This is a genomic window from Bacillus cereus, from assembly GCF_002561295.1.
GTDB classification, from domain to species: Bacteria; Bacillota; Bacilli; order Bacillales; family Bacillaceae_G; genus Bacillus_A; species Bacillus_A cereus_S.
In genome coordinates this window covers 57,672-115,342 of sequence record NZ_NTUG01000011.1, presented here as the reverse complement: position 1 = coordinate 115,342, position 57,671 = coordinate 57,672, and the positions used below count along the sequence as shown (strand labels likewise).

Genomic DNA, 57,671 nt, shown 5'->3' with positions numbered 1-57,671 from the left:
GAAATATCGATCTGAAGTGCTCGGATTTGGTTCGAAAAGAGATTTCGATGCTTCTGGATATTATATCGCGAATACTCTTTTTCCAACTCTTACAGAAGAACAACATGTAAATCTTTCTGAAGAGCGTAAAGCAAAAAAATATGTAATTCAAAAGGAAGGATTGTTTTCTAGAAGAGAAAAATTAACTGAGGATACGACAAATCTTTGGTTGTATAACGAAGAGGATGCAATTGTAGTTGGAGAGAACCGCAAATATCCGTGGAAAATATACGGCATGTTCGGAGCATCTGCTACTTCTTATGGGGCAATTGGGGAGAATTACATTTTATCTACAGGGTATGGGGCGAAAATGGCAGGAGGTTCATGGATTAATACGGGGGAGGGTGGTGTAATTCCAGAGCATTTACATACCGGTGCAAGTATTATTGCCCAAATTGGTCCTGGCTTATTTGGATATCGTGATGAAGATGGGAACTTTTCAATGGAAGAATTCATACATAAGGCTAAAGAACCGAATATTAAAGCATTTGAGCTGAAATTTGGGCAAGGGGCAAAAATACGTGGCGGTCATTTAGAAGGGCAAAAAGTGAATTGGAAAATAGCTGCTGTTCGGAAAGTAAAAGAAGGGCAAACGATTAACTCCCCAAATCGCATTGCTTTTTTGCATCATGCGAAAGATGCATTACGCTTTATTCATGATTTACAAGAAAAAGGTGGTAAACCAGTTGGAATGAAAATAGTGATTGGACAACAAGATGCGCTAGAAGATTTACTACAAACGATGAAAGAGTTAAATATGTATCCGGATTTTATTACAATTGATGGCTCGGAAGGTGGTTCTGGTGCAACCTATAAATCTATGGCGGACAGTATGGGAATGCCTCTTATACCAGCATTAATTACGTTTGTTGATACAGCTTGTCGTTTTGGTGTTCGGGATAAATTAAAGATTTTTGCGTCAGGAAAGCTAGTAACGCCTGATAAAGTAGCGATTGCTTTAGCAATAGGTGCTGATGCGGTCAATTCTGCAAGGGGATTTATGATGGCAAGTGGTTGTATTATGGCACTTCAATGTAATTCAGGACAATGTCCTTCAGGTGTTGCCACGACGAATCATCGTTATCAAAAAGCATTGGATCCAGAGGAAAAAAAGTGGCGTGTAATGAATTATATTGTAAGTATGAGATATAGTCTGTTTGCACTCGCAGCGGCTGCAGGAGTGAAAAGTCCACGTCATTTAACGAGGGATCACATTGTGTTTAAAGGTGAAACAGGTAGAGTGATTCCTTTGTCGAAATTATTTCCGGCAGTAAACTCATATAAAAAGAGTAAATAGAAAAATCCTATTTACTCTTTGGGTGTTTTGTTATCTTTTAGGAGTGGGAAAATGGGTAAGCAAATATCTACAGTTGTTCCTGTATTCAATTCACTTGTAATTTCTAGTTTTCCTTGATGCTCCTCGATAATTTTATAGCACATCATTAAACCGAGTCCAGTTCCTTTTTCCTTTAAGCTATAGAAAGGTTCCCCTAAACGAGAGATACGATCCTGTGGAATACCACAGCCTTCATCTATAATACGTATTAAAACGGAACGCTCCTCTATCCATTGTGTTCTAATAAAGATCTTTCCGCCAGTTGGCATTGCTTCAATTGCGTTTTTAAAAATATTAATAAAGACTTGTTTTAATTGATTACCATCACATTGGATTTCAGGTAGAACAGAAGAATGATCCATAATAATATGCACATTATGCATAATCGCAGTCGGTAAAATGAAGGTTACAACTTCTTCAATTAATTTTTTGATTTGGCAAGAATGTATGGATAAAACTTGTGGTTTAGACATTGCCATAAACTGACTTGTAATAGACTCCATTTGTGAAATTTCGCTTAACATAACGTCTACATACCATTTATTTTGTTCAGTAATGTCAGGTTTTAATAATGTTAAAAATCCTTTTAAAGAAGTTAATGGATTTCTTATTTCATGAGCAATTCCTGCTGTTAATTGTCCGACTACTGCTAGTTTTTCAGATCTGCGCAATAATTTTTCTGTTTCTTTTAATTCTGTAACATCTCTTCCCATAACAATGAGTCCTTTTCTTGAACCATCAGAATGGAAAAGGGGGACTTTTGAAATATCTAATATAAGATTAGATGTATTTCTATGTATAATAAATTCTTCCCCTTGAATAACTTGGCGATTTTGCCATGCGAGTTCATCTACCTCTTCACAATGTAGAAATGCATCTCGATATGCCTCGTTATATTGAATGAGTTCTCTATCTTTTTTTCCATGATAGGGAACATCATGAAAATCAAAACAAGAAAGGGCATAATCATTTGCTTCAAGCCAACGACCTTCATGATCTTTAAAGATGACAAAGGCGGGCATAGAGTTCATTAATGTACGCAATCGTTTTTCGCTCTCTTTTAATATTTTTTCGATGCTTTCTGATTTTTCGATCGGCTTCATAATTGCATGTACACCTGTGAGGTGATTTTGAACAAAAATGGGAACTAATTTTGTGACCACATCGATTTGATATCCTTCTTTATGCCGAATAGAAAGGATATATTCTTCTTGGCTATCAGCTGTAGTATTTTTTATATATTGCAATATTTGATCAGAAATGTGAGCTTCTGTTATAGAAGTAATGATTTTCCCTTCTAACTCTTGTGAAGTATATCCCAATATTTTTTCTGCAGAGGGATTAATATGTAATATGCTACCATGTAAGTTCAATGAAATAATACTATCAGGGTTATGTTTAAAAAGGGATGCATACATTTCTGTGAAAGAACAATTTTGTATATGTTTTTGTAAACGGCGGGGTATAACTGACCGACGATTTTTTTGAATGGATGAGAACTTTTTCCGATTCATAATTTTTCCTCCATACAACTAGCATGTGAAACAGATTTAATAACCTATTATAAACATAATATATGAAAAACTGCATATATTTCTATAAAAAAACGAAGTTACAGAATAGCATATATTTTCGTTCTTTTTGGTAGGATATTAAAATCTCTCTTTATTTATTATAAAAAAATATGTGTATGGCTGTTAAGTAAATCTTATAGAGTTTTATAAAACTTATATAAGTTATTTTTTTAGCTATATACAATAAAATGAAAATATAAAGGGGGAGAGGAATATGACTACGTATATTCAAGGGATTGATCATGTACAAGTAGCAGCACCTGCAGGGTGTGAAGAAGAGGCGAGAGCTTTTTATGGACATAAAATAGGTTTGGAAGAAATTCCGAAACCTGAAGAATTAAGAAAGCGTGGTGGTTGTTGGTTCCGGTGTGGAAATCAAGAAATTCATATAGGGGTTGAAAAACCTTTTTCTCCAGCTAAAAAAGCGCATCCAGCTTTTTATGTTCATAGAATTGATGAGTTTAAGCAAGGATTAATTGAGCAAGGGATTCAAGTCATAGATGATCATGCTCGTCCAGATGTAAGTAGATTTTATGTTTTCGATCCTTTTGGGAATCGACTAGAATTTATGGAGAATAAAGTGAAACTTTAATCATTGGGGTTTTCTTCATCCCCCAATGATTATTAGTTGAACGAATCGGGCTTTTACGGGCAGNNGGCAGTTTATCTCCCACCTATCTTCTTTAGAAAAGCGGAATCGCAGGACGTTGGAGCCCCTGACAGAGAGGCGTTTTTTGCCTCGTCCGAAGGGGTGAAACGACCGGAGATTCTAGCCGATAGAGCTGGACCTCGCTTCTCTCTGAATCTTGAGGCCGGAGTATTACTGCCCGTTAATGCGGGATAAATAAAAAACTAGGTGGATTTCCACCTAGTTTTTAAGCTTTTCTGAATAACCCTAACACTTCGACAGTTTCAGTGATATTAACGAATGCTTGGGGATCTATTTCAGAAATCGTTAGTTTCATAGTAGCTAGTTCTTCGCGCGAAACAACGGTCATAAGTACACACTTTTTTTCGTTTGAATACGCACCTTCACCATCAAGAAGAGTAATTCCACGTACAAATGTTGAAAGTAATTTCTTTTTCATTTCTTCAGCTTGATTTGTTACAATCATAAGTGTAACTTTACGATGTTTCGTATGAATAGCATCAATTACTTTGCCTGTTACATAGATTGAAAGTAAGCTCGTTAATGCTACATCCCAGTCAAAGAAAAATCCAGCAATGACAACCACGACTGTATTTAAAGCGATGAGGAAGCCGCCGAGCTTAATATCTCTTTTTCGGGATAACAGCATGCCGATAATATCAAATCCACCAGTTGAACCGTGACAATTAAAGACAAGGCCAATCCCAGCTCCAGCAATTACGCCTCCAAATACAGATGAAAGAAGTGGATCTGTAGCGACGATTTGTACTGGAATCCAGTATAATGCCGCAGATAATACGATAACAGATACAACTGTATTAAAAATTACTTTTTTTCCAAGACCTATGTACCCTAAAATAAGAATGGGTAAGTTTAATACGAAGTTAATAATTCCTGTGTTTACAGGAGTTACAATTCCTAAGATAATAGCAATTCCGCCAATTCCACTACTTAAAATCTTGTGGGGGATAAGGAAAAGATTAAAGGCGACTGCAATAATGATAGAACCAATAATAACTCCAAGAAATCTCATCATCTTTTTCCCGTCCTTCACTAAAAAATCATATTATTTCAAGATTATATATGAAATTGAAAGTTTTGGGTAAAAACAGTTTATTTCGGAAAGTTAGACTAATTTAAAAAAACTAATTATTTTCCAGACTTTATTAAAGAGGTGTGAAGATATGGAAATTAAAACGTATCAACAGAAAAGTCCTTTGAAACAGGAGTGCGAGGATACCTTTTTTTGTAACGAAGATGTGATGGTATATGGTGTGTGTGATGGGGCAACACCGCTCATGTCATTTCAAGATGAGAAGGGACATAATGGAGCATACCTTGCCTCAAACTTATTTGCAAGCCGTTTTACATCGTTAAAAGAATTGAGAAGTTTACAAGAAGAAATTGAAAAAGCAAACGAAGCGTTACAAAAAAAGATGGGCGTCTATAAGATTGACACGACAAAAAAAGAACATCTATGGTGTACATGTATGGCAGTGATTGTGATTACAAATGAAAGAATTCAATATGCACAGCTTGGGGATTGTATGATTGTTGCTACGCTTCATGATGGAACAGTGCGGGTATTGACGAGGGACACTGTAAAAGGAATTAGTAGTCGAGCAAAGAAAAAACGTGAAGAGGATCGAAAAAAAGGATTGCCGGTACCGGAAGAATCTGTTTTTGAGGATGTGCGTGAACAATTAAAATATAATCGCTATCTTGCAAATATACCTGGAGGATATTCTGTTGCAAATGGAATGCCAGAAGCAATTGAATGGATTCAACAAGGAGTGTTGTCGCGAGGAGAAGTAAAAGATATATTCATTTGTTCTGATGGATTATTTCATGCTGATTGGCCACTCGAAACAACGGTACAATATATTACAAATCAAGGTATAGATGCTTATGTTTCAGTAATTGAAGAGTTAGAAGAAAAGAAAAGAATTCGCCCAGATGATAAAACTGCTATTATGATTCAATTGTAAAGGGGAAGATAGGAATGAACATTCAAAAACCTAAACTTTCTTTTCGTGATGAATTGCAACCACTACAAAGTGTAACGAAAATCATTATTCATCACACTGCTGAAGATGGATGGGATGTGTATAAAACACATGAGTTTCATCAAAAGGTACGAGGATGGAGCGGTATTGGTTATAATTACTTTATTGAAGAAGATGGGACTGTGTTTGAAGGGAGAGGTTTACATATCGGGGCACATGCAAAGGGATACAATTGTGAAACAATAGGAATTTGTATGTCAGGTAACTTTGATAAGTATGATCCGACTTTTGTACAAGTAGGTTCTTTGCAATCATTATGCAGGGCGTTTATGGAGCAATTCTTTCTATGTGAACAAAATATATTAGGACATTGTGAGTTAGAAGGTGTTACAAAAACTTGTCCAGGAATACGTTTTTCTATGATAGAGTTAAGGAAAGTATTATCTTAAACATAGAGGAGAGAATAACTTATGATACATGTAAAAATACCAAATGAGAAGAAAGAAGAGCTTGTAGAACAAATCCAGCAGTTTTTTGAAGAAGAAGACTTCGATACGATCGGACGTTTTCAAGCGGAACGTTTAATAGAAGAAATGATAAAATTAATTGGTCCATATGCATATAATCAAGCAATTACGGATGCTAGAAAATTAGTTACAGATAAATTGTCGAATATAGAAGAGGACTTATATGTACTAGAAAAGCAAGATGGTAAATAAAAAGGGCCCTTACATAAGCCCTTTTATTTATGCTCTTTATGTTGATGTACTTTCTCTTTTACATTACTTATAGTAGTTTTCACAGTGCCTTTTATTTTATCCCATTTGCCCTCAACTTGTAATTTTTTATTGTCAGTTATTTTTCCGACAACTTCTTTTACTTAACCTTTTACTTCACCAATCGGGCTTTTACGGGCAGTTGATTTCCCACCTAACCTCTTTGCTCTCGCTGAATTTTGAGGCGGGGGTATTACTGCTCGCTAATGCGGGATGAATATGTACTTACCGCATCTTTAATCATTTTTATGAGTCCAAATCGATTTTGTATAAGCGACATTCATCCCGCATCGTTCCATATTATTTTGACTTGTACTTCCAAAAAGAGCTTGACCCACAAGTAATTGGCATTGTGATGTAAAGGCGGTTTGTATACGTTGTTGAATTAATAAAGTATGGCAACCTCTTCTTTGGAAGGTTGGTAAAGTGGCAGAGGCAGCTAGTGAAGCTATCCCTTGATTCATATAGAGTACTCCTATGCTAGCAGGGGTGTTTTCAATCATTGCTACATAAAAGTGCCATCCTGGTTTGCCGAAAAGAATTTGGTTATTTTGGCGTACTCCCTCTTTAGTAAATGGAGGCATTCGAAACCCCTGTACATATATATCAGCGAAAATATGAAACTCATGTTCTTCCAGTTCTCGAATTGAAATCTTTTGAGAATAAGGAGCTGTATAAGGTTTTGGTAGGCCATATAAAGCGGTATGAAAACCAGACTGATAAAATCCTTTTTCGTGTAAATACTGAAATAATTCAGGGCTTGCGTGAGCAGGTGTAATTTCAAAGCGGCAAGGGATTTGTAATGTATAATAGTAAGAAATGATTTCATCTAATTCCTTTTTAGTAGTAAAGGTAATTCCTTTCACTGTGTTGAAAGCAGGTCCTGAGATAACTTTTGATGAAAACGCAGTTGCATTTTCAAAGCGTTTCATATTTATTTGCATAGGATTTCCTTTTATTTTTTGTAACGTGCTTAGTCTATCGGATAACATGTCTATTTCTGCTTGTTCGATCATTTTGGTCATAGAGATTGTTATAGTGGGATTCAACGCTTTACCTCCACATCGGAATATATGTATTTATACTGTATGAAATACGACCTTTAAGCCACTTTTCCTTTCGTAATTTAGGAGAAAGAGGCGTTTTTTCATGGAAGGAAAATGGAAGATTACTGTCGAAGGGAGTAGAAACAGATTAAAGGTGGGTGCTCTCATGAAAAAGAAAGAGGTACATACATGCTCTTATTGTGGCTCTAATGATATTGGAGAAGGCGAGTTTGTTGGATATGCACAAATAAGAAAAAAAGAGACGATGTTTACATCTTCTCCAGTAGATGCCTATATTTGTACAGATTGTGGAAATGTACTTCTATTGAAAGTGCGAAATTATCAAAAATTTAAGCAGAAACCATTATGATAAATGGAAGAGGCAAATATCCAATGTTGTATACGAATCGTCTTATATTAAGAGGAATTAATATAAGCGATATTTTCGATATATATGAATATGCTTCAGATAAAGAAATGACAACGTATACGGTATGGAATCCCCATACAACATTAGATGATACGAAACTGTTTGTGAATTCAATTTTAAATCAATACGCACAAGGAGAATTTGCTGCTTTTGGGATGGAATTACAAATGGAGAAGAAACTGATAGGAACGTGTGGATTTATTACTTATGATCCAAAAGAACATAAAGCGGAGCTAGCTTATGCGTTATCGCGAAAATATTGGGGAAGAGGGCTGGCGACAGAGGCTGCGCAGGCGTTTTTAGAATATGGTTTTACAGAGTTACATTTCAATCGTATTGAAGCAGGTTGTCATACAAGAAATAGACAATCTGAGAAGGTGATGAAACGATTAGGGATGAAATATGATCAAACGATTAAGGACGATTTGATTGTAAAGGGGATGTATCGTGATACGAAGCGATACTTTATTACACGTGATATGTATAGTGAGATGAGCAGAGGAGAGTAATCTGAAGAGGTTATTCTCCTCTGTTTATTTTTCGTTAAATAGATTGAATTTTCTGTTTAATAAATTGACAAGTAGTCAATTTATTTTTTATACTGTTATAAATTTATACAAAATAATAGAAGTGAGGGAGAATATGGAGAAGAGAGAGGGAGAGTTTCAAAACATTATAGAAAGAGAGAAAGGGTTACAACGGAGACTATCTACTAGGCAATTGTCGATGATTGCGATTGGTGGGGCGATTGGGACAGGTTTATTTTTAGGAAGTGGTATGGCAATTGGGTTAGCAGGTCCAAGTGTTCTACTTAGCTATGGAATAGGCGCGGTTATCGCTTTTTTATTGATGGGGTGTTTAGCTGAAATGACAGTAGCACATCCAACATCGGGATCATTTGGTGCCTATGCAGAGCATTATATTGGACAGTGGGCTGGCTTTACAGTTCGCTATGCCTATTGGGCAAGTATTGTAGCAGCTGTAGGAACAGAGGTAACTGCGGTTTCTGTCTATATGAAATACTGGTTCCCAACTGCACCAGGGTGGATTTGGGTCATTCTTTTTTCAAGCCTACTGATTTTGGTAAATGCTACTAGTGTCAATTTATTTGGGACGATTGAATATTGGTTTTCGATGATTAAAATCGTCGCTATTCTAGGCTTTATTTTACTAGGGGCTTATGTCGTATTTGGCACAAATGCTAATCCTGAAATGGGTGTACAAAATTACATAAATGATGGAGGCTTTTTTCCAAATGGTTGGTGGGGTATGTGGGTTGCTGTTTGTGTTGCCATATTTAGCTATTTGAGTATTGAGATGATTGCTGTTACAGCAGGAGAGGCGCAAGATCCAGAAAAAGCAGTTCCAAAGGCTCTTCGTTCAACAATTTATCGCTTGATTATCTTTTATTTATGTACACTAGCACTCATGTTAATGATTGTTCCTTGGCAAGCTGCTGGTGTGGATAAAAGTCCATTTGTTAAAGTAATGGAGTTGCTTCATATTACAGGTGCTTCTGGTATTATGAATTTTGTCGTATTAATTGCAGCATTATCGGCGATGAATAGCCAATTATATATTACAACACGCATGATGTTTTCATTATCAAGGGCTGGGTATGCGCCAAAGCGTTTTGGAACACTCAGTAAGAAAGGAGTTCCAGTTTCAGCTTTGTTTTTATCTACAATTGGAATTGCATTAGCGACGATCGTTACGATTGTTTCTCCTAATCAAGCATTCATGCTAATGATGGGAATCTCTATGTTTGGTGCTATGTTTACATGGATGATGATTTTTGTTACTCATTTATATTTTAGAAAAAAGTGGGACAAGGCTGGGGGAAGGAAGTTGCCAGTACGTATGTGGGGATACCCGTATTTAACCCTACTGGGCATGGTATTAATGTTAGCCATTATTATCACAACATGGTTTACGGATATGTTTAAAACTACGTTGTTGACAGGGATTCCGTTTCTATTAATAATAAGCATCGGATATATGATTTGGAAAAAAGCCAATGAAAGGAATATAGCCATAGAAAAAGATACAACATCAAGAGAAGTGGAATAAGAAGGTTACTATAAATCAATTAGAAAATTATTTCTGTGGAAATAATTGAGAAAATACAGAAAAATAACGGTTTTCCTTGTAGAAATTTGGTATAATACTTAAAAATGAAAGCGTTTTAACGGGAGGTTGGGATAAATATGATGATGAATGTACCACTAACAATTAGTTCTATGATAGAAAGGGCAGAAAAGCTGTTTCCGAAGAAAGAAATCGTTTCACGTACACATGATACCATCACAACTTTAACGTATAAGCAATTAGGAGAGAGAACAAGAAGACTTTCTAGCGCATTAAAAAAATTAGGAATAAAAGAGGGAGAACGAGTTGGAACTTTAGCTTGGAATCATCATCGTCATGTGGAAGCATACTTCGCAATCCCGAGCATTGGCTCTGTATTACATACGATTAATATTCGTTTATCTGCACAGCATATCTCCTATATTATTGGACATGCAGAAGACCGTATTTTACTCGTTGATGAAGATCTTGTACCCCTTGTTGAAAAAATTCAAGATGAACTAACAACAGTACAAGCATATATCATTATGACTGATAAACAAGAACTTCCAGAAACTTCTCTAGAGCCTGTTTATCACTATGAGAAACTTCTTGAGGAAGGGGATCCAGATTTTCCATTTTTAAAAGATATAGATGAAAACACACCAGCTGGAATGTGTTATACGTCAGCGACAACAGGTAATCCGAAAGGTGTTGTATATACGCATCGTAGTACAGTGCTCCATTGTATGGCTTTAGGGCTTGCGGATACAGCAGCATTATCTGAAAGTGATGCGGCAATGGCGATTGTTCCAATGTTTCATGTGAATGCTTGGGGATTGCCTTTTGCAGCAACATGGTTTGGATCGAAACAAGTGTTGCCTGGTCCGATGTTTACACCGAAAATCTTACTTGAAATGATCCAAAATGAAAAAGTGACATTGGCTGCTGGAGTGCCAACGATTTGGCTTGGTGTTCTACAAGAATTAGAAAATAATAGATATGATTTATCAAGTATGAAGAGGATTTTATGCGGAGGTGCTGCGGCACCGAAAAGTGTGATAGCTGCATTTGAACAAAAGCATAACGTTCCGTTTGTACATGCATATGGTATGACGGAAACAAGTCCACTTGTAACACTTGCACGATTAAAAAGCTATGAGACAGATTTATCTTACGAAGATCAACTTGAAATCAGATCAAAGCAAGGGTATCTTGTACCAGGCGTTGAGATGAAAGTAGTTGGAGCGGATGGCGAAGTGAAGTGGGATGGAACTGAGATGGGGGAACTCTGTTTACGAGCACCATGGATAGCTTCAAGTTATTATAATGATGAACGAACGGTAGAAGGATTCCGTGATGGTTGGTTATATACAGGTGATGTGGTTACGGTTGATGAGGAAGGGTGTGTTAAAATTGTTGACCGTACAAAAGATGTGATTAAAAGTGGGGGCGAATGGATTTCATCGGTAGATTTAGAAAATGCTTTAATGGCGCATGAGGCTGTGTTTGAAGCAGCTGTTGTCGCGATTCCACATCCTGAGTGGCAGGAGAGGCCTGTTGCTTGTGTTGTACAAAAACAAAATAAATCTGTAACGAAAGAGGAATTATATGAATTTTTACGACCGCAGTTTGCAAAATGGTGGTTACCAGATGACATTGTGTTTATGGAAGAAATCCCCAAAACATCGGTCGGAAAATTTTTGAAACAAGCATTACGAAAAGAGTTAGAGCATTTGCATAAAGGGAACTAAAATTTGATTTTTTTACTTGCGAGATAAAAAAACTCTATTTGTGGTTATTTTGTCTAAATATCTATAAAACAGCTAATCATGTAGATTAGCTGTTTTATTTATGAAGTAAGTAAAATTATTTGTTAACCTAAAATAAAATGAAGTTGACAAAAGGGGAGGTGGACGGTAATATACATTTGTAATATGTTATCTTAAAGGTCATTATAGTTTACAATAGGAGAAATAAAAAACATGAATACAAAGAATTTAGTTTTTGTTGCTTTATTTAGTGCGATTATGGGTGTGTTAGGATTAATACCACCGATTGCGCTTTCTGTTACACCTGTTCCGATTACATTGCAATCTCTTGGTGTTATGCTTGCAGGAGGATTGCTTGGATCGCGTCTTGGGGCATTAAGCCAAATGGTTTTCTTATTTGTTGTTGGAGTGGGAGCGCCATTATTAGCTGGTGGACGTGGTGGCCCAGGTGTATTTGTTAGTCCGAGTGCAGGTTATTTAATTGGATACGTAGTTGGAGCATTCGTGATAGGGTATCTTATAGAACGCTTACGTCAGGTATCTATTATAAAAGTGTTTTTCATTAATATAATTGGTGGAATTCTAGTTATTTATATATTTGGCGTGACTGTCCAATCGTTTATAATGGATATTTCTATATGGCATGCGATGAAAGTGAGTGTTGTATTTTTACCAGGAGACTTCATAAAAGCGATTATAGCAGCAGTTCTTGTACCTAGATTACATCGTTCATTGAAACATGTGATTACGCCAGTTGTAAAAAAAGGTAAAATTTCAAATGCTAGTTAAAGAGTGTAAGAGAGTTTAGAAAATGTAAGAAACACGTATTAGCGTGTTTCTTTTTGTTATCCCGTAGCTATCCTCAAAATTCGGCTGAAGGAAAGAAGATAGGTGGGAGATTAAAGCTTTACTAATTCAAGTTTCACTTTATTTTGAAAGGAAAGGATGAATAGTAATGGGAATTACATCATCTTACAAGAAACATACGCAGGTACATCCCGATAAAATAGCGCTAAAAGAAAAGGATAGAATACTAACATATAAAGAATGGTACGAATCTGTTTGCCGAGTTGCAAATTGGCTGAATAAAGAACAAACAGTAAATAAAACGGTTGCGATTTTACTAGAGAATCACATTGAGTTTTTACAAATCTTTGCAGGTGCTGCGATGGCAGGGTGGGTTTGTGTTCCGCTTGACTTAAAGTGGAAACATAATGAGCTAAAGGAAAGGTTGAAGCTTGCTAATCCATCTATCGTAATTACTGAACAATATAAGATGGCTGAGATACCACTAATAGAAGGAAAGGTATTCTTTATTCATGAATGGAAGCAAATGATAGGTGACCAGTTACATATATACCATTCTTCAGAAAGTGTAAAAAAATGCTCGTTCTATATGGGATTTACATCTGGATCAACTGGGAAGGCGAAGGCGTTTCTTAGAGCTCAGGAATCTTGGGTTCATAGCTTTGATTGCAATTTGCATGATTTCCATATGAAACATAATGATATTGTTTTGCTTGCTGGTACATTGGTTCATTCTCTTTTTTTATACGGGGCGATAAGTGCGCTATACTTAGGTCAAACAGTGTATTTAGTAGAAAAGTTCATTCCAAACCGTGTGTTATCTATATTGAAACAAGAGAAGATTTCGGTGATGTATACTGTCCCGACGATGCTAGAGGCATTATATAAAGGAGAAAGTGTTATTGAACAAGAAATAAAAATTATTTCTTCAGGAGCAAAATGGGAGGCTGAAGCCAAACAGAGAGTAAAAGCGGCATTTCCGTATGCAAAAAGATATGAATTTTATGGTGCTTCAGAATTAAGTTTTGTCACAGCGTTAACAGATGTAGAAAGTGAAAGGAAAGCATCTTCAGTTGGAAAGCCATGTCATAACGTACAAATACGGATATGTAATGAAAAAGGTAAGGAATTAAAGCAGGATGAAATTGGAACAGTTTATGTGAAAAGTGACCAGTTTTTTATGGGGTATTTACTGGATGGAGGTTTATCTTGTCAAGTTACAGAAGATGGTTGGATGACTGTACATGATATAGGTTATGTGGATACAGAGGGTTTTTTATATATTGTGGGTAGAGAGAAAAATATGATTTTATTTGGAGGTATAAATATTTTTCCGGAGGAGATAGAAAGTGTATTATCTGCTCATCCTCATGTTGAGGAAATTGTAGTTATTGGTATAAAGGATGAGTATTGGGGCGAAAAACCTGTTGCTATGGTAAAAGGAAAAGCTACGAGACAAGAACTAAAAAGTTTTTGTTTACAACGACTATCCCCATTTAAAATTCCAAAAGAGTGGTGCTTTGTTGATGAAATTCCACATACAAGTAGTGGGAAAATTGCCCGTGAAATAGTAAGAAATCTAATTGAGAATCAGGGGAAAGTTTATGAATAGGGCTGTTATTGTAGAGGCAAAGAGAACGCCGATTGGTAAGAAAAATGGAATGTTGAAAGGATATGAGGTTCAGCAATTGGCAGTTCCTTTGCTCGCGCATTTAAGTAAAGGAATAGAGCGTGAAATAGACGATGTAATAGTAGGGAATGTTGTTGGGCCAGGTGGAAATGTTGCACGGCTATCGGCACTTGAAGCCGGACTTCCATTTGCAGTGCCAGGTGTAACGATTGATCGACAGTGTGGTGCTGGGTTAGAAGCAATTCGGATGGCTTGTCATCTTATTCAAGGTGGTGCAGGAAAGTGTTATATTGCTGGTGGTGTCGAAAGTACAAGTACATCTCATTTTGAGAAGAGGGCCCGGTTTTCACCTGATTTTATTGGAGATCCAGATATGGGTATAGCAGCTGAACATGTAGCAGAGCACTATAAAATTACAAGGGATATGCAGGATGAATATGCTTGTTTCAGCTATAAAAGAACATTGGAAGCACTTGAAAAAGGATATTTACAAGAAGAAATGATTCCAATTTCTTCGAATGTAGTGGAAGATGAAACAATAAAGTATGGAATGAATTATGAACGGATTATAAAGAGAACAAGGCCAGTTTTTTTACAAGGAGGAACAGTGACAGCAGGGAACTCATGTGGTGTAAATGATGGGGCATGCGCTGTACTTGTAATGGAGGAAGGGAAAGCTCATGCACTTGGTTATAAGCCGATTCTTCGGTTCGTGAGTAGTGCTACTGTTGGTGTAGATCCCCTTTTACCGGGTAGCGGACCTATATTTGCTGTGCAAAAGTTATTACAAAATCAGAACATATCAATAGACGATGTTGATTATATTGAAATGAATGAAGCCTTTGCTGCTAAGATTGTTGCTTGTGCAAAAGAATTGCAAATTCCATATGATAAATTAAATGTGAATGGCGGAGCGATCGCTCTTGGTCATCCTTATGGTGCGTCTGGAGCAATGCTTGTTACTCGGTTATTTTACCAAGTACAAAGAGGGGAAGCTAAGTATGTCATTGCAACGCTAGGTATTGGTGGGGGAATTGGGAGTGCGCTATTATTTGAGAAAGTAGAGAACTAAAAACAATCTAGTTCTCTACTTTTCTCGGTTTATAGACATTATTTCCAGGTGTTGATTTTATTTCATTCCAAGCAGATATAGCATCGGCCTTTGTTTTTCCTTTGTTACATGGGTCTTGGAAAAAGGCACGTGTAAAGCGATTGTATTCAAATTGAGCACCAATATTTGTTTCATATGAAGGATCTTGTTTTCTTTTTTGTTCTTCATACCAAAACGTTACAGCATCCTCGTATGTCTTTCCAATATTTTCTCTGAAGAAATTTTGTAGTGCTACTGTAAAGCGGAATTTTGCACCGATTACTTCTTTGAAAAAAGCCCGAACGTCTTCATTGCAGCGGTGATGTTCAGTGATAATAGTTTGTAGAGAAAGTGGTTCATGAGAGGAAGGTAAGGTTTTTCTTTTTTTAAAGGGACTATTTTTTAATATTTCACCTGTAGTTAAAAAGGTTGCAATGCGCTTAGTGATTTCTATCTTAGAGCCGCTTGATGGTAAGTTATATTCACGACAAAATTCCTGTAACTCTGTTTTGAGCCAGTAATAATCTTTGAAATCTTCAATTTGTATGTTACGTGTTAAAGGCGGACGCATAAAATCGCTTCTTTCTTCCATAATTTCCTTTAATTATAAAACATACGTTCTTTTTGTGGAAGGGTTTTAGTGAATAATCTAGAATTATATAGCTTGGAAGTCGTATGTATAGAAGGAAAAGAGGAGACGATATGAATCATTTATTACAAGTTCGAGCAACTGGAATTTTGATTGAAGAAGGAAAGCTTTTGATTGTAAAACAAAAAGTTTCTGATCGCAATTGGTCTTTACCAGGTGGGAGAGTAGAGAATGGAGAAACATTAGAAGAAGCGATCATTCGAGAAATGAGAGAAGAGACGGGATTAGAAACTAAAATTAAGAAATTACTATATATTTGTGATAAGCCAGATGTTACACCGTCATTATTACATATTACATTTTTGCTTGAAAAGGTGTCAGGAGAAATAAGGCTGCCATCTAATGAATTTGACCATAATCCAATTCATGATGTGAAAATGGTGCCAATCACAGAATTAAGTGATTATCATTTTTCTGAGACATTTATCGAACTAATTGAAAAAGGATTTCCTAATGCAGGAACGTATCAAGGGTTGAAACGAAATATTGGTCTGTAAATAGAGAATGAAAGGATAGCAAATTGCTATCCTTAAGGGGAGAACTAAATTGTTTCTTTTAGTGAATGAACCAGCAGAGCTAAAAACTCTTCTCCTGTAATCACTGCTTTTCCGCCACCGCGAGCACTTTTTGGGTTACCGCCGCCTTTTCCTTCAATAGCAGGAAGGGCGTTTTTTAAAATGGTATTCATGTTTGCTTGTACCGTTTTCCCACATGCAAGAATACATTGTAGTTTATCTTCGTTTTCGATAATAAAATATGTAATTACGTTTTCGTTTTGTTCAGTAATGATAGCTGATAATTTTGCGATTTCCTGCATCGAACGATTTGTAAAAACCTTCGAAATAAGTGTACCAGCATCTGTTTGTTTTGATTGCTGGAGCAACTCATTTGCTTCTACGAATAGTAATTTTTCATTCATTATTTGAAGTTCTTTTTCATTTTCCTTCTGAGAAGTAAGGAGTTGGGTTACTTTATTTGGAATAGCATTTTCACTACTATTTAACTGTTTGGAAACGTCTTTAATAATGTGTTGATAGTGTCCCATTAACTTAAGTGCACGCCATCCTGCGACAAATGTTAAACGGACGCCACCTTTATTTCGCTCCCAACCTATTATATGAATCGGTCCCACTTCACCTGTATATTTTGGATGCGTTCCACCACACCCGTTGTAATCGTAGTTTTCAATGAATACAACACGAATATCTTCTGTAATTGTTGGTTCTTTTCTAAGAGGTAATTGTTTCGCTTCCTCTAAATTCATCCATTTAATATGGATAGGATGATTTTCAAAGACAATCTGATTTGCGATTTGTAGTGCGCTATTAGCTGTTTCTACTGAAAGTTCGGGCGTGTCTAAATCGATTGTTACCGTGTCTTTTCCAAGGTGAAAACCAATTGTAGGAATATCAAAATGATCCCAAAAGGCAGCAGATAGAATGTGCTGAGCGGTATGCTGTTGCATATGATCAAAACGACGTTGCCAATTAATTTTACCTATTACTTCTTTCGTATGTAATTCACTTGAAATAAAATGACGGATTTCGTCATTAACTTCCTCAACATTGATGACGGAAATATCATTTAATGTTCCTGTGTCATGAGGTTGACCGCCACCGGTTGGGTAAAATGCTGTTTCTGTTAAAGTTACATATAAATTTCCAGCGTTGTCATAGTCCTGTTTTATAATTTGTGCTGTAAATGATTGCTGATAGGCATCGGTGTAATATATTTTTTGATTCACTGTCGTACTCCTCTCTATATCACTAGTCTCATTGTAAAACAAACGAAATAAGTTTCCTAATATTTCAGAAGAAAAAATCTCTTTTTTAGAATTTTCTTGCTATAATAAGAAAAAGAGCATATACGGGGGTGGATGAAATGCTGTATGAAAATGGCGTAGACAAATTGATTCGTCTCAATACAAATATTTCTGAACTATATCGAGAATTACATGACATGACTCGTACTTTAACAGAATGTAATCGAGAAAGTGTAACATTCGATCGGTTATATGTGAAAGAGTTATTATGGAAAAAAGAAGATGTGTCCGCTATGTATGATCAGCTTCTCGTTCAACTTTGTATGAATGAATGCTTTGATTTAAAAAGTGTCATCACTGGCGAATACAAATATACGTATGAGGAAGTAGAAAATGCGGTTCTTGCGTTTAATGAAAAGTATGATGTGAACATCTTAATCAAGGATGTTTGTAAAGAGTTACAGTTTACATATGGTATCGACATGGAGTTATCTAGGACGGCTCGGGTATAAATATAATGTATGATTGAAAAAGGAAAGCAAGTTCTTTGCTTTCTTTTTTTGTATGAAACATGGGGAGTAGGTATAGGTATGAGGGGAAAGTTACAACATATTCATCCGCTTGGGATGAGTATTATTATAGGGACGCTATTTGCAAGGTTTGCAACTTCAATGAGTATTCCTTTTTTAGCGATTTATTTGACAACTGTAAAAGATATATCAGCTGCGATGACAGGTGCAATTATTGGAACGAGCGCATTAGTTGGAGTATTTGCTAGTTTCATTGGTGGAAATTTATCAGATCGATTTGGTCGTAAAACAATTATGATATGGTCCCTTATTGTTTGGATTTTTGTGTTCATCGGATTTTCGGTTGCAGACCATGTTCTAACGTTCTTTTTATTAAACGCATTAAATGGTTTATGTCGTTCCTTTTTTGAACCGACATCAAGAGCGTTACTATCTGATTTAACGAAGCCGGAATATCGTTTACTTGCGTATAACTTACGATATGGTGCGATCAATGTCGGTGTGGCAATTGGACCGCTTGTAGGATTGCAAATTGGCAGTGCCAAATCAACAATGCCGTTTTTAATAGCGGCTGGAGTATACGTTGTATATACGGTGATATTAGCAATGCAATTTAAAAAGTATCAAATGGATGAAAAAACAATGGATACGATAGAGCCTGTAACGATGATAAAAGCAATTCGTATTTTAAGAAAAGATATTGTTTTCTTGGTTGCCTTAGTTGGAATTATTTTAAGTAATAGTGGTTTTTCACATTTTACAACAACAGCCTCTCAATACTTTGCGAACTCGTATGTATTTCAAGATGGTGTAACATTATTTTCGTATATGCTAACATTAAACGCGGTTACAGTAGTGGCTATACAATACCCTGTTATTCAGATTTGTAAGAAGTATACACCACTTGTATCGATTATGATTGGTACGCTCTTTGTTAGTGGGGGACTTATTGGTTTTGGAACTGGAGAATCAATCATCAGCATTGTTCTTTACACGATTATTTTTACAATAGGAGAAGTGTTGATGTTTTCAATGACAGATGTGTTTATTGATGACATTTCAGTCCCGCATCTAAAAGGAACATATTTTGGAGCGATGGGATTTTCAGGGATTGGTGGTGTAATCGGTCCATGGCTTGGGGGAGTACTGTTAGATTATTACGGATATGGAAATGGTTTTGCTGTATTTTTGATATTAGCTATCTTTTCGGCTGTTGCTTTTCCTATTTTTTTATGGACAAGGAGTTTATTATCTAAAAGAAATCACACCGCAAGTCGCAATATAGAAGTTGGGGTGAAATAGCAATTGATAATCAATCCCTTTAGTAGAAATATAATGTCATTCTCCAGCATGAAATGGCAGTAAAATCTTCATTGATGGAAGTTTCACTTTATATAAAATAAAGAAAAAACAGGGTAGGAAAAATTACTGAAGAATTTTTTCTACCCTGTTTTTATATAACGCTTTAATTGGAAAAAAGCACTTTGTTCTCGTGCTTATTTGCAACTTCAGTTTTGGAAATGTGTATGGAAAGAAAGCCATTTTCTAAACAGGCTAGCATTTTTTTATAGATAATGTTAGCAGGTAAAGAAATGGTCCGTTGTAAGGATGAATTTTTGTGAAAGATATGAATTTTTAGGCCTGTCTCCATCTTGTTTATAAGTACATTTTGTTCTGAAACATTAGGGATATCCGTTTCTAAAATGTATTCATGCTCTGTTTCGCAAAGATCAATGTGGATGTGATTAGGGAAACTGAAGTTGTCATATGAATCAGAGCAAAACTGATCCATCCATTCTTCAAAACCATCAACACGAAAAAGACAATTTTTCTTTTTCTTGCCCATGTAAGACACCCTCCGTAAAGTCTTAATTCATACCATAATATGCATGAAGAAATTAGAGGTGAAAAGGAAACGAGAAAATATGTTGACGAGTTGAATTGGCTAATTGTGGTGAGGTGCTATAGGAGATGAACTACCCGTAAAAGCCCGATTGGTGAGAGGGATTTAAGTTTCAAATTAGAGTAAAAGGATGAAGTGAGGAGGACAATGCGTATGCATTGCCCACTGTTTTTACATATCATGATGTGCGTGATTCTTTTGTCTTGAATGATTTCGGTTTTTTACTTTATGAGACCCACTTAATGGTTCGGGTTGCCCAGAAGGCTGCCCTTTCTTTGTATTTTGACGAATGGATTTGCTATTGTTTTTTTCCATGTTGTCACCTCCCTCTTGTATTTAGAATGAGAGAACTTTGTAAATTTATACGAGAATGTTTTTGTGAAAAACGGTAAAGATAAGTGAGACTAACTATAACAGAAAGGGGAAAGCATATGCCGTATCATAAAGATAAACAGCAAGCTTTTCAAGCAGCACAACAAGGAGTCGTACAAGCGGAAAATTTATATAACAACATTGTTAAAAATGACCCGAATTACGGACACGATTTGAAGCATTTACGCCAAGAAGTTCAAGAGGCATATGAACAAATTCAAAACGCACTAGAAGTAGCATCTGAAACACAACGTCCACAACTTGAGCAGTACGAAAATAATTTGCAAAATATCATAAGAGATGTGGATTCGCTAGGCGATTGAACAGGTTGTTGTTTAATTTCAACAACCTGTTCAATTTTAGAGTTAATATGTTGAAAAGAAAAATTGTTGTAATAATCATTATTTATTTCATTTGTGTGGTACATATATTTCAGGTGGACAAAGTAGAAGCGAAAATGTTGATGAGAAAAGAATTAGAGCCCACAGGTTATGTAACGTGGGAGGTACCAAATAACGAGAAAATAATTGCAATTACGTTTGACGATGGCCCAGATCCTATATATACTTCGCAAATATTAAAGCTATTACGTCAATATAAAGCTGAGGCAACTTTTTTTATGATAGGTTTTCGAATTCAGCGAAATCCGTATTTAGTCAAGCAGGTGCTGAAAGAAGGACATGAAATTGGAAATCACACGATGGATCATTTATATGCAAGTAGGGCCTCTGATGAAAAATTAAAAGATGATATTTTAGTGGGGAAAAAATATTTACAAAAATGGGTAAAAGAGCCGCTGCTTTTCCGTCCACCAGGTGGATATATTAATGATGCAGTATTTGCAACAGCAAAAGAAGCGGGATATCAAATTGTATTATGGTCATGGCATCAGGATCCGAAAGATTGGGCAAATCCAGGTACTGAATCTATTGTGAGACATGTTGTAACAAATGCGAAGAGTGGGGATATAGTGTTATTGCATGATGGTGGAAGTAACAGGAGTCAAACTGTAGCCGCATTAGAAAAGATTTTGCCAGCTCTTCAAAAAGAAGGGTATCGATTTGTGAAGGTTTCAGAGTTGTTACGTTATAAGCATTAAAAATCCCAAAAGGAGTACCTTTTGGGATTTTTTATTACTGATTCTTTTTACGTTTTTTATTATTTTGACGCTGAGCTGGTGTTAGTGGCTCGTTGGCGAATTCCTCATTATAACCAGCACCTTGTCCTTGTGATGATGCAGCGTTCATTCCTTGAATGGTATGATTTGATTTGCGTTTACCCATTAGTTTCACCCCTATAGTATTTTCTTTATAAACAAACAATGGTACATGTATGAACAGTAAAGTAATGCCTTAATGGAAAGCTTTACTTTATGGTAATAGTATTCATAAGGAGAGCGAAGCCTATTCAAAATTCCAGAGATAAAGAAAACTTATGATAAACTATAAGTTTCTTATTATTTACTTATTTAGAAAGTTGTAATAAGATATTATCGTAAGGTATTGAAAAGTTTGTCTACATTTTATATTCAGACAACTCAGTCACGTTTAACAGGGGGGAAACATAATGGTCAAACATAATCCATTTCAATCTCGTGAAACATTTGAAGTAGATGGAAAAACGTATCATTATTATCAATTGAAAGCGCTTGAAAATGCAGGGGTTGGCAACGTATCGCAATTACCATATTCAATTAAAGTTTTGCTTGAATCTGTACTACGTCAAGTTGATGGACGTGTCATTACAGAAGAGCATGTTACAAATTTAGCGAAGTGGGGAACGAAAGATGTTCAAGATATCGATGTTCCATTTAAACCATCTCGCGTAATTTTACAAGACTTCACAGGTGTTCCGGCTGTTGTTGATTTAGCTTCACTTCGAAAAGCGATGGCAGACATGGGCGGGGATCCTGATAAAATTAATCCAGAAATTACTGTAGACCTTGTAATTGATCACTCTGTACAGGTTGATAGAGCGGGTACGGCAGACGCGCTTGAATTCAACATGGACTTAGAGTTTAAACGTAATGAAGAACGTTATAAATTTTTAAGCTGGGCACAAAAATCATTTGATAACTATCGTGCAGTTCCACCAGCAACAGGTATTGTACACCAAGTAAACCTTGAGTATTTAGCACCAGTTGTTCACGCGGTGAAAAACGCTGAAGGCGAATTAGTTGCATACCCAGATTCATTAGTTGGAACAGACTCCCATACTACAATGATCAATGGTATCGGCGTTCTTGGTTGGGGCGTTGGTGGTATTGAAGCAGAAGCAGGGATGCTTGGGCAACCTTCATACTTCCCAGTACCAGAAGTTATCGGTGTGAAGTTAACTGGTACACTTCCAAGTGGTACAACAGCAACAGATGTTGCATTAAAAGTAACGCAAGTGTTACGTCAAAAAGGTGTAGTTGGTAAATTCGTTGAGTTCTTCGGTGACGGATTAAAGAGCATGCCTTTAGCTGACCGTGCAACAATTTCAAATATGGCACCAGAATACGGCGCAACTTGTGGATTCTTCCCAATTGACGAAATTTCATTAGAATACTTACGTTTAACAGGTAGAGATGAAGAGCAAATTCGCGTTGTTGAAGAATACTGTAAAGCGAACGGTTTATTCTATACAGCAGACAGCAAAGATCCAATTTACACTGATCTTGTTGAAATTGATTTAAATACAATCGAATCTAACCTTTCTGGACCGAAACGCCCACAAGATTTAATTCCACTTTCAGATATGAAAGATGCGTTCCACAAAGCTGTTATAGCACCAGTTGGAACACAAGGACTTGGATTTAATGAGCAAGAGTTCGATAAAGAAGTGAAGGTTACATTAGAAGATAAAGAAGTAACGATGAAAACAGGTGCAATTGCAATTGCTGCAATTACAAGCTGTACAAATACATCAAACCCATACGTATTAATTGGGGCAGGTTTAGTTGCGAAGAAAGCAATTGAAAAAGGTCTTAAAGTACCTGGTTATGTGAAAACATCGTTAGCTCCAGGATCTAAAGTTGTTACAGAGTACTTAGATAAATCAGGTTTAACAACATATTTAGATCAATTAGGATTCCAAACAGTTGGTTACGGCTGTACAACTTGTATCGGTAACTCTGGTCCATTAGCATCAGAATTAGAAGAGGCAATTGCGGCAAACGACTTATTAGTAACATCTGTTTTATCTGGTAACCGTAACTTTGAAGGTCGTATTCATCCGCTTGTAAAGGCAAACTATTTAGCATCACCACCACTTGTTGTGGCATATGCGCTTGCTGGTACAGTTGATATTGACTTGAAAAATGATGAAATCGGTAAAGATGCAAATGGCAATGCTGTTTACTTTAACGATATTTGGCCATCAGCTAAAGAAATTGAAGATGTAGTTCAAAGTGTTGTTACATCTGAACTGTTCAAGAAAGAATATGCACAAGTATTTAACAGCAATGAGCGTTGGAATGAAATCCAAACTTCAAATGAAGCTTTATATACTTGGGATAATGATTCAACATACATTCAAAATCCACCGTTCTTTGAAGGATTATCTAAAGAACCAGGTGAAGTTGAAACGTTATCAGGTTTACGCGTAGTTGGTAAATTTGGAGATTCTGTAACGACAGACCACATTTCACCAGCAGGTTCAATTGGCAAACATACACCAGCAGGACGCTACTTATTAGAAAACGGCGTACAACCTGTTGACTTTAACTCTTACGGTTCTCGTCGTGGTAACCATGAAGTTATGATGCGTGGTACATTCGCGAACATCCGTATTAAAAACCAAATCGCACCAGGAACAGAAGGTGGATATACAACTTACTGGCCAACTGGTGAAGTAACATCTATCTACGATGCTGCGATGAAATATAAAGAAGACGGCACAGGACTTCTTGTAGTTGCTGGTAAAGATTACGGTATGGGAAGCTCTCGTGACTGGGCTGCGAAAGGTACAAACCTTTTAGGCATTAAAGCAGTTATCGCAGAAAGCTTTGAGCGTATTCACCGTAGTAACCTAGTATTAATGGGTGTATTACCACTTCAATTTAAAGATGGCGAAAGTGCAGAAACATTAGGCCTTGCTGGTAACGAATCGTTTGAAATTCAAATCGATAAAACTGTTAAGCCACGTGATTTTGTAAAAGTAGTAGCAATCGATTTAGATGGTAACGAAAAACAATTTGAAGTAGTAGCACGTTTCGATAGTGAAGTTGAAATTGACTACTACCGTCATGGTGGTATCTTGCAAATGGTTCTTCGTGAAAAAGTTGAAGAGTCTAAGGTGTCAAACTAATTAAGTGTAGTAATAGAGAAAAGTAAATATTTTCAAACGAAATGAGGAAGCTAACTCGGGTTAGCTTCCTCATTTTATATGCAAGGAAAATGAGGAAACTATATTGTTTCGCCACCTTCTTTATTCCGCTTTATTCAGTTGATATTCATATGTAGAAGAATCTTCCGTATTAAATTCTTTTACTAGTGTAATCTTATTTGTATCTGGGTTATACTTGAAAATTTTAATGGTGTGCCGATCACCACTGGCAGGATTATTTTCCTGTAAAGCAAATGTATTTTCTGCAATTTGAGTCATATTACTAATTTGATCATTTTGTACATTTATTGGAGTAGAATCATGGTTTGTAGAGACTTCGATGACTCTTTCCTTATTAAAAAATATAAGGACTAGAATTAAGATTACAAAACAAATACGCATATAGCGTAGTTCTTTACTAATCGGATGCTCTCCCATAGCATTCACCCTTTCTGGTTATTATGAATTCGGAGGTGTTATCGTAGAGTAGAAGGTAATAATACCAAGTGTAGTGAATAGAACAAATGATATTAAGGCTGTATAAAGTGAAACTTTAATCAGTGGGGGTTTTCTTTATCCCCCACTGATTATCAGCCCGCACCAATCGGGCTTTTACGGGCAGTTTATCTCCCACCTAACTTCTTTAGCCGCTAGAGCTGGACATTGCTCACGCCAAATTTTGAGGTAGGAGTATTACTGCCCGTTAATGCGGGATAAACGCAAACGCGACCAGTTTTTCTTTTTTCAGGATCTTTACTAAATAGAGATATAACCCATGCAATAATACCAATGGGATAAAATATGAAGCTAAAAATATAGAGGATAGCTTTTTTCAATGGATGCATAAGAAACCTCCTTTTAAAAGGAAGGTATTTGTACAAAAAGTACAAATACCTTCCTTATTGTTACCTCACATGTTTATATTTTTGCGTAAACGTATTTGGCGAGCAATCTTAGTTATAATTAGCCATGTCATATAAAGGAAAGTTAGAATAAAAACTGTACTAATGATAGGAGATTTTTGAAATGCGTACAATAACTTATCAATATAATAAATTTGATTTAAATCTGTAATTGATCTTGGAGAAAAGACTAAATATTTCTTCCAGTTTCCTTCCATAACGATCATTGTACCTGTAGAATGTGTGACAAGTAATGTGTAGAGAAAAATAGGGAGAAGAATCATGAGTTGTAAACCCGTTAATCCGGTTTTATGTTTTCTCCAGTACAACGAGCGGGCTATTATAATTCCTATCAAATAGACAATAGATAATATAAAAACTGTAGTGAAAACGGGATTGTACTGAAATGCATACAAAAGTTTATCAATTTCATACACTTGATGAGAGTTTTCTGTTGTTTTTGGGGTAAAGATAAGATGTTGTTTCCAGTCTTCGGAAATACTTAAATAGCTGGCAGTCCAGCTTGTAATAAATAATGAGAAAAACAAAATGGGAAGAATGATAATATATTGTAACCAATGAAAAAATATTTTATTCATAAATAATTACACCTCTTCCAAATTATAACTGTTTTTTCGTGAATAATAAAGGTGTCTAAAAAATAATAACGTCATATAGCCAAACAAAAAAGATAGCAAATCTACGTTTTTATGATTTTTATATTGTGTATTTTCGTATTAAACGCTATAATTACAGTGTTAAAGATGGAATCGTGATATGACCTGTTATGAATCTATCATATTATTTATGAATAAATGGATTGGTATTTTAGCAAGATGTGCTAATAAACTACTCCACCATGATGATAACGTACCCAAAATGTGGTGCGTATATTTTCGTGGTGGAGTTTTTTTATTCTCAAAAAGGGGGAGTAACCATGAACGACAGCATGGTTCATATTACAATTGACGGCAAAGAATATAGTGCTGAGTCCGGGTCAACTATACTGGGCATCATTAATGAGAACGGAATTGAACATCCACAAATTTGTTACGTGCCGGAAGTGGATCCAATTCAAACGTGTGATACTTGTATTGTAGAAGTGAATGGGAAGCTTATGCGATCGTGTTCTACAGTAGTGACGGACGGTATGAATATTGAGTTATCCTCTATTAGTGCGAAGGCAGCACAACATGAGGCGATGGACCGTTTATTGGAAAATCATTTGCTGTACTGTACGGTCTGCGACAACAATAATGGGAACTGTAAATTGCATAATACGGCAGAATTAATGGAAATTGAGCATCAAAAATATCCTTATGAGCCAAAAGTGGCTGCAAGTGAAGTTGATATGTCTCATCCATTTTATCGCTATGACCCGAATCAATGTATCGCATGTGGTCAATGTGTAGAAGTGTGTCAAAACTTACAAGTAAATGAAACGTTATCTATTGATTGGGAGGCAGAGCGCCCTCGTGTTATTTGGGATGAAGGAGTGGATATTAACGATTCTTCCTGTGTAAGCTGTGGTCAATGTGTAACGATTTGTCCTTGTAATGCATTAATGGAGAAATCGATGCTTGGTGAAGCTGGATTTATGACTGGGCTGAAGCCGGACATTCTTGAACCTATGGTCGATCTTATTAAAGAGGTTGAACCTGGATATAGCGGTATTTTCGCCGTTTCAGAAGTAGAAGCTGCGATGCGTGACACTCGTACGAAAAAGACGAAAACAGTATGTACGTTTTGTGGTGTAGGTTGCTCGTTTGAAGTGTGGACGAAGGGACGTAAAATTCTTAAAGTACAACCAACCTCTGAAGCACCGGTTAATGCAATTTCTACTTGCGTAAAAGGAAAATTTGGTTGGGATTTCGTTAATTCTGAAAAACGAATTACGAAACCTTTAATTCGTAAAAATGGAGTGTTTGTTGAATCAAGTTGGGAAGAAGCACTTCACGTAGTGGCGTATAAATTAGGATCTATTAAAGAAGAGTACGGTAAAGGTTCTATCGGCTTTATTTCTTCTTCTAAAATTACGAACGAAGACAACTATGTCATTCAAAAATTAGCTCGACAAGTGTTCGAAACGAATAACATTGATAACTGCTCACGCTATTGTCAATCGCCAGCAACAGATGGATTGTTCCGTACAATTGGTATGGGCGGAGATGCAGGAACGATTAAAGATATTGCACAATCAGGTCTCGTTATTATCGTCGGTTGTAATCCAACAGAAGGCCATCCTGTTTTGGCTACTCGTGTGAAACGTGCGCATAAACTTCATGGACAAAAACTAATTGTCGCCGATCTTCGTAAAACCGAAATGGCAGAGCGTTCAGATATCTTTATTAGTCCAAAGCAAGGAACAGACCAAGTGTGGTTAATGGCTGTTACGAAATATATGATTGATCAAGGTTGGCATGACCAACAGTTCATCGACGAGAATGTAAACTTCTTTGAAGATTTCAAAGATAGTCTTACAGAATATACGCTTGAATATGCAGAAGAGATTACAGGCATTTCAAAAGAAACGCTCGTTAGAATGGCCGAGATGATTCGTGATGCGGATGGTACGTGTATTCTTTGGGGTATGGGTGTAACGCAAAATACGGGTGGTTCAGATACTTCCGCTGCGATTTCAAACTTACTTCTTGCAACGGGAAATTATCGCCGTCCAGGTGCTGGCGCATACCCGCTTCGAGGTCATAATAACGTGCAAGGTGCTTGTGATATGGGAACTCTCCCAGGTTGGCTACCAGGATATCAGCACGTAACGGACGACGTAGAACGTGCGAAATTTGAAATGGCTTACGGGGTAAAAATTGATAACAAACCAGGTCTAAATAATATTGAAATGCTTCACGCAATTGATGAAGGAAAAATGAAAGCTATGTATCTTGTCGGAGAAGATATGGCTCTTGTAGATTCGAACGCGAATCATGTACATGAAGTGCTATCAAGCCTTGAATTCTTTGTTGTTCAAGATGTGTTCCTTTCTAAAACGGCTCAATACGCAGATGTCGTATTACCGGCAGCACCATCTCTTGAAAAAGAAGGGACTTTTACAAATACAGAACGTCGTGTACAAAGATTATATCAAGTACTTCCAACGCTAGGTGATGCGAAACCAGACTGGTGGATCGTGCAGGCAATTGCCAATAAATTAGGCGCAAACTGGAACTATAATCATCCAAGTGAAATCTTTGCTGAAATGGCAAGTTTATCACCACTATTCGCACACGCAAACTATGAAGTGCTTGAAGGATGGAACAGTTTCCATTGGGGAAGTTTTGATGGGACGAATACGCCACTTCTTTTCCAAGATGGATTTAACTTCCCGGACAAAAAAGCTCGTTTTGCGATAGCTGATTGGGTACGTCCTGCTGAATTTCCAGAAGAATACGATCTTCACATTAATAATGGTCGTATGCTTGAACATTTCCATGAAGGTAACATGACGAATAAATCAAATGGTATTCAATCGAAAGTTCCTGGTGTTTTCGTTGAAGTTTCTCCAGAACTTGCAAGGGAACGTGGAGTGAAAACTGGTTCGTTAGTACGCCTTGTTTCTCCTTTTGGAGCACTTAAATTACGCGCGCTTGTAACGGATCGTGTAAAAGCAAATGAGCTGTATTTACCGATGAACTCGACGGATAACGAAACAGCGATTAATTTCTTAACTGGTCCGGCGGTCGATCAACGTACAAATACGCCTGCATATAAACAAACGAAAGTGCGTATGGAAGTGTTACAAGTAGAAGGTGAAAATCCGATGCCAAAAACAAACCCACGTAATAAAAAGCGTCATCCTCAAAACGGTATTGAGGTAAATCGCAAATGGGCTCGTCCAGGATACGTACACTTAACGGATAAATAGGGAGGAGAAAAGAATATGGCGGCACCTATTAAAGCGATCCAGAAGCAGGAGCTAACTGAGGAAGAAATAAAACAACAAAAGCTAGAAGATTTAAAAGAACTTCTAGCGAATAATGAAGAAGCTTTAAATCAAATGTTTAATATAGTAGGTGAACTGAATGATATTGGGATGCTAGAAGCTGCAAATTCTATGCTGAAAGCGAAAGAACCAATCGCAAAAATTGTTCTAGGCCAAGTCACTCGTGAACCAGTTACAAATTTAATTAATAATATGATGGGCGCTGCAGGAGCTTTAACAGAACTTGATCCGGAACTTACCAAAAAGCTTATCGGTAGTGTATTAACAGGTATGGATGAAGGAAATGAGCATCTGCAAAGTAATAAAAAAGTAGGGATATTAGATTTGATGAAAGTACTTAAAGATCCAGATATTAACCGCGCTATTGGATTCGGTCTTCATTTCTTAAAAGGTATGGGTAAAGGGTTAAAAGACGAATAGGTAAGCAACAATAATAGTATTTCATACGTTGTATACATGTTGAGGTAATTCGAAAAGATGAACCTTTTCGTCTCATTATTTGCGTGAATAGTTCAGACGAAAAGGTCATTTTGGTAGAATAGTTATGATGAAACAATATGTGAAAAGTTATTGTTGATGAATAGGGGAGGAATGAGAGTATGTCAAAAATGGTACATGAATTTAATGATATGATCCGAAAACTTCGAAAAGATTTGTTTGGGAAAGGACCGGAACGAATTCATACTGTATTTGCTGAAAATATGGCGATTGCCACACTTTATGGAAACTTGACACCGACTGAAAAATTCATTTCGGGAACGATGGATGGTGCGGAAATGGTTCATATGGCTCGAACGAAAATGATTCAAGAAGTGTATGCCGTTAATTCTCGTGAACATTTAGAGGAACTTGTTGGAGCGAAATTAGTTCATCTGTTTTCGGATATGAAAGTGGAAGAAGATATTGCAGTTTCGGTGTTTGTCTTTGATAAAAATATAACGTGAGAGAAGGATACTCATCGTGAAATCGATACAGGTGGAACGGGAAATTTTTCATTATGAGCAAGGGGAATTTACACATATGGAGGACAGCATTGTAACAGAGTTTCCTGTTACGGTTAAAATGAACGGACAGGAATTTGTTACAATGGTTAGTACTCCAGAGTACATTGAAGATATGGTAATAGGCTATTTAGCATCTGAAGGTATTATCCGAAAGTATGAAGATATTGATGAAATATGGGTACAGGAGAAAGAAGGATATGTACATGTAAAAACGACAAAAATTAATCCTTATTATCGTGATATCCAAAATAAACGCTATATAACTTCATGCTGTGGAATGAGTAGACAAGGATTTGTTTTCGCGAACGATGCGCTAACTGCAAAGAAGATGAATGATATTCGCGTAAAAATATCTGCCGAGGATTGTTTTCGGCTAATGAACGATATGCAGCAATCTGCGTCCACTTTTCAACATACGGGCGGGGTGCATAATGCAGCTTTATGCGATGTGAATGGAATTGTTTTAAGTCGAATGGATATAGGAAGACATAACGCTTTAGATAAAATTTACGGCTATTGTTTAAAAAATAACATTTCTATTGGTGATAAAATTATTGTGTTTAGTGGCCGTATATCTTCAGAAATTCTATTAAAAGTTGCGAAAATTGGCTGTGAAATCATATTGTCAAAATCCGCTCCAACTGAGTTAGCTTTGCAGTTAGCGGAACAGTTAGGAATTACTACAATAGGGTTTATTCGTAATCGATCTTTAAATGTATATACGCATACAGAGCGGGTTGTAAATATAAATAACACTTGTACGGAATTATAAAATATGCAGAAACGAGGCAATGAACATGAAATCTATCACATTAGACAAATTGCACCGTCCTTTAAAGGATTTACGTATTTCTGTTACTGATCGCTGTAATTTTCGCTGTCGATATTGTATGCCGGAAGAAATATTTGGTCGTGATTATTCTTTTTTGTCTAATGATAAAATTTTATCTTTTGATGAGATTGAAAGGGTTACACGTATTTTCGTTTCTTTAGGTGTAAGAAAGTTACGTATTACTGGTGGAGAGCCGTTGCTTCGGAAAAACCTTCCTGAACTAATCGAGCGACTTAACAAAATTGATGGAGTAGAGGATATCGGTTTAACTACAAATGGGTCACTACTTAAAAAGTTCGCTCCTGATTTATATAAGGCGGGTTTATCACGTGTGACAGTTAGTTTGGATTCTTTGGATGAAGGGCGTTTTGCTTATTTAAATGGCAACAGAAGTAAAGTAAAAACAGTTCTTGCAGGAATACAGGCTGCAGCGGAAGTCGGAATGAAAATTAAAATCAACATGGTTGTCCAAAAAGGAAAAAACGAACAGGATATCGTTCAAATGGCGCAATACTTTAAAGAGAATAAGCATATCTTGCGATTTATTGAATATATGGATGTTGGGAATTTTAACGGTTGGGAATTAGGCGAGGTCGTTTCTAAACAAGAGATTTTAGAAATGATTCATCAAGTTATGCCACTTGAACGAATGGAAGCGAACTACCCTGGTGAAGTTGCGACTCGCTATCGTTATATCGGTAGTGATGAGGAAATAGGAATTATTTCATCTGTAACAGATTCTTTTTGTTCCTCATGTACAAGAGCTCGTATTTCTGCAGAAGGGAAATTATATACTTGTTTGTTTGCTTCTAAAGGAAATGATCTTAGAGAATTACTTCGTTCTGGGTATACCGATGAGGAGATTACCGATGTTATTCGTCACGTTTGGAATACTCGCTCAGATCGCTATTCGGATGAACGGCTGAGCAATACAAATAAAAAAACATTGCCGAAAATTGAAATGTCGCATATTGGTGGCTGAGAAATAAAGGATATGTTAGGTGATATTCAAAACAATATGACAGAAGGCTATTTGTAGATTCTTTTTGTTATAGCAAATAGAGAGAAGTGGAAAGTGTGCAAGCTTTGCAGATTTTCTATGTTTATAGTAAAAATGATGATTGATATTTCTGTAAGAGACATGCAGAGAGATTAAGCAGCATTCCAAAAATCCTTACTATGTTAAGGTTTTTTGGAGCTGCTTTTTTTAGTTGAGAAAAATGGAGGAATTGGTTATGGCATTTCATAAACCGGAAAAAATAGCTGCGCTTGTGATTGAGTCTGGTGTTCAAAAGGTAAGGCAATCGCTATCAGCTATGCTTATTCTCGGTTTTTTAGGAGGAGCATTCATTTCGTTAGGATTTTTACTTAATATTCGAGTTTTAGGAAATGTACCGGAGCAATGGGGAAGTTTAGTCAATTTTATAGGGGGAGCGGTTTTCCCTATCGGACTTATGCTCGTTGTTTTAGCAGGGGGAGAATTAATTACAGGAAATATGATGTCAATGGCTATGGCACTTTATGCACGGAAAATTACATTGAAACATGTGTTAAATAATTGGGCTTGGATCACTTTAACTAACTTCGCAGGTGCACTTTTCGTAGCGTATTGTTTCGGTCACCTTGGTGGGCTTACAGAAGGTGCGTATTTAAATAAGACGATAGCGATAGCTCAAGATAAGTTACATGAATCTTTTGGGAGAACGTTAATTTTAGCAATTGGTTGTAACTGGCTCGTTTGCCTTGCGATTTGGTTAGCTCATGGAACAAACGATTTGATTGGGAAGATTGTTGGAATTTGGATTCCTATTATGGCCTTTGTAGTAATTGGATTTCAGCAAGTAGTAGCAAATATGTTTGTCATCTCAGCGGTTATTTTTGCTGGTCACCTTACGTGGATGGATCTTGCTAAGAACTTTGTTCCTGTCTTTATCGGAAATGTAATTGGTGGAGCTGGTTTTGTTGGATTTGCTTATTTCTCTTGTTATCAGAAACAAAGTGTTATAGAGAAAGATCTTTTAGAAAAATAACAGAATATGAAGTATGTTTTTTATGAATTGATGATTATTTACGAGAAGGGAAGGTCATCTAATGATGGGGCGGTATTCACGTCAACAGTCGTTCACGCCGATCGGACGAGAAGGGCAAGAGAAGATTAGAAATAAGCATGTGTTGATAGTGGGGGCAGGTGCATTAGGAAGTGCAAGTGCAGAGGCGTTTGTACGTGCGGGTATCGGAAAATTAACGATTATTGATCGTGATTATGTAGAATGGAGTAATTTACAGCGGCAACAACTTTACACTGAACAAGATGCAATAGAAAAATTACCAAAAGCGATTGCAGCACAGAATCGTTTAAAACAAATTAATTCAGAAGTACAGATTCAGGCTCTTGTGATGGATGCAAGGGTAGAAAATATGGAAGCTTTATTAGACGATGTCGATGTCATGATTGATGCAGCAGATAATTTTGATATTCGATTTGTAATCAATGATCTATCACAAAAATATGATATTCCTTGGATTTACGGTTCTTGTGTCGGGGGATACGGTATGAGCTATACCATCATTCCAAAGAAAACACCATGTTTACATTGTGTACTTAAAAGTGTTCCCGTTACAGGAACAACGTGTGACACGGTTGGAATTATTAGTCCAGCTGTCCAAATAGTCGCGGCATATCAAGTAGCGGAAGCGTTCAAAATTTTAGTGGAAGATTTCTCAGCAATTAGAAAAACTTTTTTAATGTTTGATATATGGAGTAATCATTATCATTCAATTAAACTAGGAAAAATAAAAACGGACAATTGTTCTTCATGCGGAACACATAGAACTTATCCTTATTTATCTTATGAAAATCAAACGAAGACAGTTGTTTTATGTGGAAGAAATACAGTTCAAATTAGAGCGGCGCATAATAGTCAGTATAGCTTTGGCGATTTAGAAAAAATGCTAAAAAAGCATGGAAAAATAGATCGAAACCCGTACTTGTTATCTTGCCAATTAGATGATTATCGCATGGTCATTTTTCAAGATGGCCGTGTATATATTCATGGGACAAATGAAATTCAAAAAGCGAAGCAAATATACTATCGTTTATTAGGTTAAGAGAAAGGTTTGGTAATGATGGAAAGAAGAGTGCCGATTGCAGTTGGAGAGGCTGTTCGTAAAGTGATGGAATTTGCCAATCGTGGTGTAAAAGAATTAGTACCACTTGAATTAGCATACGGGCGTACATTAGCAGTTGATTTAGTAGCAGATCATGATGTCCCTTCCTTCGATCGCTCGCCATATGATGGATTCGCTATTAGGGCAGAAGATACTTCTCAGGCAAGTCGTGAGAATCCAATTGTATTTGAAGTAATCGGTGAAATTGGAGCAGGTTCCGTATTCTCTAAAGAAGTAGGAGCGTTTCAAGCAGTTCGAATTATGACAGGAGCACAAATTCCGAAAGGATGTAACGCGGTCGTCATGCTAGAACTGACTCGTCATCGTCAATATGAGAATATCGGAAAAAGCTATATGGAAGTGAAACGTTCATTTAAAAAAGGAGACAACATTTCTTTTCAAGGTGAAGATGCTCGTAAAGGAACGATTCTTGCGAAGCGAGGAGTATACATTAATCCAGGTATTTCTGCTCTTCTTGCTACATTCGGTTACAGCGAAGTGCCAGTTGCCAAAAAGCCTGTAATTGGACTGTTAGCGACTGGGAGTGAGCTGCTTGATGTCAATGAATCACTACAACCTGGGAAAATTCGAAATAGTAATACGTATATGATATTGTCCCAAATTCGAAGAGCGGGTGGAAGAGTAAAGTACTCTGGGAAGTGTAGTGATGATTTTGATACGTGCTATGCTGCTGTAAAAGAAGCGTTAAGTGGAGTCGATATGTTAATTACAACTGGTGGTGTTTCGGTAGGAGATTACGATTATTTGCCAGCCATATACGAAAAATTAGGAGCATCGGTTCTTTTTAACAAAGTTGCAATGCGCCCGGGCAGTGTCACAACCGTAGCGCAATTAAACGGAAAATTATTATTTGGATTATCAGGTAACCCTTCTGCTTGTTATGTAGGATTTGAGTTGTTCGTAAGACCTAGCATTCGTACTTATATGTTTAGTAAAAAACCACATTTAAAAAGAGAGCAAGCATTATTAGGAGAAGATTTTCTAAAACCTAATCCATTTACGAGATTTGTACGTGCAAAACTCAGATGTAACGAAGGGCAATTAGTCGCCTATCCATCAGGGTTTGATAAGTCTAGTTCAGTTTCTTCATTAGCTGAATCAAACGCTTTTATCGTACTCCCAAGCAGTACGAGAGGATATAAGAAAGGGATGTTTGTAGATATTCTCTTATTAGAAGATAACGAAGGTAGTGAATGGCCTTGGAGCAATATTATTCCATCTTATAAAGTGAGGGGTTTTAATGGGACGAGTATTATTTGAAATTGTAGATGTTCCAATCTTAGTTGAAGAAGTAACGAATAAGGTAGCAAGAAGAGAAGCAGGTGCGATTACAACTTTTATTGGAACAGTACGAGAATTAACGAAAGGAAAACGAACTTTACATTTAGAGTATGAAGCATATAAACCGATGGCAGTAAAACAGCTTACTCAAATTGGAGAAGAAATTAAGAAAAAATGGCCGGATGCAAAAATCGGGATTACACACCGGGTGGGACGACTAGAAATAATGGATATCGCAGTTGTCATTGCAGTATCGTCACCACATCGTAAAGTGGCTTACGAGGCGAATGAATATGCAATTGAGCGTATTAAACAAATCGTCCCAATTTGGAAAAAAGAATTTTGGGAAGATGGAACAATGTGGATTGGAGATCAGCTCGAGAATACGCCGTACCCAGAAGGAAAACCAAAGAAGGAAGAGTGAGAAGATGATTACCATTTTACTATTCGCAAATTTGCGAGAGGAAGTCGGTTCAGATCAATTAGTAATAGAGAAACAAGAGATTCGTGTTTATCAACTAAAAGAATGGCTTAGAGATCACTATCATTTACAAGCTTTAGATCGAGTCATGACGGCTATCAACGAAGAATTTGTAATGGATGAAGATACTGTACAAGATGGGGATATAGTTGCGTTTATTCCTCCTGTAAGTGGAGGATAATTTTATTCCTAATACACGCCTAAAAAGAATCGGCGTAAGAACAGAAGTTAAGTGGGAGATAAACTACCTGATTAAAGTCTCACTTTATTTGTATTAAAAATTATCAAATAAAAATAAAAAGGACTGAGATGTATGCTTACTCATGAACGAATTATGAACGCTTTAAGTCATGTTCAAGATCCAGAATTGTACAAAAGCATCGTGGAACTAAATATGGTAAGAAATATTCAAATTAATGGCACGCAGATTTACCTGGAAGTTATTTTAACGATTCAAGGTTGTCCGCTAAAGGCAAAAATTCAGCAAGATATTGAAGACTCTCTTCGAAATATCGGAGCTTCTAACGTTTCTTTGACTTTCGGTTCTATGACACCGGAAGAGCGGTCTGTAGTAACAGAAACTCTAAAGAAAAATTCTAGAACGGAAACTGGTATGCCCAGTATGTTGCGACATGATTCAGGTGTACGTTTCATTGCTGTGACAAGTGGAAAAGGTGGAGTCGGGAAGTCAACTGTAACGATTAACCTTGCTACTGCTTTAGCACGTATGGGGAAAAAGGTTGGGATTTTAGATGCAGATATATATGGATTTAGTATTCCTGCTATGATGGAAACGACTCAAAAACCGACAATGATAGATCAGATAGCGATTCCGGTCGTCAGTCACGGCGTTAAAGTCATGTCGATGGGTTTTTTTACAGAGGGTAATAATCCAGTTATGTGGCGAGGACCGATGCTGAACAAATGGATTCAAAATTTTCTTGTCAACACTCACTGGGGAGAATTAGATTATCTTCTTCTTGATTTGCCTCCTGGTACAGGAGATGTTGCGATTGATGTGGCTGCGATGATTCCTCACGCGAAGGAAATTATCGTTACTACGCCTCATAATGTGGCTTCGTTTGTTGCTTCGAGAGTGGGGGGAATGGCAAAGCATACAAAACATGATATTTTAGGTGTCGTTGAGAATATGGCATATTATGAGGAACAAGATGGTTCAAGGAACTATCTCTTTGGAAAAGGAGGCGGCGAAATGTTAGCAGAACAACTGCAAAAAGAAGTGATAGCACAAATACCTTTTGCAAATCCTGAAGAAAATAAAGGTTCATCCGTATATGACGAAGATTCGCTTGTTGGAGAGATATTTACATCTTTAGCCCAAGATCTTATTTACAAATGGTAAGTTATTTGCCTTATATCCAGGAGTAATCGTTGCTTTTCAATTTGATGCGAGAATGATTGGGAGAAACTTTTTGTTGAGAATATTCTATTTATTTGTAAGGAGAATATTTCCAAGGTTGTCCGTATAAGCTAAAATAAAATGTAAATACGATTTTTATTTTTGAGTTGATATAGTAGATGACTGAAACTATAAGGGTGATGTATGTGTGGCGAAAACTTACGGTTATTATCATTTTATTTTGTTTAGTTGGTTACGCAGTATATGTGCAATTTGGAAAAAGTGAAAAACAAGTAAGCGAAGAACCAGTAAAAAGTGAAGCAGCGATGAAAGAAATTATTGCAAAGAACGGAATTGAAGTAGGGAAGAATGCACCGAATTTTGAGTTAGCAAAATTAGATGGTACAAAAGTAAAGTTATCGGATTTGAAAGGAAAGAAAGTGATTTTAAATTTCTGGGCAACTTGGTGTGGACCTTGTAAGCAAGAAATGCCAGATATGGAGGCTTTCTATAAGAAACATAAAACCGATGTAGAAATTCTTGCTGTAAATTATACGGCTTCTGAAGGTGCTAATGGGGAAGAAAAAGTGAAAAAGTTTGCGGAGGAGAAAGGAATTACTTTTCCTATTTTATTGGATAAAGATATAACGGTTACAACGACATATAAAGTAATCACCATTCCAACTTCTTATTTTGTGGATACAAAAGGTGTCATTCAAGATAAATTTATCGGACCGATGACACAAAAAGAGATGGAGAAGAGAATTGCAAAAATAAAATAATGGTAAGAAGGCAGAGAGGATAAGAGATCATCTCTGTCTTTTCTTTTTCAATAAGCAGCTTGTTCGTGATATGATGAAAGAAATTTTATCGAAAATAATGATGAGGGGCGTATGTTGTGGGAAATCTACTATTGACAGGAGACTATGTGGTTATTGATTTTGAAACGACAGGGTTTAATCCATATAATGATCGAATTATTCAAGTGGCAGCGGTAAGGTACAGGAATCATGAGTTGGCTGATCAGTTTGTTTCTTTTGTAAATCCAGAACGGCCTATTCCTAGCCGAATTACGAGTTTAACAGGGATTACAAATTATCGGGTTTCGGATGCGCCAACGATTCAAGAAGTTTTACCTTTGTTCTTATCATTTCTAGGTACAGACACAATCGTTGCGCATAATGCTTCTTTTGATATGCGTTTTTTAAAGAGCAATGTAAATATGCTTAGATTACCAGAACCTAAAAATAAAGTAATTGATACGGTGTTTTTAGCGAAAAAGTATATGAAACATGCTCCAAATCACAAGTTAGAAACTTTAAAAAGAATGCTTGGGATTCGCTTGAGTTCTCATAATGCACTTGATGATTGTATTACATGTGCGGCTGTATATCAAAAATGTGCTGCTATCCAAGGCGAAGGACAACAGAAAGTGAAAAAAGAAACAATTGAAGAAGACGCGGTGTATGCGCTAATAAAAGAAATGCTCGTGAAGCATAATCGTGATATACAATGGATCCGCAATGCGAACGTAGGAAGCTATCTAGATATAAAGGCTTTTTACCCAATGGTAAGAGTAAAGGTAAAAGGGCGAAAAAAATATATTTTAACCGAAAAAACAGAACAAGAAATAGTAGCGATATACCCTAGTTTGAAATGTGAGCCGGCTTTAAAAAGTGAAATAGGTATGACGAGAATTATGGTTGAAAGTCTAGAGGATTTTGCGAAGTTAGAAAACTATATTTTAGAGGCTTATGACAGAGTGATGCAAGCACTGAACGAATATAAAGAAAATAGAGTTAATGCAGATAAAGAAATTGAACAATATTTAAGCGTAATGAAATAATGAAAAAATTCAAAAATCCATCAGTTGTCAAAAGAATGCTGATGGATTTTTAACTAGAAATAAACTTTTCTTTGGTAAAACATAAAATTTTCTCGCAAATCTGATTAAAGCGTTTTTTATTTGCTCATACTAATTAGTAAGAAAGAGAAGGAGAAAGGATGAGCAGCATGAGAAGAAATCGACGCAAAACGTTTGAGGAACTTGTGAATGAAAATAAGCAACAACTACTAAGCGATCGTGATGCAATTGAGCGGATTGAAGAACGAATTGAAAGACGTTATGAGATGCAACTTTTTAAACAGGCTGAATAATTCTTACTACTAGTACGATACTAGTAGTAAGGAGGCGATTATGATGGGTAATCCGAAAAAGAATTCAAAAGATTTTTCACCAGATCATATTGGAACACAGTCAAAAAAGGCTGGCGGAAATAAAGGGAAGCAAATGCAAGATCAGACAGGAAAACAACCGATTGTGGATAACGGTTAAAAAGGAGAATGCTTTCATTCTCCTTTTCTTTATGTGCATACATAATCGAATTGGTTTGTGGAAAGCTATCATGGTATGTAAATCTTCATTTAGGAGGGAAACAGCATGGCAGAGCAATATAAAGCGAATCCAGATGATCGTAGTGATAATGTAGAAAAGTTGCAAGAAATGGTACAAAATACAATTGATAATTTTAATGAAGCGAAAGAAACCGCAGAGGTTTCAAATGGAAAAGATCGCGCTGCAATTGAAGCAAAGAATCAACGTCGTTTAGAAAGTATTGATTCGCTGAAAAGCGAAATAAAAGACGAATCTGGTTATAATGGGTAAAAAAAGGGCTGACAGTTGTCAGCCTTTTTTTGTAATCAAGAAATTTTCTACAAGTAAACGCCAATTTTGCGGGAAAGGAAGCCCAATTTTCCAATAGCTAATCCCGCGAATGCCTTGTTCTTTTATTAAGTTGAATTTACTTTGTACAGACCTAGCGTCTTCAAACCATACTTCGTGCTGCACACCATTTTCATCAAAATAATTAAAGTGTGGTGCTTGTGCTGTAAAATCGTAGCGAATTGGCACATTATATTTGCGAGCAAGTGCAACGGCTGCGACGGAACTAATTGCTTTTGCAGGAGGATTTCCTTCTTTAAAGGGAAGTTTCCAGTCGAAGCCATATAAATTTTGTCCCATCATAATTTTTCGCGGCGGCATTTGAGATTTTGCATATTGAATGACTTGTTTTACAGGACCAATAGGAGATATAGCCATCGGTGGCCCGCCTTGCCATCCCCAGTCATATGTCATAATCACGACAAAGTCAACAATTTCCCCCTGTGCTTTGTAATCATGAGCTTCGAAAAATTTTCCTTTTTGTTTTGAACTTGTTTTAGGAACAAGTGTTGTACTTAATGTATATCCTTCTGGTAGTCTCGTTTTTACATTTCTTAAAAACCGATTGTATGCTTCGCGATCCTCTGGAGCAACATTTTCAAAATCAAAATGAATATCACGCATATTATACTTTTTTGCGGTTTCTAGAATATTAGTAATGAATTTATTTTGAATCGTAGCGTTTCGTAGAAGGATCGAAGTTAATTCAGAGCTGAAATTTCCATTTTCAATATTTGTAATAACAAGCATTGGGATTGTTTGACCTTGCACTGCAATTTGAGCAATTCTTGTTGTTTCAGTCGGTTCTTTTAATGTTCCATCACGCTGCGCTTCAAAGCTAAAATAGGCTAAATAGGTGAGATAAGGATTGATGGCCCGCGTGGCATTCACTAAACTTTCTTTAATTGGAATGGTAGAAGGTTGTAAATAAGCAATTGATTCTATCGTTTGTTTGGAGCCTTTTGGTACATATAATTGTTGCCCGACATGGAGAATGGATTTTAATGATAAGTTATTTACTTTTGCTAAACTAGCAAGAGGAACGTTATATGTTTGAGAAATTCGATAAAGGCTGTCTCCTGGCTGTACGTAATAGTTATTTCCTCTCGTATTTACAATTAGAGCCTGACCGACAACAAGTGTTTCAGCTGGATTGAGTCCGTTATCTTTTACGATTTCTTCAGGTGTAGTTCCGTATTTGGTTGCTAAGCTATATACGCTATCACCGCTACGAACGGTTACAATTTGAATCATATATTTGCTCCTTTCAGTAAAAAGATCCATCGTTTCTATTTTATTTTTGATTTTACTGTATTATGATTAAATGTATGCGAGGAAACAGAAGCGAGAAGGAGATTGTTATATGTTTGCAGCAGAACAAGAAATTGAGATCCGCTATGCGGAAACAGATCAAATGGGTGTAGTGTATCATTCGAACTATCTAGTATGGCTAGAATTAGGGCGTACAAAACTAATACAAGAATTAGGGTTTTCATATGTTGAAATGGAAAAAGAGGGGATTATTTCTCCTGTATTAGATTTGCAAATTTCATATCGGAAAGCAATGCGTTATGGAGAGAAAGCTATTGTGAAAACATGGATTGATTCGGTTAGTCCACTTCGTGTTATATACGGATATGAAATTTATAATGGTGATGGAGATCTTTGTATTACGGCTACAACAACAAATATTTGTGCGAAAAAAGATGGTTTCCGTCCTGTATCTTTTAAAAAATTATATCCTGAGTGGTATGCGAAATATGAGGAGATTAAGAAGAAATAAAAAAAGCGTGGCAAAAGCCACGTTTTTTTTTATTTCTCATAATTAAATTGCGGGAACTCATCACCGTCATTTAATGTAACTGATAAATCATGTCCGTCGAAGAACCATTCATCATCACCCTCAATAAAGAAGTGAATACCTTCTTCTTGAACTTGAACAGCAGGGTGTGCGGGTTCATCTTTACGAATGCCTAGAGAAAGGCCTTTTTGAACAGTGCTGCAACCGCCATATTGTACGAAAAAGCGAAGTGTATCGCCAGTTTGTAAGTTTAGTTCATCTTTATACCAATTTACTGCTTCTTTTGTTACAGAAAGATTCATGTATAGTTCCTCCAAGTTATGTTGCTTTTTCTTTAGTATAAAAAATAACGCAAAAAGACGCTATTAATATGCTTTGCGTTTTCTTTTTGCGTTATCCCGCATTAACGGGCAGTAATACTCCCACCGCAAAATTCGGTGGGAGTAAAGAAGTTAGGTGGGAGATAAACTGCCCGTAAAAGCCCGATTGGTGCGGGCTGATAATCAGTGGGGATGAAGAGAACCCCACTGATTAAAGTTTCACTTTATGTGGGGCACAACCTTACTTTTGTTTCTTTGTAAAATTCGCTTTCGGCTCAGTTTTATTTATAATTCGTCCAATATTGGCACGGTGTTTATAAATAACCATACCAGCTAATAAACACATCGCAACAATGAAGATTTTATTCCCATCAATAATGGATGCGATAACAGCAACAACAGCCGTTACCATAGAAGAAAGCGATACGTATCTCGTTGTAAATAACAGGGTGAAAAAGACAGCGGCTAATATTACAAAAATGATTGGTGCGTAGCATAAGAGTACTCCAGCAGAAGTTGCGACTGCTTTTCCGCCGCGGAATTTCGCGAAAATCGGATATACATGTCCAAGAACTGCAGCTAATCCAAACCAAAGGGGATGGGCGTCTAAGGCGAAAATTAACGGTAGTGCTGTTGCTAACGTCCCCTTTAAAATATCGGCAATTGTAACGATAAAACCTGCTTTTTTCCCTAACGTCCGAAATGTATTCGTTCCTCCTAAATTACCACTACCATGCTCGCGAATGTCGATTCCATAACCAATTTTTCCAACAACAAGTGCAAAGGGAATCGAGCCAAGCAAATAGGCAACGATAAATAAAAGATATGTAATAAGCATAAGTTCAGTCTCCTTTATTCAAATGTGTTGATAAAGGGTAAAAAGAGTTTTTCCCGTATATTGTACCATACATTTGTAAAGAGCACATTTCTTTTTTTGTAAATGAAAAATTCAAAGTTTCTTTAAAAAACTTTCACAGGAATGTTACATTTCTCACAGATTGATTAAGACTATATGTTGTATCATTTTGTTAGTAGATTAACAAGATGTTGTTGGAGGTTTGGAAAATGATGAAACAAAGTGTGCGTGAAGAAGCATTGATGAAGATGTTTGAAACAATTGTCCATGGGAATGAGCAAGATTTAATGCAAGAAAATGCAAATGTTGATGGACGGTCTCCTATGGGGATGATGGGAACATTCGCATCTGAGAGCGCAAAATATTATGCAATAGAACAATTACTTTCTGAACAAGTAAAAAAAGCAATCAGTCAAAATATATTATACCCACATGATTTAGATTTTTATGCGACAGGTACGACAACGTGTTCGCAAATTCCTTTAGCACAAATGCTTGAGAAAGGATTTCATACGGGGCATGGGCATATGAGACAACCTCAGGATATTAAGAGTGCATTGGCACTTTCTTCGATTATTTTTCAAGCGAATCAAAATATGCAGCACGGCGGGCAATCATTTGCGTTATTTGACATGGATTTAGCACCGTATGTGAGAAAAACATTTGAGAGAAATAAGAAGAAATTAGAGACGTATCCGTTAACAAAAGAACAAGTAGAAGATTTTGCTTGGAAAGAAACAGAGAATGATACGTATCAAGCTTGTGAAGCATTTATTCATAATTCCAATAGCATGCATAGTAGAGGTGGTGGGCAAGTTCCGTTTATTTCCATTAACTACGGAACGGATACATCAAAAGAAGGACGCATGTTAATTAGACAATTATTACGAGCAACGCAAGCAGGGTTAGGAAAAGGAGAGACACCTATTTTTCCAATTCAAATTTTTAAGCTGAAAAAAGGTATCAACTTTGAAGAAAGTGATCCGAACTATGATTTATTTGAATTGGCATTGGAAACGACAGCTGAGCGACTGTTCCCGAATTTCTCATTTTTAGATGCACCATTTAATGCAGTGCACTATGATGGGCGTCCAGAGAGTGAAGTATGTTATATGGGGTGTCGTACGCGTGTTATGTCTAATATTCATGGGGAAGAGACTGCTATTGGAAGAGGGAATTTATCGTTTACTTCTATTAATTTAGTGAAATTAGCATTGATTAGCGGTTCAAAAGAAGCGTTTTTTGAAGCTTTACATTATTATGTGGATCTAGGTATTCGTCAACTACTAGAAAGATTTGCTTACCAATGTACGAAAAAAGCAAGAGATTTTCACTTTTTATATTCACAAGGAGTATGGCGGGGGGGAGAAAATTTACACCCGGAAGATTCTGTTGCTGAAATTTTAAAACAAGGAACGTTAAGTATTGGTTTTATCGGGCTTGCAGAATGTTTAGTTGCTTTAACAGGTAAGCATCACGGGGAAGATAAAGAATCGTGGAATCTTGGGAATGAAATTGTGGCCTTTATGAGAGAGAAGATGGATCAAGCTACGGAAGAACATCAGTTGAACTTCTCTTTAATTGCAACTCCTGCGGAAGGATTATCAGGCAAGTTTGTTAAAAGAGATCGAGATGAATTTGGAATCATTAGTGGTGTGACAAATCATCATTATTATACAAATTCATTCCACATACCAGTTTATTACTCCATTCAAGCGATTGATAAAATTCGTTTAGAAGGTCCATTTCACGCATTGTGTAATGGTGGGCATATTACGTATATTGAATTAGATGGAGCGGCAGTTCATAATCCAAAAGCATTGAAGCAAATTGTACAAGCTATGGCGCAATATGGGGTGGGATATGGATCAATTAATCATCCAGTCGATCGTTGTAAGTGCTGTGGTTACCATGGAGTCATCAAAAATGAATGTCCAAGTTGTGGAAACGAGGATGAGAATGAAATAGAAAGAATTCGTCGTATAACAGGATATCTTGTAGGAGATATGTCGAAATGGAATAGTGCAAAACGTAGTGAAGAAGCAGAGCGGGTGAAACATAAATGAGAGTGATGAATATTATTCATGATAGTGTAGTAGATGGAGAAGGGTTGCGGACAGTCGTATTTTTTGCGGGCTGTCCGCATCGTTGTTTAGGGTGTCATAATCCACAGTCTTGGAATATGTGTAATGGTTCTGAAATGAACACAGAAGAAATTGTAAAAGAGATTGCCAAAAATCCGCTTACTGATGTAACATTTTCAGGTGGAGATCCATTCTTTCAGGCTGCTGAAGTGAAGATAGTAGCAAAAGCGGTGAAGGCTTTGAAAAAAAATTTATGGATTTACACAGGTTATACATTAGAAGAGATACAGAGTTCTCAAAATAATGATATGATAGAGTTGTTACATTATGGGGATGTTCTGGTCGATGGAAGGTTTGAACTTGAAAAAAGAGACTTGACACTTCCATTTCGCGGAAGCTCCAATCAACGTATAATTCGATTGAAAGAGTAAAAAGGCGGGATAGGTCAGATGAACAAAACAGTATTACTAGTTGAAGACGAAAGAAGATTACGCGAGATTGTTAGTGATTATTTTCGCAATGAAGGCTTTGAAGTGATAGAGGCTGAAGATGGAAAACAAGCATTAGAATTATTTGCTGAACATACAATTGATTTAATCATGTTAGATATTATGCTTCCGGAGATAGACGGTTGGTCTGTTTGTCGTCGCATTCGAAAAGAATCAGAAGTACCCATTATTATGCTTACAGCACGTTCGGATGAAGATGATACACTATTAGGCTTTGAACTTGGTGCAGATGAATATGTAACAAAACCTTTTAGCCCGAAAGTATTAGTAGCTAGAGCGAAAACTTTATTAAAGCGTGCGGATGGAGCAGTGGGAGTTGTAGAAGAAAATACACTTTCTATGGCAGGAATCGATGTGAATCGTCTTTCACGTACAGTATCCGTAAATGGAGAAGAAATTATATTAACGCATAAAGAATTTGAACTTCTTGTGTATTTAATGGAGAATAAAGGAATTGTATTATCACGACAACATTTATTAGACCAACTCTGGGGATATGATTACTATGGTGACGATCGTACGGTAGATACACATATAAAAAAATTGCGTAACAAGTTAGGGGATAAAGCAAAGCATATTGGGACTGTCATTCGAGTAGGCTATAAGTTTGAGGAATAATTCTTAAATATTATGTAATATAAAAAACATTCTTTTTTGTTTGGGAGAGAGGATCTGGCGATGGATAGAAGCGGTCAGATTCTTTTTTAGCTTCACGCCGAGTAAAACAAAAGGGGGAGAATGGTTGGAGATTTTTTGGGAGGATTTTCTTTTGCCCTTCGTAATAGCAACGTATATGATGAAAATATAATACATTTTCATCTTCTTTTGCAGGTGGGAATGTACAAATTATAAATTTTTGTCTACAATGTTGCATGAGAGTATTTTTTAATTGAATTTCACGATGAATTCACAAGAAATACACAACATGTAACTATACTGAAAATACGAATTCAGCGGAGAGGGGATATCAGTTATGGGATATTATGACGGACCAAATATGAATGAAGAGCATAGTGAAACGAGAGAGGTAAAAAAATCAGGTAGTAAAAAAGGGTACTTTTTTACAGGACTAGTTGGAGCGGTTATCGGAGCTGTTACCATTAGTTTTGTAGCACCATATATGCCATGGACAAATGGAACGGTTTTAACTTCTAATTCAAAAGTAGAGGGAACTGTGGTTCCTGTTGTCAATAAAGTAAAGGGTGAAACAGATTTACCTGGTATGATTGAAGGAGCAAAAGAAGTAGTTGTAGGTGTTATCAATATGCAACAGAACATCGACCCATTTGCGATGGAGCAAGTAGGTGAAGAGCAAACAGCTGGTACAGGGTCGGGTGTAATTTATAAAAAGGTTGGCAATAAAGCTCTTATCGTAACGAATAATCACGTAGTAGATGGAGCAAATAAACTTGCAGTAAAACTAAGTGATGGGAAAACAGTGGATGCAAAATTAGTTGGGAAAGACCCATGGCTAGATTTAGCGGTTGTAGAGATTGATGGTTCTAATGTTAATAAAGTAGCTACCCTTGGTGATTCTAGTAAAATTCGCGCGGGTGAATCAGCAATTGCAATCGGGAACCCATTAGGTTTTGATGGTAGTGTGACGGAAGGAATTATTAGTAGTAAAGAACGTGAAATTCCAGTTGATATTAATGGTGACAAACAGGCAGATTGGCAAGCACAAGTCATTCAAACAGATGCAGCGATTAATCCTGGGAACAGCGGTGGCGCCTTATTTAATCAAAATGGTGAAGTAATCGGTATTAATTCTAGTAAAATTGCGCAGCAAGAAGTAGAAGGAATCGGGTTTGCTATTCCAATCAATGTGGCAAAACCAGTTATGGAATCTCTTGAAAAAGATGGAGCGGTAAAACGTCCAGCGCTAGGAGTAGGCGTTGCATCGCTTGAAGATTTACCACCATTTGCAGTAGGACAATTAAAATTACCAAAAGATGTTACAAAAGGTGTTATCTTAAGTAAAGTGTATTCTGTTTCACCAGCTGAAAAAGCTGGGCTTCAGCAGTATGACGTTGTTGTAGCGTTAGATGGTCAAACAGTAGAAAACTCACTTCAATTCCGTAAATATTTATATGAGAAGAAAAACGTTGGCGATAAAATTGAAGTAACATTCTATCGTAATGGCGAAAAAATGACGAAAACAGCTACTTTAGCAGATAACTCTTCTGCTAAGAATTAATAAAGAAAGTCTCTTTCATATTGAAAGGGACTTTCTTTATCGGCTATACTAAAGGAATAGGAGGGATTTACTATGACAATTGAAAACCCAACTCGTACGGAAATTGGTGAAGTATTGAAAAAAAGCAAAACAATTGCGGTTGTAGGATTATCTGACAAACCAGAACGTACATCATATATGGTTTCAAAAGCGATGCAGGATGCAGGGTATCGTATTATCCCAGTAAACCCGGTCGTAGATGAAGTACTGGGGGAAAAGGCAGTTTCGTCATTAAAAGATATTAAGGAGCATATTGATATCGTAAATGTATTCCGCCGTTCTGAATTTTTAATGGACGTTGCAAAAGAATTTGTAGAGGTTGATGCCGATGTTTTTTGGGCACAATTAGGAGTACAAGATGAAGATACATATACATTTTTAAAAGAAAAAGGCTATACAGTCATTATGGATCGCTGTATCAAAGTAGAACATGCGATGACGAGGTAGTTATAAAGATTGTAAGCGAAAGGTCGATTCAGCTTTAGTTCGCACTTAGAACTAAGCAGATGAACGAGGTGTTCATCATGAGATTTTTTAAAGGCTGTTTTTGGGGATTGCTACTTGCTATCCCATTTTGGATAATTGTCATTTGGTTAATTTCCAAATGGTGGAGTGTGTAATTTGGAATACATATCCATTTCTCGTTGACAAACGATTATTTTTCTGAAATAGTAGCCTAGAGGAATCCTTGTGAAAAAACAAGGATTTTTCTATTGAGAATGGTATATAAAAGACATAACATAACTTGCCAAAAGTATGGTTAAGGCGTTATTCTATAATAGAAACATATGTTCTGATTTGATTAGGAAAGGGGCAAGGAGTTTGGCAAAGCATCAGTTTCAATATAATGAAGATGCCATTCAAGTGCTTGAAGGTCTTGAAGCCGTTCGAAAACGCCCGGGTATGTATATCGGGAGCACGGACAGCCGTGGATTGCATCATTTAGTATACGAAATAGTAGATAACTCCGTTGATGAAGCGTTAGCGGGATTTGGCGACGAAATTTCTGTCGTAATACATAAAGATAATAGTATTAGTGTAGTTGATAAAGGGCGCGGGATGCCTACAGGAATGCATAAACTTGGAAAGCCTACACCTGAAGTAATTTTAACTGTACTTCATGCAGGTGGTAAGTTTGGACAAGGAGGCTATAAAACAAGTGGTGGTTTACACGGTGTGGGTGCATCAGTTGTAAATGCTTTATCAGAATGGCTCGTTGTAACGATTAAACGTGATGGAAATGTATATGAACAACGTTTTGAAAATGGTGGTGTGCCTGTAACAACACTAGAGAAAATCGGAAAAACGAAACAATCTGGAACAACAATGCATTTTAAACCAGATCCATCTATTTTCAGTACAACAAATTATAATTATGAAACGTTATGTGAGAGATTGCGTGAATCTGCCTTTCTGTTAAAAGGTATGAAAATTACTATAAAAGATGAACGAAATGATTTAGAAGATGTTTTCCATTATGAAACAGGAATTGAAGCATTCGTTGCTTATTTAAATGAAGAAAAGGACTCTATCCATCCAGTTGTATACTTTGCTGGTGAACAAAATGGAATTGAAGCAGAACTTGCATTTCAATTTAACGATGGCTATTCAGAAAACATTCTTTCGTTCGTAAACAATGTACGTACGAAAGACGGTGGGACACATGAAGCTGGATTTAAAACAGCAATGACACGTGTTTTTAATGAATATGCTCGTAAAGTTTCAATGTTAAAAGAGAAAGATAAAAATTTAGAAGGTACAGATATTCGCGAAGGGTTAGCGGCAATTGTTTCTGTACGTGTACCGGAGGATTTACTACAATTTGAAGGTCAAACAAAAGGGAAGCTTGGAACAAGTGAAGCTCGTTCATCCATAGATGCGATTGTCTCCGAACACTTAGCATACTTTTTAGAAGAAAATCCAGATGTAGCAACACTACTTGTGAAAAAAGCAATTAAAGCAGCGCAAGCACGTGAAGCAGCGCGTAAAGCTAGAGAAGAAGCACGTACTGGTAAGAAGAAAAAACGTTCGGAAGGGACATTGAGCGGGAAGTTAACACCTGCGCAATCACGAAATCCACAGAAGAACGAACTCTATTTAGTGGAGGGTGATTCTGCTGGTGGTTCTGCAAAGCAAGGACGTGACCGCCGTTTCCAAGCCGTACTACCGCTGCGAGGTAAAGTAATTAACACGGAAAAAGCAAAGCTTGCTGATATTTTCAAGAATGAAGAGATTAATACCATTATTTATGCAATCGGCGGTGGTGTTGGAAACGAATTTTCTGTTGAGGATATTAACTATGATAAGGTTGTAATTATGACCGATGCTGATACAGATGGCGCACATATTCAAGTATTATTACTTACATTCTTCTACCGTTATATGAAGCCGTTAATTGAAGCGGGTAAAGTATTCATTGCCCTTCCACCTTTATATAAAGTAAGTAAAGGAAAAGGGAAAAGCGAAGTAATTGAATATGCATGGTCAGATGAAGAATTAGATGGCGTAACGAAAAAGGTCGGTAAAGGATATATGTTGCAGCGCTATAAAGGTCTGGGCGAAATGAACGCTGATCAGTTATGGGAAACAACAATGAATCCAGAGACACGTACGCTAATTCGTGTGAAAATAGATGATGCAGCCAGAGCGGAACGACGTGTTACAACATTAATGGGTGATAAAGTAGAACCTCGTCGTAAGTGGATTGAGCGCAATGTACAATTTGGTATGCAAGAAGAAGGCAATATTTTAGAAAATGAAATGATTATGGAGACGGAGGTGGAATAACATGCAAGCAGAGAAGTTTCATGACCTCCCGCTTGAAGACGTGTTAGGTGATCGCTTTGCACGTTATAGTAAATATATTATTCAAGATCGCGCGCTTCCAGATGCGCGTGATGGTTTAAAACCAGTACAACGTCGTATTTTATATTCCATGTATGTAGAAGGAAACGTACATGATAAGGCGTTTCGTAAATCAGCTAAAACAGTTGGTAACGTTATTGGTAACTACCATCCACATGGAGATTCCTCTGTATATGAGGCGATGGTACGTTTAAGTCAAGATTGGAAAGTACGTAACGTATTAGTTGAAATGCACGGAAATAACGGTAGTGTTGATGGTGACCCAGCGGCAGCGATGCGTTATACAGAAGCTCGTTTATCACCAATTGCATCTGAATTATTACGTGATATTGATAAAGAAACAGTCGAGTTTGTAGCAAACTTTGATGATACAAGTGAAGAACCTGTTGTACTGCCAGCGATGTTCCCGAATTTATTAGTAAATGGTTCGACAGGAATTTCAGCTGGTTATGCAACTGAGATTCCACCACATCATCTTGGTGAAGTAATCGATGCAACAATGATGCGTATTGATAAGCCTAATAGTACGGTAGATGACTTATTAACGGTTATTAAAGGGCCCGATTTCCCAACAGGTGGTATTATTCAAGGGCTTGATGGAATTAAAAAAGCGTATGAAACAGGAAAAGGAAAAATCATCATTCGCGGAAAAGCAGAAGTTGAAACGATTCGTGGTGGCAAGCAGCAAATTGTCATTACAGAAATTCCATATGAAGTAAACAAGGCGAATTTAGTAAAGAAAATGGACGAATTACGTTTAGATAAAAAACTAGATGGGATTGCTGAAGTCCGTGATGAGACAGATCGAACTGGTCTTCGTATTGTTGTGGAGCTAAAAAAGGAAGCAAATGCAGAAGGTATTTTAAACTATTTATATAAAAATACCGATTTGCAAGTACCATATAACTTTAATATGGTGGCTATTAATAATCGTCGCCCGACGCTTATGACGTTACCCAAAATTTTAGATGCATACATTGGGCATCAAAAAGAGGTTGTTACACGTCGTTCAGAATATGAACTGAGAAAAGCAGAAAACCGCCAGCATATTGTGGAAGGTTTAATGAAAGCATTATCGATTTTAGATCAAGTAATTGAAACCATTCGAGCGTCTAAAGATAAGCGTAATGCGAAAGATAATTTAAGTGCAAAATTCGGATTTACAGAAGCACAGGCAGAAGCAATTGTATCCTTGCAACTGTATCGTTTAACAAATACTGATATTACAGCACTAGAAAAAGAAGCGGAAGAACTAGAGAAGAAAATTACAGAATTACAAGCGATTTTACAAAGTGAGAAGAGGCTTCTTCAAGTCATTAAAGCAGACTTAAAGAGAGTAAAGAAAACGTATAGCGATAATCGCCGTGCTGTGATCGAAGAGGAAATTGAAGAGATTAAAATTGATGTGGAAGTTATGATTCCCCAAGAAGATGTCATCGTTACTGTAACGAAAGAAGGGTATGTAAAGCGTACCGGTTGGCGCTCGCATAATGCATCGAACGGAAAAGACTTCGGTATGAAAGAGGGCGACATCTTACTCGAACGTTTCGATACAAACACAACAGAAACAGTTCTTTTATTCACGAATAAAGGAAATTATATTTATCTTCCAGTATACGAAATGCCAGATATTCGTTGGAAAGATTTAGGTCAACACGTTGCGAATATCGTTTCACTTGATCGAGATGAGGAATTAATTTGGGCGACTGTTGTACCAAATTTTGAGGAAGAAAAGCGATTTATCGTATTTGTAACGCGAAATGGTATGATTAAGAAAACAGAGTTGAACCAGTATAAAGTGCAGCGTTATTCAAGGGCTTTTGTTGCTGTAAACTTGAAAAAAGATGATGAAGTTGTAGACATATTTGTAACAGATGGAACAAGTGATATTGTTCTTGCAACACACGGTGCATATGCACTTATTTTTGGTGAAGAAGAAGTAAGTCCAGTTGGTATAAGAGCAGCTGGTGTAAAAGCGATTAATTTAAAGGAAGATGACTATGTTGCTTCCGGTAAACCGCTAAATGGTGAAAAAGATCAATTGATTCTTGTAACGCAGCGCGGCGCAGTTAAGCGATTAAAAGCTTCTGAAATTGAGAAATCAACAAGAGCGAAGCGTGGTCTTGTTATCTTTAAAGAGTTAAAACGTAATCCGTACCGTATTGTTGGTATTGAAATTGTTCGGGATGATGAACTTGTTTATATGAAAACAGAAAAACAGATTGTCGAAGAAATAGATCCAAAAATGTTCCGTAATAAAGATCGCTATAGTAATGGTAGTTTAGTACTAGATGTTACGGATACAGGCGAAGTGGTGGAGACGTGGACGAAGAAACGGACAGAGTGAATAAACGATAGTAAAAATTTCAATTAAATATACTCATTTTATTAATGAAAACCATGTTCTATATTATATAGAGCATGGTTTTTTTGAAATATTGGAAGCTTTAAGTTTATTACTATTCCAATGGATATTAAGCTTTATCCCCCACCTCAAAACTTTAGAAAGTGCGAAGAAGTTTAGGTGGGAGATAAACAGCTCATAAAAGCCCGATTGGTGAGGGCTAACAATCAGTGGGGGATGGAGAAAACCCCCACTGATTGAAGTTTCACTTTATTTTTCAAGTAATAAAGATTAAATGAAATTGTAAAACACGCCATTTTTTATGTTATTAATGAAATCTTCGCTGTACAAGATAAATTGAAATTTTAATCAATGAGGATCTTACTGTCCACAAATAGCAAGATCTGTACATAAATTTTCTCAATATAGAATTACATAAATTCTCGAATTAAATATTTAAAAATTCAAACTATTAATTTACAATAACTTAAGAACTATAGAACAGTAACAAATGTATGAACTATATTCTGTAATAAAGGAGTCCGTAAATGAAAAAAGTATATTCCTTTTTAATGACTGTATCTGTATGTATATTTATATCTGCTTGTTCTAATCAAACGAATTCTGAAAAAGAGGTAGAATCTGATACGAAAAAAGCTCCAATAGCTGAAACGAATGTAAAAGCTAAGCCTTATACAGAGCCATTAACACAAGTAGGACAAGAAGCCAAGCATCCACTTGGAACAGTGGTTCTAAAGCAATTAAGTGAGCCAAATACAATGATAGAAGCAGGGCCTCTTCATATTCAAGTAGAGAGAATTAAGGTAATTCAGAGTACAGAAGTAAGTGAAATTGGGAGATACAACTTAAAAGAACGAGGACTAAGTACAGAGCAAATGAATGCAATACAATTTACAACTACTTTAGAAAATACTTCAGATCAAGTACTTAATTTGGAACAAGGGCCTTTTAAAACACTTGTTTTAAGTAATGGTGAACAAGTAGATGTATATAAAATGAATGCGGATCCAAAAAATCGAAGCTTAAATGCCAAGGAAAAAATGAAGCTTACACTTATCTGTTTCTTATCTCAAGCTCCAAATGAAATTACATCCGTAAAAGTAGTTACTGATATGGTACGAGATCAACAAACAAAAAATGAGGTAAGTGCAGTAACTACTACTGAGATTACTATGTAAAAAAGAAAACAGCCTGACGAGGCTGTTTTCTTGTGTTTTCTAATTAAAAAGCGCAGTATCCAACAACTGGTTTGGATGAACCAGTTTTAATGAAATAATTAGGAGCAAAGTCTTGGCTCAAGCACCACCATAGCCATTATCATCTACTTTTAAGCAATGGTGAACAAGTAGATGTATACAAAATGAGCGCGGATCCCCAAAAATCGAAACTTAATGTAAATGTGAAAGTGAAGCTTACACTTATTTGCTTCTCATCTCAAGCACCAAATTAAAGGTAATGACTGATGTGGTACGAAATCAATAAACTAAAAGTGAGATGAGACCATTAACCACTAGGGGGATTACTATGTAACAAGAAAACAGCCCGAGGAGGCTGTTTTCTTGTTTTTCCAATTAAAAAGCGCAGTATCCAACAACTGGTTTAGAAGAACCAGTTTTAATGAAATAGTCAGGAGCAAAGCCTTGATCTAACTCACCACCATAGCCATTATCATCTACAAAATCCCAAACCTTACTTCCCATATAAGATTCGCCATTCACATAGCAATATAACCAAAGTTTAGTGCCATCTGGAATGTTTGATTCAGTCCGTAGGCCATTTATTGTCGGAGTCGTGCGAAGATCTAGCCCAGAACCCGTTTTTTGTACCGGATAAAAAGCAGCTTCCGTTACCGATTGACTTGCGAATAAAACTGAACCTGCTACTGCTACTGAAGCGATTGATAATGCAACTTTTTTAAACATACGTGTTACCTCCTAATAAATTATATTTTATTGCAAATGGGGAATCCCCCCTCATACTTAACAAATAAAAAATTAAACTGTATTCAATATTGGTAAGCATGAGGGAGAGCCCCCTTTACTCCTCTATAAATTAATAGAATGTATAGTTAAAAATAAAAAAATACGCTAATATTTATTTCTTTATCAATACTCTAGTTATAAGTTTGAAAAATAGTATTTTTGGTAAAATATAAATCCTTATTTGTTGTTTTCAAACCATGTTTGAAACGTTTGTAAGGACTGTTCGCCTAATATACGATTCATTTCTTTCCCGTCTTTGTAAGAAATAATTGTAGGTGTTCCTTTTATTTGAAACATATCCCAACCTTGTTTATATTCTTCTAGATTCAAAACTTGCATATCAATATTCATATTTTTTGCCATAGGAACTACAATTGGTGAAATCCTTTCGCAATGCGGACAGGTCGTTTTGTAGAAATAAACTATTTTTGTTTTTTGACTTGATAGATCTTGTTGCAATTGTTCGGGAGTAATTTGGTTTTTATAATAATCTACCTCCTCAGTATTTGTGGTTTTTTCACTTTTTGTCCCTTTATTGGTTAGAATAAAAATAAGTGTAAATATTGATAAAATAGTAATAATGAAAAAAAGCATTTTTTTCATATACTGTTTCTCTCCTTGCTTATTTTAATAAGAATAAAGCAACAAATAATAATAAAAAGAAAGGCTATTAGAGCGAGAAATGGGATTGTAATAAATCCGAACCAATCTAAATAATCCCCTGTGCAAGGTATTCTCCCACATGATGTTCCGTTTTCAGATAAAAATGGGATTTTTTGAAGGGAATAGTGATAGGCAGCTATACATGCGCCAATGATAGCGAGAACCAAACTATAAACTCCAATTCTATAATCTTTGCGTATAACAGCTGTTCCTAGTAAAAGAACAAGTGGATACATGAGAATACGTTGATACCAGCATAATGAACAGGGCTCATACTTCATTATTTCAGAAAGATACAAACTCCCAAGTGTTGCAATAAAAGAAACAGACCAGCTACTAAACAATATGTATTCTAGTTTTTTTTCTATATTGTTCATGACTTCAACCTTTCTTTTTTAAAGATGGAAATAATGTAATAAAGTCCTCTAAGAAAGTAGAATATAAAAAATAAATTTTAAAAATGATTAGCTCAAGAGTTATTATAAATTATGTTTTTGTTTTGTATATTGAGAAAATTTGGATTTTATAAAATCTTATAGAAGAATAAAGTAAATAAGATGAGATAAATTGAAAGTATGCATATCCTTTTTTAGGAGCTGCCTACGCTCATCCAGTAAATATTTTAAAGTGCCCTCAAAACGAAAAATTTTTCTTTACAGCTATTTATCAGAATTCAGCTTGTTTTGTTATTTAGGTAAGTGAATAGATTTATTAGTTTGATGGTAATGATGTTGCTCCTTAAAAAGTCGAAAAAGATGTGAATATCCACATCTTTTACAATTCTATTTATCTTCTATATTTTGTCCTGCTATTCGCGGGTAGTATAAGACTCTCATCTCAAAATTTGGAAAGAGCAAAGGGGGAGGTGAGGGTTAATAAGCAGTGGGCATGGAGCAATTCCTGCTGCTTAAAGTTTTACGTTATTTTTACTAATCTAAGAATGAGCAAATAGTTATGTAAATAAAATAAAAATTGCTATAATAATTATGAAATCGTTCTCATAAGTGGAGGAATTAATATGAAAAAAATAGGTGTAGGGATTGTCGGATTTGGATTTTCAAGTACAACATTTCACATCCCTTTATTACAAACGATAGACGAATTTGATATTCGCGCGATTGTATCTTCAAAAGAAGAGGTAGTGAAAGAAGCATTACCGACTGTACAAGTGGTTCGCACGATTGGAGAATTAGTAAAACGAGATGATATAGACCTTATTGTTATTACATCACCAAATACAACACATTTTCCATTTGTAAAAGAAGCGATTATACATGGAAAACATGTCGTTGTCGAAAAGCCATTTGTTGTTTCAGTTGAAGAAGGCGAAGAGCTAATTAGATTGGCAAAAGAGAATAATGTAGTGGTTAGTGTGTATCATAATCGCCGTTTTGATAATGACTTCTTAACGATAAAGAAATTAGTTGAGGAAAAACAAATTGGAAATGTGTATACATATGAAGCGCATTTTGATCGCTTCCGTCCTTATGTACGCGATCGTTGGCGTGAAAAAAACTT

Annotated in this window: 62 protein-coding genes and 1 pseudogene (2 of these 63 cut by a window edge); 45 read left to right on the top strand and 18 right to left on the bottom strand. The window is 36.4% G+C overall.

From position 1 onward, the window contains the following. On the top strand, window positions 1-1,336 hold the 3' portion of the coding sequence (locus CN373_RS10065) for an FMN-binding glutamate synthase family protein (protein ID WP_098359226.1). It extends 251 nt beyond the left edge of the window; 1,336 of the gene's 1,587 nt are visible here — the last part of the coding sequence; the start codon falls outside the window, past its left edge; it ends in the stop codon at window positions 1,334-1,336. Between the two features lie 11 nt (window positions 1,337-1,347). Here the strand turns inward: CN373_RS10065 and CN373_RS10060 are convergent, their stop codons facing one another. Further along, entirely contained in the window at window positions 1,348-2,889 is a 1,542-nt protein-coding gene (locus CN373_RS10060) for a BA3702 family sensor histidine kinase (RefSeq protein WP_098359225.1), read from the bottom strand. Between the two features lie 274 nt (window positions 2,890-3,163). On the opposite strand from CN373_RS10060, the gene CN373_RS10055 reads away from it, so the two are divergent. Next, on the top strand, window positions 3,164-3,541 hold the full coding sequence (locus CN373_RS10055) for a VOC family protein (protein WP_098359224.1): 378 nt from the start codon (window positions 3,164-3,166) through the stop codon (window positions 3,539-3,541). A 283-nt stretch (window positions 3,542-3,824) separates the two neighbouring features. On the opposite strand, the gene CN373_RS10045 is transcribed toward CN373_RS10055, so the two are convergent. Next, complete coding sequence (locus CN373_RS10045) at window positions 3,825-4,634, bottom strand: YitT family protein (protein ID WP_098359223.1); 810 nt, start codon at window positions 4,632-4,634, stop codon at window positions 3,825-3,827. A gap of 148 nt (window positions 4,635-4,782) precedes the next feature. On the opposite strand from CN373_RS10045, the gene CN373_RS10040 reads away from it, so the two are divergent. The 3 genes from CN373_RS10040 to CN373_RS10030 are packed head-to-tail and all read left to right on the top strand — an operon-like array spanning window position 4,783 to window position 6,323. Then, window positions 4,783-5,586 carry a protein phosphatase 2C domain-containing protein gene (locus CN373_RS10040; protein WP_098359222.1) on the top strand — a complete coding sequence of 268 codons (804 nt, stop codon included), beginning with the start codon at window positions 4,783-4,785 and terminating at the stop codon, window positions 5,584-5,586. A gap of 14 nt (window positions 5,587-5,600) precedes the next feature. After that, entirely contained in the window at window positions 5,601-6,053 is a 453-nt protein-coding gene (locus CN373_RS10035) for a peptidoglycan recognition protein family protein (protein WP_098359221.1), read from the top strand. A gap of 21 nt (window positions 6,054-6,074) precedes the next feature. Then, window positions 6,075-6,323, top strand: a complete 249-nt coding sequence (locus CN373_RS10030; RefSeq protein WP_098359220.1) for a DUF2164 domain-containing protein — start codon at window positions 6,075-6,077, stop codon at window positions 6,321-6,323. A gap of 23 nt (window positions 6,324-6,346) precedes the next feature. On the opposite strand, the pseudogene CN373_RS25840 reads toward CN373_RS10030, so the two are convergent. Continuing rightward, window positions 6,347-6,484 (bottom strand): annotated as a pseudogene (locus CN373_RS25840) (CsbD family protein); the annotation flags it as partial. Between the two features lie 132 nt (window positions 6,485-6,616). Then, window positions 6,617-7,405, bottom strand: a complete 789-nt coding sequence (locus CN373_RS10020) for a GNAT family N-acetyltransferase (protein WP_430794176.1) — start codon at window positions 7,403-7,405, stop codon at window positions 6,617-6,619. A 187-nt stretch (window positions 7,406-7,592) separates the two neighbouring features. Between CN373_RS10020 and CN373_RS10015 the strand changes: the two genes are divergently transcribed. From CN373_RS10015 to CN373_RS09985, 7 genes are all read left to right on the top strand, one after another. Then, window positions 7,593-7,796 (top strand): hypothetical protein, encoded by a 204-nt coding sequence (locus CN373_RS10015; RefSeq protein ID WP_098359233.1) that lies wholly within the window; start codon window positions 7,593-7,595, stop codon window positions 7,794-7,796. Next, window positions 7,793-8,365: a GNAT family N-acetyltransferase gene (locus CN373_RS10010; RefSeq protein ID WP_098359218.1), complete on the top strand. Its 573-nt coding sequence runs from the start codon at window positions 7,793-7,795 to the stop codon at window positions 8,363-8,365. Before CN373_RS10015 ends, CN373_RS10010 begins: the two co-directional genes overlap by 4 nt. 133 nt (window positions 8,366-8,498) lie before the next feature. After that, on the top strand, window positions 8,499-9,926 hold the full coding sequence (locus CN373_RS10005; RefSeq protein ID WP_165770703.1) for an amino acid permease: 1,428 nt from the start codon (window positions 8,499-8,501) through the stop codon (window positions 9,924-9,926). 137 nt (window positions 9,927-10,063) lie between these two features. Next, window positions 10,064-11,677 carry a long-chain fatty acid--CoA ligase gene (locus CN373_RS10000; protein WP_098359217.1) on the top strand — a complete coding sequence of 538 codons (1,614 nt, stop codon included), beginning with the start codon at window positions 10,064-10,066 and terminating at the stop codon, window positions 11,675-11,677. A 231-nt stretch (window positions 11,678-11,908) separates the two neighbouring features. Next, window positions 11,909-12,484, top strand: a complete 576-nt coding sequence (locus tag CN373_RS09995; protein WP_001093316.1) for a biotin transporter BioY — start codon at window positions 11,909-11,911, stop codon at window positions 12,482-12,484. Between the two features lie 166 nt (window positions 12,485-12,650). Then, window positions 12,651-14,114, top strand: a complete 1,464-nt coding sequence (locus CN373_RS09990; protein WP_098359216.1) for an acyl-CoA synthetase — start codon at window positions 12,651-12,653, stop codon at window positions 14,112-14,114. After that, window positions 14,107-15,204, top strand: a complete 1,098-nt coding sequence (locus tag CN373_RS09985; RefSeq protein WP_001078017.1) for an acetyl-CoA C-acyltransferase — start codon at window positions 14,107-14,109, stop codon at window positions 15,202-15,204. The genes CN373_RS09990 and CN373_RS09985 overlap by 8 nt, the downstream gene beginning before the upstream one ends. Window positions 15,205-15,211: 7 nt before the next feature. Here the strand turns inward: CN373_RS09985 and CN373_RS09980 are convergent, their stop codons facing one another. Further along, window positions 15,212-15,793 carry a DUF6434 domain-containing protein gene (locus tag CN373_RS09980; RefSeq protein WP_098359215.1) on the bottom strand — a complete coding sequence of 194 codons (582 nt, stop codon included), beginning with the start codon at window positions 15,791-15,793 and terminating at the stop codon, window positions 15,212-15,214. Window positions 15,794-15,924: 131 nt separating this feature from the next. On the opposite strand from CN373_RS09980, the gene CN373_RS09975 reads away from it, so the two are divergent. Further along, window positions 15,925-16,368, top strand: coding sequence for an NUDIX hydrolase (locus tag CN373_RS09975; RefSeq protein ID WP_001016159.1), 444 nt, complete (start codon window positions 15,925-15,927; stop codon window positions 16,366-16,368). Between the two features lie 44 nt (window positions 16,369-16,412). Here CN373_RS09975 and CN373_RS09970 read toward each other — a convergent pair whose 3' ends face one another. Next, window positions 16,413-17,615 carry an alanyl-tRNA editing protein gene (locus tag CN373_RS09970; protein ID WP_098359214.1) on the bottom strand — a complete coding sequence of 401 codons (1,203 nt, stop codon included), beginning with the start codon at window positions 17,613-17,615 and terminating at the stop codon, window positions 16,413-16,415. Window positions 17,616-17,752: 137 nt separating this feature from the next. On the opposite strand from CN373_RS09970, the gene CN373_RS09965 reads away from it, so the two are divergent. Beyond that, window positions 17,753-18,145 (top strand): hypothetical protein, encoded by a 393-nt coding sequence (locus CN373_RS09965; protein ID WP_000965130.1) that lies wholly within the window; start codon window positions 17,753-17,755, stop codon window positions 18,143-18,145. A gap of 78 nt (window positions 18,146-18,223) precedes the next feature. Next, window positions 18,224-19,465 (top strand): MDR family MFS transporter, encoded by a 1,242-nt coding sequence (locus CN373_RS09960; protein WP_098359231.1) that lies wholly within the window; start codon window positions 18,224-18,226, stop codon window positions 19,463-19,465. 163 nt (window positions 19,466-19,628) lie between these two features. Here the strand turns inward: CN373_RS09960 and CN373_RS09955 are convergent, their stop codons facing one another. Together CN373_RS09955 and CN373_RS09950 are read right to left on the bottom strand one after the other, a co-directional pair. Then, window positions 19,629-20,009 carry an Hsp20/alpha crystallin family protein gene (locus CN373_RS09955; RefSeq protein WP_000516759.1) on the bottom strand — a complete coding sequence of 127 codons (381 nt, stop codon included), beginning with the start codon at window positions 20,007-20,009 and terminating at the stop codon, window positions 19,629-19,631. 228 nt (window positions 20,010-20,237) lie between these two features. Next, on the bottom strand, window positions 20,238-20,381 hold the full coding sequence (locus tag CN373_RS09950; protein WP_000414451.1) for a small acid-soluble spore protein P: 144 nt from the start codon (window positions 20,379-20,381) through the stop codon (window positions 20,238-20,240). A 116-nt stretch (window positions 20,382-20,497) separates the two neighbouring features. Between CN373_RS09950 and CN373_RS09945 the strand changes: the two genes are divergently transcribed. Then, window positions 20,498-20,761 (top strand): hypothetical protein, encoded by a 264-nt coding sequence (locus CN373_RS09945; RefSeq protein ID WP_001146302.1) that lies wholly within the window; start codon window positions 20,498-20,500, stop codon window positions 20,759-20,761. 47 nt (window positions 20,762-20,808) lie between these two features. After that, window positions 20,809-21,537: a polysaccharide deacetylase family protein gene (locus tag CN373_RS09940; RefSeq protein ID WP_111901842.1), complete on the top strand. Its 729-nt coding sequence runs from the start codon at window positions 20,809-20,811 to the stop codon at window positions 21,535-21,537. 34 nt (window positions 21,538-21,571) lie between these two features. Here CN373_RS09940 and sspO read toward each other — a convergent pair whose 3' ends face one another. Further along, window positions 21,572-21,721, bottom strand: a complete 150-nt coding sequence (gene sspO, locus CN373_RS09935) for a small acid-soluble spore protein O (RefSeq protein WP_098359213.1) — start codon at window positions 21,719-21,721, stop codon at window positions 21,572-21,574. 283 nt (window positions 21,722-22,004) lie between these two features. Here sspO and acnA point away from each other — a divergent pair, with 283 nt between their 5' ends. Beyond that, complete coding sequence (gene acnA, locus CN373_RS09930; RefSeq protein ID WP_098359212.1) at window positions 22,005-24,728, top strand: aconitate hydratase AcnA; 2,724 nt, start codon at window positions 22,005-22,007, stop codon at window positions 24,726-24,728. 120 nt (window positions 24,729-24,848) lie between these two features. Here the strand turns inward: acnA and CN373_RS09925 are convergent, their stop codons facing one another. From CN373_RS09925 to CN373_RS09915, 3 genes are all read right to left on the bottom strand, one after another. Beyond that, complete coding sequence (locus tag CN373_RS09925) at window positions 24,849-25,184, bottom strand: YmzC family protein (protein WP_098359211.1); 336 nt, start codon at window positions 25,182-25,184, stop codon at window positions 24,849-24,851. Between the two features lie 212 nt (window positions 25,185-25,396). Further along, window positions 25,397-25,591 (bottom strand): hypothetical protein, encoded by a 195-nt coding sequence (locus CN373_RS09920; protein ID WP_098359210.1) that lies wholly within the window; start codon window positions 25,589-25,591, stop codon window positions 25,397-25,399. Between the two features lie 65 nt (window positions 25,592-25,656). Beyond that, the gene (locus CN373_RS09915; protein WP_098359209.1) at window positions 25,657-26,247 is read right to left on the bottom strand and encodes a DUF4306 domain-containing protein; all 591 of its coding nucleotides are present in this window, start codon (window positions 26,245-26,247) and stop codon (window positions 25,657-25,659) included. Window positions 26,248-26,425: 178 nt separating this feature from the next. Here CN373_RS09915 and CN373_RS09910 point away from each other — a divergent pair, with 178 nt between their 5' ends. The 17 genes from CN373_RS09910 (at window position 26,426) to tlp (ending at window position 40,415) form a co-directional block, all read left to right on the top strand. Beyond that, window positions 26,426-26,617 carry a hypothetical protein gene (locus CN373_RS09910; protein ID WP_002158491.1) on the top strand — a complete coding sequence of 64 codons (192 nt, stop codon included), beginning with the start codon at window positions 26,426-26,428 and terminating at the stop codon, window positions 26,615-26,617. After that, complete coding sequence (gene fdhF, locus CN373_RS09905) at window positions 26,586-29,525, top strand: formate dehydrogenase subunit alpha (protein ID WP_098359208.1); 2,940 nt, start codon at window positions 26,586-26,588, stop codon at window positions 29,523-29,525. Before CN373_RS09910 ends, fdhF begins: the two co-directional genes overlap by 32 nt. Before the next feature lie 15 nt (window positions 29,526-29,540). Continuing rightward, window positions 29,541-30,023: a DUF1641 domain-containing protein gene (locus CN373_RS09900; protein ID WP_000729885.1), complete on the top strand. Its 483-nt coding sequence runs from the start codon at window positions 29,541-29,543 to the stop codon at window positions 30,021-30,023. A gap of 179 nt (window positions 30,024-30,202) precedes the next feature. Continuing rightward, entirely contained in the window at window positions 30,203-30,547 is a 345-nt protein-coding gene (locus CN373_RS09895) for a DUF2294 domain-containing protein (RefSeq protein ID WP_000041501.1), read from the top strand. Between the two features lie 16 nt (window positions 30,548-30,563). Next, window positions 30,564-31,379: a formate dehydrogenase accessory sulfurtransferase FdhD gene (fdhD, locus tag CN373_RS09890; RefSeq protein WP_098359207.1), complete on the top strand. Its 816-nt coding sequence runs from the start codon at window positions 30,564-30,566 to the stop codon at window positions 31,377-31,379. A gap of 25 nt (window positions 31,380-31,404) precedes the next feature. Beyond that, the gene (gene moaA / locus CN373_RS09885) at window positions 31,405-32,421 is read left to right on the top strand and encodes a GTP 3',8-cyclase MoaA (RefSeq protein WP_000836456.1); all 1,017 of its coding nucleotides are present in this window, start codon (window positions 31,405-31,407) and stop codon (window positions 32,419-32,421) included. A 253-nt stretch (window positions 32,422-32,674) separates the two neighbouring features. Then, entirely contained in the window at window positions 32,675-33,469 is a 795-nt protein-coding gene (locus CN373_RS09880) for a formate/nitrite transporter family protein (protein WP_000863992.1), read from the top strand. A 61-nt stretch (window positions 33,470-33,530) separates the two neighbouring features. Further along, the gene (locus CN373_RS09875) at window positions 33,531-34,547 is read left to right on the top strand and encodes a molybdopterin-synthase adenylyltransferase MoeB (protein ID WP_098359206.1); all 1,017 of its coding nucleotides are present in this window, start codon (window positions 33,531-33,533) and stop codon (window positions 34,545-34,547) included. An 18-nt stretch (window positions 34,548-34,565) separates the two neighbouring features. After that, window positions 34,566-35,888 (top strand): molybdopterin molybdotransferase MoeA, encoded by a 1,323-nt coding sequence (locus CN373_RS09870; RefSeq protein ID WP_098359229.1) that lies wholly within the window; start codon window positions 34,566-34,568, stop codon window positions 35,886-35,888. Next, complete coding sequence (locus CN373_RS09865; protein WP_098359205.1) at window positions 35,869-36,333, top strand: molybdenum cofactor biosynthesis protein MoaE; 465 nt, start codon at window positions 35,869-35,871, stop codon at window positions 36,331-36,333. Before CN373_RS09870 ends, CN373_RS09865 begins: the two co-directional genes overlap by 20 nt. Window positions 36,334-36,337: 4 nt before the next feature. Continuing rightward, window positions 36,338-36,571 carry a molybdopterin converting factor subunit 1 gene (gene moaD / locus CN373_RS09860; RefSeq protein WP_098359204.1) on the top strand — a complete coding sequence of 78 codons (234 nt, stop codon included), beginning with the start codon at window positions 36,338-36,340 and terminating at the stop codon, window positions 36,569-36,571. Between the two features lie 132 nt (window positions 36,572-36,703). Continuing rightward, window positions 36,704-37,753 carry a P-loop NTPase gene (locus CN373_RS09855; protein ID WP_098359203.1) on the top strand — a complete coding sequence of 350 codons (1,050 nt, stop codon included), beginning with the start codon at window positions 36,704-36,706 and terminating at the stop codon, window positions 37,751-37,753. A 203-nt stretch (window positions 37,754-37,956) separates the two neighbouring features. Then, on the top strand, window positions 37,957-38,532 hold the full coding sequence (locus tag CN373_RS09850; protein ID WP_098359202.1) for a redoxin domain-containing protein: 576 nt from the start codon (window positions 37,957-37,959) through the stop codon (window positions 38,530-38,532). A 116-nt stretch (window positions 38,533-38,648) separates the two neighbouring features. Beyond that, on the top strand, window positions 38,649-39,596 hold the full coding sequence (locus CN373_RS09845; RefSeq protein ID WP_098359201.1) for a 3'-5' exonuclease: 948 nt from the start codon (window positions 38,649-38,651) through the stop codon (window positions 39,594-39,596). 167 nt (window positions 39,597-39,763) lie between these two features. Next, a complete protein-coding gene (locus CN373_RS09840; protein ID WP_001254081.1) occupies window positions 39,764-39,907 on the top strand; it encodes an FbpB family small basic protein in 144 nt (47 codons plus the stop codon). 43 nt (window positions 39,908-39,950) lie between these two features. After that, window positions 39,951-40,085 carry an acid-soluble spore protein SspN gene (gene sspN, locus CN373_RS09835; protein ID WP_098359200.1) on the top strand — a complete coding sequence of 45 codons (135 nt, stop codon included), beginning with the start codon at window positions 39,951-39,953 and terminating at the stop codon, window positions 40,083-40,085. Between the two features lie 105 nt (window positions 40,086-40,190). Further along, window positions 40,191-40,415 (top strand): small acid-soluble spore protein Tlp, encoded by a 225-nt coding sequence (gene tlp / locus CN373_RS09830; protein ID WP_000840704.1) that lies wholly within the window; start codon window positions 40,191-40,193, stop codon window positions 40,413-40,415. Window positions 40,416-40,433: 18 nt separating this feature from the next. Here the strand turns inward: tlp and CN373_RS09825 are convergent, their stop codons facing one another. Next, window positions 40,434-41,726: a glycosyl hydrolase family 18 protein gene (locus CN373_RS09825; protein WP_098359199.1), complete on the bottom strand. Its 1,293-nt coding sequence runs from the start codon at window positions 41,724-41,726 to the stop codon at window positions 40,434-40,436. A gap of 109 nt (window positions 41,727-41,835) precedes the next feature. On the opposite strand from CN373_RS09825, the gene CN373_RS09820 reads away from it, so the two are divergent. Beyond that, window positions 41,836-42,255 carry an acyl-CoA thioesterase gene (locus CN373_RS09820; protein WP_098359198.1) on the top strand — a complete coding sequence of 140 codons (420 nt, stop codon included), beginning with the start codon at window positions 41,836-41,838 and terminating at the stop codon, window positions 42,253-42,255. 29 nt (window positions 42,256-42,284) lie between these two features. Here CN373_RS09820 and CN373_RS09815 read toward each other — a convergent pair whose 3' ends face one another. Both CN373_RS09815 and plsY read right to left on the bottom strand, forming a co-directional pair. Then, window positions 42,285-42,575 carry a HesB/YadR/YfhF family protein gene (locus CN373_RS09815; RefSeq protein WP_098359197.1) on the bottom strand — a complete coding sequence of 97 codons (291 nt, stop codon included), beginning with the start codon at window positions 42,573-42,575 and terminating at the stop codon, window positions 42,285-42,287. A gap of 259 nt (window positions 42,576-42,834) precedes the next feature. Continuing rightward, a complete protein-coding gene (gene plsY, locus CN373_RS09810) occupies window positions 42,835-43,431 on the bottom strand; it encodes a glycerol-3-phosphate 1-O-acyltransferase PlsY (protein WP_000909433.1) in 597 nt (198 codons plus the stop codon). Between the two features lie 227 nt (window positions 43,432-43,658). On the opposite strand from plsY, the gene CN373_RS09805 reads away from it, so the two are divergent. The 8 genes from CN373_RS09805 (at window position 43,659) to CN373_RS09765 (ending at window position 54,686) form a co-directional block, all read left to right on the top strand. After that, window positions 43,659-45,515 carry an anaerobic ribonucleoside triphosphate reductase gene (locus CN373_RS09805; protein WP_098359196.1) on the top strand — a complete coding sequence of 619 codons (1,857 nt, stop codon included), beginning with the start codon at window positions 43,659-43,661 and terminating at the stop codon, window positions 45,513-45,515. Then, a complete protein-coding gene (gene nrdG, locus CN373_RS09800; protein WP_098359195.1) occupies window positions 45,512-45,964 on the top strand; it encodes an anaerobic ribonucleoside-triphosphate reductase activating protein in 453 nt (150 codons plus the stop codon). Before CN373_RS09805 ends, nrdG begins: the two co-directional genes overlap by 4 nt. Window positions 45,965-45,982: 18 nt before the next feature. After that, entirely contained in the window at window positions 45,983-46,660 is a 678-nt protein-coding gene (locus tag CN373_RS09795) for a response regulator transcription factor (protein WP_001044689.1), read from the top strand. 355 nt (window positions 46,661-47,015) lie between these two features. Next, window positions 47,016-48,239 carry a S1C family serine protease gene (locus CN373_RS09790; RefSeq protein ID WP_098359194.1) on the top strand — a complete coding sequence of 408 codons (1,224 nt, stop codon included), beginning with the start codon at window positions 47,016-47,018 and terminating at the stop codon, window positions 48,237-48,239. A gap of 72 nt (window positions 48,240-48,311) precedes the next feature. Continuing rightward, window positions 48,312-48,725: a CoA-binding protein gene (locus CN373_RS09785; RefSeq protein ID WP_000151396.1), complete on the top strand. Its 414-nt coding sequence runs from the start codon at window positions 48,312-48,314 to the stop codon at window positions 48,723-48,725. Between the two features lie 375 nt (window positions 48,726-49,100). Then, window positions 49,101-51,065, top strand: coding sequence for a DNA topoisomerase IV subunit B (gene parE, locus CN373_RS09775; RefSeq protein WP_001062212.1), 1,965 nt, complete (start codon window positions 49,101-49,103; stop codon window positions 51,063-51,065). A gap of 1 nt (window position 51,066) precedes the next feature. Then, the gene (gene parC / locus CN373_RS09770) at window positions 51,067-53,490 is read left to right on the top strand and encodes a DNA topoisomerase IV subunit A (protein ID WP_098359192.1); all 2,424 of its coding nucleotides are present in this window, start codon (window positions 51,067-51,069) and stop codon (window positions 53,488-53,490) included. A gap of 545 nt (window positions 53,491-54,035) precedes the next feature. After that, window positions 54,036-54,686 (top strand): hypothetical protein, encoded by a 651-nt coding sequence (locus CN373_RS09765; RefSeq protein WP_098359191.1) that lies wholly within the window; start codon window positions 54,036-54,038, stop codon window positions 54,684-54,686. A 393-nt stretch (window positions 54,687-55,079) separates the two neighbouring features. On the opposite strand, the gene CN373_RS09760 is transcribed toward CN373_RS09765, so the two are convergent. The 3 genes from CN373_RS09760 to CN373_RS09750 form a co-directional block, all read right to left on the bottom strand. Further along, entirely contained in the window at window positions 55,080-55,430 is a 351-nt protein-coding gene (locus CN373_RS09760; RefSeq protein WP_000475221.1) for a hypothetical protein, read from the bottom strand. A 237-nt stretch (window positions 55,431-55,667) separates the two neighbouring features. Then, window positions 55,668-56,093 (bottom strand): thioredoxin family protein, encoded by a 426-nt coding sequence (locus tag CN373_RS09755; RefSeq protein WP_098359190.1) that lies wholly within the window; start codon window positions 56,091-56,093, stop codon window positions 55,668-55,670. After that, window positions 56,090-56,530, bottom strand: a complete 441-nt coding sequence (locus tag CN373_RS09750) for a disulfide oxidoreductase (RefSeq protein WP_098359189.1) — start codon at window positions 56,528-56,530, stop codon at window positions 56,090-56,092. Before CN373_RS09750 ends, CN373_RS09755 begins: the two co-directional genes overlap by 4 nt. A gap of 641 nt (window positions 56,531-57,171) precedes the next feature. Here CN373_RS09750 and CN373_RS09745 point away from each other — a divergent pair. Then, window positions 57,172-57,671, top strand: the start of a protein-coding gene (locus tag CN373_RS09745; RefSeq protein WP_098359188.1) for an oxidoreductase. The gene runs 529 nt beyond the window's last position; the window shows 500 of its 1,029 coding nt (coding positions 1-500); its start codon is at window positions 57,172-57,174; its stop codon lies beyond the right edge, outside the window.

Coding starts and splice junctions, on each gene's coding strand:
- CN373_RS10060 (WP_098359225.1), bottom strand. CDS start 2,889: ATGAATCGGAAAAAGTTCTCATCCATTCAAAAAAATCGTCGGTCAGTT.
- CN373_RS10055 (WP_098359224.1), top strand. CDS start 3,164: ATGACTACGTATATTCAAGGGATTGATCATGTACAAGTAGCAGCACCT.
- CN373_RS10045 (WP_098359223.1), bottom strand. CDS start 4,634: ATGATGAGATTTCTTGGAGTTATTATTGGTTCTATCATTATTGCAGTC.
- CN373_RS10040 (WP_098359222.1), top strand. CDS start 4,783: ATGGAAATTAAAACGTATCAACAGAAAAGTCCTTTGAAACAGGAGTGC.
- CN373_RS10035 (WP_098359221.1), top strand. CDS start 5,601: ATGAACATTCAAAAACCTAAACTTTCTTTTCGTGATGAATTGCAACCA.
- CN373_RS10030 (WP_098359220.1), top strand. CDS start 6,075: ATGATACATGTAAAAATACCAAATGAGAAGAAAGAAGAGCTTGTAGAA.
- CN373_RS10020 (WP_430794176.1), bottom strand. CDS start 7,405: ATGACCAAAATGATCGAACAAGCAGAAATAGACATGTTATCCGATAGA.
- CN373_RS10015 (WP_098359233.1), top strand. CDS start 7,593: ATGAAAAAGAAAGAGGTACATACATGCTCTTATTGTGGCTCTAATGAT.
- CN373_RS10010 (WP_098359218.1), top strand. CDS start 7,793: ATGATAAATGGAAGAGGCAAATATCCAATGTTGTATACGAATCGTCTT.
- CN373_RS10005 (WP_165770703.1), top strand. CDS start 8,499: ATGGAGAAGAGAGAGGGAGAGTTTCAAAACATTATAGAAAGAGAGAAA.
- CN373_RS10000 (WP_098359217.1), top strand. CDS start 10,064: ATGATGATGAATGTACCACTAACAATTAGTTCTATGATAGAAAGGGCA.
- CN373_RS09995 (WP_001093316.1), top strand. CDS start 11,909: ATGAATACAAAGAATTTAGTTTTTGTTGCTTTATTTAGTGCGATTATG.
- CN373_RS09990 (WP_098359216.1), top strand. CDS start 12,651: ATGGGAATTACATCATCTTACAAGAAACATACGCAGGTACATCCCGAT.
- CN373_RS09985 (WP_001078017.1), top strand. CDS start 14,107: ATGAATAGGGCTGTTATTGTAGAGGCAAAGAGAACGCCGATTGGTAAG.
- CN373_RS09980 (WP_098359215.1), bottom strand. CDS start 15,793: ATGCGTCCGCCTTTAACACGTAACATACAAATTGAAGATTTCAAAGAT.
- CN373_RS09975 (WP_001016159.1), top strand. CDS start 15,925: ATGAATCATTTATTACAAGTTCGAGCAACTGGAATTTTGATTGAAGAA.
- CN373_RS09965 (WP_000965130.1), top strand. CDS start 17,753: ATGCTGTATGAAAATGGCGTAGACAAATTGATTCGTCTCAATACAAAT.
- CN373_RS09960 (WP_098359231.1), top strand. CDS start 18,224: ATGAGGGGAAAGTTACAACATATTCATCCGCTTGGGATGAGTATTATT.
- CN373_RS09955 (WP_000516759.1), bottom strand. CDS start 20,009: ATGGGCAAGAAAAAGAAAAATTGTCTTTTTCGTGTTGATGGTTTTGAA.
- CN373_RS09950 (WP_000414451.1), bottom strand. CDS start 20,381: ATGGAAAAAAACAATAGCAAATCCATTCGTCAAAATACAAAGAAAGGG.
- CN373_RS09945 (WP_001146302.1), top strand. CDS start 20,498: ATGCCGTATCATAAAGATAAACAGCAAGCTTTTCAAGCAGCACAACAA.
- CN373_RS09940 (WP_111901842.1), top strand. CDS start 20,809: ATGTTGAAAAGAAAAATTGTTGTAATAATCATTATTTATTTCATTTGT.
- sspO (WP_098359213.1), bottom strand. CDS start 21,721: ATGGGTAAACGCAAATCAAATCATACCATTCAAGGAATGAACGCTGCA.
- acnA (WP_098359212.1), top strand. CDS start 22,005: ATGGTCAAACATAATCCATTTCAATCTCGTGAAACATTTGAAGTAGAT.
- CN373_RS09925 (WP_098359211.1), bottom strand. CDS start 25,184: ATGGGAGAGCATCCGATTAGTAAAGAACTACGCTATATGCGTATTTGT.
- CN373_RS09920 (WP_098359210.1), bottom strand. CDS start 25,591: ATGCATCCATTGAAAAAAGCTATCCTCTATATTTTTAGCTTCATATTT.
- CN373_RS09915 (WP_098359209.1), bottom strand. CDS start 26,247: ATGAATAAAATATTTTTTCATTGGTTACAATATATTATCATTCTTCCC.
- CN373_RS09910 (WP_002158491.1), top strand. CDS start 26,426: ATGACCTGTTATGAATCTATCATATTATTTATGAATAAATGGATTGGT.
- fdhF (WP_098359208.1), top strand. CDS start 26,586: ATGAACGACAGCATGGTTCATATTACAATTGACGGCAAAGAATATAGT.
- CN373_RS09900 (WP_000729885.1), top strand. CDS start 29,541: ATGGCGGCACCTATTAAAGCGATCCAGAAGCAGGAGCTAACTGAGGAA.
- CN373_RS09895 (WP_000041501.1), top strand. CDS start 30,203: ATGTCAAAAATGGTACATGAATTTAATGATATGATCCGAAAACTTCGA.
- moaA (WP_000836456.1), top strand. CDS start 31,405: ATGAAATCTATCACATTAGACAAATTGCACCGTCCTTTAAAGGATTTA.
- CN373_RS09880 (WP_000863992.1), top strand. CDS start 32,675: ATGGCATTTCATAAACCGGAAAAAATAGCTGCGCTTGTGATTGAGTCT.
- CN373_RS09875 (WP_098359206.1), top strand. CDS start 33,531: ATGATGGGGCGGTATTCACGTCAACAGTCGTTCACGCCGATCGGACGA.
- CN373_RS09870 (WP_098359229.1), top strand. CDS start 34,566: ATGGAAAGAAGAGTGCCGATTGCAGTTGGAGAGGCTGTTCGTAAAGTG.
- CN373_RS09865 (WP_098359205.1), top strand. CDS start 35,869: ATGGGACGAGTATTATTTGAAATTGTAGATGTTCCAATCTTAGTTGAA.
- moaD (WP_098359204.1), top strand. CDS start 36,338: ATGATTACCATTTTACTATTCGCAAATTTGCGAGAGGAAGTCGGTTCA.
- CN373_RS09855 (WP_098359203.1), top strand. CDS start 36,704: ATGCTTACTCATGAACGAATTATGAACGCTTTAAGTCATGTTCAAGAT.
- CN373_RS09840 (WP_001254081.1), top strand. CDS start 39,764: ATGAGAAGAAATCGACGCAAAACGTTTGAGGAACTTGTGAATGAAAAT.
- sspN (WP_098359200.1), top strand. CDS start 39,951: ATGGGTAATCCGAAAAAGAATTCAAAAGATTTTTCACCAGATCATATT.
- tlp (WP_000840704.1), top strand. CDS start 40,191: ATGGCAGAGCAATATAAAGCGAATCCAGATGATCGTAGTGATAATGTA.
- CN373_RS09825 (WP_098359199.1), bottom strand. CDS start 41,726: ATGATTCAAATTGTAACCGTTCGTAGCGGTGATAGCGTATATAGCTTA.
- CN373_RS09820 (WP_098359198.1), top strand. CDS start 41,836: ATGTTTGCAGCAGAACAAGAAATTGAGATCCGCTATGCGGAAACAGAT.
- CN373_RS09815 (WP_098359197.1), bottom strand. CDS start 42,575: ATGAATCTTTCTGTAACAAAAGAAGCAGTAAATTGGTATAAAGATGAA.
- plsY (WP_000909433.1), bottom strand. CDS start 43,431: ATGCTTATTACATATCTTTTATTTATCGTTGCCTATTTGCTTGGCTCG.
- CN373_RS09805 (WP_098359196.1), top strand. CDS start 43,659: ATGATGAAACAAAGTGTGCGTGAAGAAGCATTGATGAAGATGTTTGAA.
- nrdG (WP_098359195.1), top strand. CDS start 45,512: ATGAGAGTGATGAATATTATTCATGATAGTGTAGTAGATGGAGAAGGG.
- CN373_RS09795 (WP_001044689.1), top strand. CDS start 45,983: ATGAACAAAACAGTATTACTAGTTGAAGACGAAAGAAGATTACGCGAG.
- CN373_RS09790 (WP_098359194.1), top strand. CDS start 47,016: ATGGGATATTATGACGGACCAAATATGAATGAAGAGCATAGTGAAACG.
- CN373_RS09785 (WP_000151396.1), top strand. CDS start 48,312: ATGACAATTGAAAACCCAACTCGTACGGAAATTGGTGAAGTATTGAAA.
- parC (WP_098359192.1), top strand. CDS start 51,067: ATGCAAGCAGAGAAGTTTCATGACCTCCCGCTTGAAGACGTGTTAGGT.
- CN373_RS09765 (WP_098359191.1), top strand. CDS start 54,036: ATGAAAAAAGTATATTCCTTTTTAATGACTGTATCTGTATGTATATTT.
- CN373_RS09760 (WP_000475221.1), bottom strand. CDS start 55,430: ATGTTTAAAAAAGTTGCATTATCAATCGCTTCAGTAGCAGTAGCAGGT.
- CN373_RS09755 (WP_098359190.1), bottom strand. CDS start 56,093: ATGAAAAAAATGCTTTTTTTCATTATTACTATTTTATCAATATTTACA.
- CN373_RS09750 (WP_098359189.1), bottom strand. CDS start 56,530: ATGAACAATATAGAAAAAAAACTAGAATACATATTGTTTAGTAGCTGG.